This is a genomic window from Janthinobacterium sp. 75, assembly GCF_004365495.1.
Lineage (GTDB): Bacteria > Pseudomonadota > Gammaproteobacteria > Burkholderiales > Burkholderiaceae_D > Janthinobacterium.
Genome location: NZ_SORD01000001.1, coordinates 5017311 through 5073302, shown reverse-complemented (window position 1 = coordinate 5073302; position 55992 = coordinate 5017311). Strand labels below are relative to the sequence as shown.

The following is a 55992-nucleotide window of genomic DNA, read 5'->3' as shown; positions in this document are numbered from 1 at the left end:
CCGCAAATTCCCCTGGGTCGCCTGGGCGAACCGGACGAGGTGGCGGCCCTGGTGGCCTACCTGGCGTCGGACGAGGCGGCGTTCGTCACGGGCGCAAACATCGCCATCAATGGCGGACAGCACATGAGTTAATCAAGCCGAGTCAAGCAAGTTGAGTCAAGCAAGCTGAGTCAAGCAAGCTGAGTCAGGCGAGCTGAGTCAGGCAAGCGTGCAGCTTGCAGCAGGGCAATGGCAGTAGAGGAGACCCGTCCACCCAGCCGGCACACAGACGCTGGCGGACAGACGGATGGCAGTTGCTAGACAACAGGGGGCAGGGTAGTGATGCCTTGCCCTTTGTTGTTGCGCAGTCATGGTGGCGAGCGCTGGGCTTTTTCCAGCCGTGTCTGGCAATCGATGCACAGGAGCGCCTCGGGGCGCGCATTCAGACGCGACAGGCCAATGGCTTCGCCGCAGTTGTCGCACAGGCCGTAGCTGCCATCGGCAACCTTGACCAGTGCGTGCTTGATGATGGCCAGCTGTGCCTGATTGTGCTCGGCCGCTTCGCTGACGAGGTCGTTCAAGGTGCGCACGCTGGCGTTGTCGGCCGGCGAGGCTTCGATTTCATTGAGCAGCGAGGCGCGCGCATCCGCTTCGGCCGCTTCGTTCTCTATCTGTTCCAGCAACGCCAGCTTGCGTTGCTCCAGCACGCCTTGCAGGTGCTGCAGCTGGTCTTGCGGCAATCCATTCATGGTCATCACCCGGTAAGAGCTTATTGTCATCATGGTAATCCAAGATTGGCAGCTCTGCTTGCGCCACTACCTGCGCCGCGTTTGACGCGACGCAGGCAGGCATGGGCCGTTCTAAGCTGGGTCCTTCAGGCAGTTGACCATCCAGGCGACGCCGAACTGGTCTTTCAGCATGCCGAAGCGCTTGGCCCAGAATGTTTCCTCCAGCGGCATCTGGATATTGCCGTCCCGCGCCAGCGCGTTGAAGGCCTGTTCCGCTTCCTCGGGCGTGTCGAGGGTCAGGCAGACGGCGCTGCCGCTCATGCCCTTGGCGCCATCTTCGGTACATCCACCGTCCGAGCCCATCAGCATGGTGGGACCCAACTGCACGGAGCCGTGCATGATCTTGTCGTACCAGTCTTCCTTGACTTGGTCCTGGGCTGGCGAGCCCCGATACGGCATCAGGTACAGCCTGTCGCCATGCAGGTGCTGGCGGTAGTATTCCAGCGCTTGCGCGCAATTTCCATTGAATTGCAAATACGGTTCGATACGCATATTGGCCTCCTTTGGTTGGCCCGCCGACACGATTGCCAGGCCGGGACGTCCCAGTATAGGCGCTCGCCGGCCAAATTCAATCAGTCCGGCGCCATCTCCTGCAACCGCTCACGTACCTTGCCCAGGGTGCCGAGGATGCGCTCGGGATTGCCGGCGAGGACGGCGCTGCCCAGGTGCAACAAGCTCGTCGCCAGGCTGATCCAGTGCCGCACGTCGTCGTTGCGGGCGATACGCAGGCGCACCGTGTCGAGCAGGCCGCTGAGGTGGCGCTGCGCCGTTTCCAGGCCGGCCACCGTATGCCCGGCGGCATCGGCATACAGCTGGTTGGCTTGCTGGCGCAGTGCCACTTCCAGGGCGAAGACGGCCTGTGCCTGGCTGTGGCTGATACCGTTTTCTCCCTGGCTGGCGCGCTTGCGGATGGCGCGCATGACGGCACCATGCAGGGTGATGGCCGCCTGCGACAGGCTATCGGCCAGTTGCTCGACGCGCATGGCGCTGCTGAGAGCCGCTTCGCGTCGTTCGCTGCTTAGCGATCCGTCCATCGTGCCTCCGTGGTGGTGAGGGCGGCAGCGAGCTGGGCGTGTTCGCGCCCCAGTGCCGCCAGTTTCCGGCGCGCCAGCGTATGGCGCAGGCCAATCAGGCGATATTCCTCGGCTTTGCTTTGCTGCATGTTTTTCGCCAGCACGGCCAGCAGGCGCTGCTGCGGCGTGTCGGCATACGCGATGTCCACGTCCAGCAAGCCGAGCACGATGTCGCGCTCGTTATCACCGCTTTTGTCGTACAGCAGCAGCAAGTTGTCGAGCGCGGCCAGCAGGGCTTGCAGCGGCGCGTCGCCGTCGTGCAGCACTTGTGCCAGGTGCGCCTGCTGGCTGGCCGCGCCGCCAAGGCGCGATAGTTGCTGCAGCAACAGGGTGTAGGCGCTGACATGGCGGTCGTCGATGCCGCTGCCAGGCCAGGCGCGGATGGCGGCGCCAGCACCAGCCAGTTCGGGCTGCACGTCATACGCATCGGCTTGCGCCAGCCGGCCCAGCGCCTGCAGGTACAGGCGCACGGCTTGCGTCAGGCGCGCGACATCCGCTTGCGCGGCGTGGCGCTGCGCATCGAGCAGCCGTTCGCGCGCGTCTTCGGCCGGTGATAGAAAGGGACGGGCGCGCTGGTAGCTGTCCACGTGGCGTTGCGACAGTTCGCTGAAGGCGTTCAGGGCATCGGTGCCGGCGGCAAGGGCGCGTACTTGCGCGAGGTCGGTACGTGGAGTGGTGCAGCCGCACAGGACTGCAACCAGGCAGAGGCGCAGGCAAAGGGTGCGGCGATGGCGGGCGGGCAGGGCGAACACGTCACCTCTCGACAGTAAATACTGTATGGAAAGGTATTGTCGTGTCGCACTGCGCTGCCCGCCTTGTGCGGGCGCAAGCGCGTTGCGATCAGTTGCCTATCGCGCGCGCAATGTTTGATGTGCCCGTCAATTGCTCTCGCCAGCCCAGTCCGGCCACGGTATCGCTGGCGGGACGGTATTCGCAGCCGACCCAGCCTGCGTAGCCGACCTGGTCCAGCAGCTTGAACAAGTGGCGATAGTTGATCTCCCCCGTGCCCGGTTCGTGACGGCCCGGCGTGTCGGCGATCTGGATGTGGCGGATCAGGGGCAGCAGGGCGCGGATAGTATTGCTCAGTTCGCCTTCCATGCGCTGCATGTGATAAATGTCGTATTGCAAGAAAATATTGCTGCGCTGACAGTCGGCGATGATGTCGGCCGCCTGCTGGCTATGGTTCAGAAAGTAAGCGGGCATGTCGTAGTGGTTGATCGGCTCGATCAGTACGTTGATGCCGTGTGGACGGCAGGCGTCGGCCGCACATTGCAGGTTGCCGATCAGGCATTGCCGCGCCCGCTCCTGGCTTATGCCGGGCGGCACAATGCCAGCCATGCAGTGCAACTGTTTCGCCCCCAGCGCTAGCGCATAGTTGAGCGCCAGTTGCACGTTGCTGTGGAATTCCTCGCGCCGGCGAGGATCGCAGGCGATGCCCCGTTCACCATGTTCCCAGTCGCCGGGCGGAAAGTTGAACACGGCCAGTTGCAGGTGGTGGCGTTCCAGCCGCATGGCGATCTGGCGCGCCTCGACGGCATAGGGAAACAGGAATTCGACGGCATCGAAGCCCGCTTCCCTGGCGGCGGCAAAACGGTCCAGGAAGGGCAGTTCGGTAAACATCATGCTGAGGTTGGCAGCGAAGTTCGGCATGGCAGCACGCAGGTGAGGACGATAGGCACTATCCTAGCCCAAATTGGCAATTGGTGGCGTGCATAAAAAAACCGTTCCAGAAGCAAGTTCTGGAACGGTCTTATCGTCTTTTTAATCAAGACAAACGCCGCCTGAAAGCGTAGCGAGCGGCAGTGATATTGCGTCGAGTCGCGCAGCCGTACTGGAGTACGGCGAGCAAGGCAAACGCAATAGCGCCCCGCGCAGCAGCGTTAAGGCCGCGGTTTAGCGGCCGCGGCCGCCGGAACGGTGATTCGCTGCCGAACGCGGCGCATTGCCGCTACGGTTGCCACCACCGCCGCCCGCTGGGCCGGCGCTGCGTGGCTTGGCGCCGCTGCCGCCGGTTTTCACGCGCACCACGGCGCCTGCTGGCGCGCGGCTGTTGTTGCGATGACCACCGGTGCCGCTGCGCAATTGCACAGGCTGGGCGCGGGCGTTCAGGTCTGGCTCGAAGCCTTCGATGACTTCGCGCGGCAGGGTTTGCTTGATCAGCTTTTCGATGTCTTTCAACATTTCGTGCTCATCCACGCAGACCAGCGACACGGCTTCGCCCTTGGCGCCGGCACGGCCCGTGCGGCCGATACGGTGTACATAGTCTTCCGGAATGTTCGGCAAGTCGTAGTTGACGACGTGCGGCAACTGGTCGATATCGATACCGCGCGCGGCGATGTCGGTGGCGACCAGCACTTGCAAGGTACCATCCTTGAACTCGGACAGCGCGCGCGTGCGCGCCGACTGGCTCTTGTTGCCGTGGATGGCCAGGGCGCCAATGCCGTCCGCGCCCAGCTGCTCGACCAGTTTATTGGCGCCATGCTTGGTGCGCGTAAACACCAGCACTTGCGTCCAGTTGTTCGATTTGATCAGGTAGGACAGCATCGGGTGCTTCTTGTCGCGGTCGACGGGATGGATCTTTTGCTTGATCACTTCCACGGTCGAATTGCGGCGCGCCACTTCGATCATGGCTGGCTTGTTCAGCAAGCCGTCGGCCAGGGCCTTGATCTCTTCCGAGAACGTGGCCGAGAACAACAGGTTCTGGCGTTTTGGCGGCAGCACGGCCAGTACTTTCTTGATGTCGCGGATGAAGCCCATGTCGAGCATGCGGTCGGCTTCGTCGAGAATCAGGATTTCCACTTTCGACAGGTCAACCGTGCCCTGGCCCATGTGGTCCAGCAGGCGGCCCGGCGTGGCGACGAGCACGTCGACGCCGTGTTTGAGCTGCTTGATTTGCGGGTTGATGCCGACGCCGCCGAAGATCACGGTGGAGTTCAGCTTGGTGTATTTGCCGTAGGTGCGCACGCTTTCCTCGACCTGCGCGGCGAGTTCGCGCGTCGGTGCCAGGATCAGGGCGCGGATCGGGCGCGTGGAAGTGTTGCTGGTGATGGCCGCGCCATTCGCGTCAGTCGACAGGCGGTGCAGCACGGGCAGGGTGAAGCCGGCCGTCTTGCCGGTGCCGGTCTGTGCGCCGGCCAGCAAGTCGCCGCCAGCCAGCACGGCGGGAATCGCCTGCGACTGAATCGGGGTGGGCACGGTGTAGCCGTGTTCGGTAACGGCACGTACGATAGCGTCGGACAATCCGAGGGAGGAAAAGGACATGGTAACTTTATTGTGAGATCGGCCTGTCGCCATCGTGGGGCGCCAGTCGCAGGCAATCAGATTAGGGGTCGAAAGACAGCGGCAAGGGGACTGGTCATATGTGCCGCACACGCGAAGTATAACAGCATGGCAAAAACGCGCCTGTTTTGTTTCAGGTTTGCAATGCCGCAAGTAAAGAAAAGTAAGGGCGCGCTTCGTATTGTCGTTCTTCCCTATTATTCCCTGCAGCACTCCATGCGCGGGACTCACCGTGGCGCCGGGGTGTTCATTCCTGGAGGATTATCATGCGTATCGCCGATCTTCGCATCGCCACCCGCCTGTATGGCGGTTTCGGCACCATCGTCCTGTTGCTGGCCGCCCTGGTCACTGTCGCCACACTGAATGTCTCACGGCTGGGCGACGCCAATGCCATCAATACCCACACTTACCAGGTACTCGCCGAAAACAGTGCGATCCTGGAAAGCCTGATCAACATGGAAACAGGCCAGCGCGGCTACGTGATCACGGGCGCGGAGGCATCGTTGGAGCCCTACAAGGCGGGTCAGGCCGGGTTTGGCACGCACCTGGCCACGGCGCGCGCCTTGACTATCGATAACCGGGCTCAGCAGGAGCGCCTGGCGAAGCTCGATATTGCCAAGCAAGCCTGGCTGGCTGGCGCGCTCGAGCCCGTGATCGCCATGCGGCGTGCCGTGGCGCAGGGCACGGCCGCCATCGAGCCTGTACTGGCGCTGGTGAAGGAGGGCCGGGGCAAGCAGGGCATGGATGGCATGCGGGCACTGCTGGGCGAAATCGGCCAGGCGGAAACGACGCTGCTGGCGCGGCGCTCGGAAGCGGCGGCGGCCTTGCAGGCGCAGACGCATTGGACCTTGTTGGGCGGCGGCGCGGTGGCGCTGATCCTGGCCGCCATGATCGCCTGGTGGCTGGCGCGTAACATCAGCACGCCGTTGCGCTCGGCGATCAACGTGGCCAGGCAGGTGGCGCAGGGCGACTTGACGGTGCAGGTGGAAGTGCGCTCAAAGGATGAGACGGGCGAGCTGATGCAGGCATTGAAAGACATGACGACCAGCTTGCTGCGCATCGTCACCGAAGTGCGCGGCGGCACGCAGGCCATCGCCACGGCATCGCGCCAGATTGCCTCGGGCAATATCGACTTGTCCGCGCGCACGGAACAGCAGGCCAGTTCCCTGGAAGAGACGGCGTCGTCGATGGAGGAACTGACCAGCACGGTACAGCAGAACGCGCAGAATGCCAGCGAGGCCAACGGCCTGGCGGCGTCGGCCTCGGCCGTGGCCGGCAAAGGCGGCGCAGTGGTGGCGCAAGTGGTGGACACCATGGGGTCGATCAACGACTCGTCGCGCAAGATCGTCGACATCATCGGCGTGATCGACGGCATCGCCTTCCAGACGAATATCCTGGCCCTGAACGCGGCCGTCGAGGCGGCCCGGGCGGGTGAGCAGGGGCGCGGCTTTGCGGTCGTCGCCACCGAGGTGCGCAACCTGGCGCAACGTTCGGCCAGTGCCGCCAGGGAAATCAAGGCTCTCATCAACGACTCGGTGGCGCAGGTGGAGAGTGGCGCGCGCCTGGTCGACGAGGCGGGCCACACCATGCGCGAGATCGTCGATAGCGTGCACAAGGTCAGCAGCATTGTCGGGCATATCTCGGCCGCCAGCGACGAGCAGCGGGCCGGCATCGAGCAAGTCAACCAGGCGATCAGCGAAATGGACCAGGTGACCCAGCAAAACGCCGCGCTGGTGGAAGAGGCTGCGGCAGCGGCGGAATCCATGCAGGAGCAGGCCGCCCGTCTGGCCGATGCGGTGAGCGTGTTCACGACAGCGCAGGTGGACGCCATTCCGGCGCTGGCTCCCCGTCCCATCGTGCGCCATCCCGCGCCCGTGGTGGCAGCGCGCGCGGTGGCCCGTCTTCCCGCCAGGGCAGTGGCGCCCCGCGCGCCACAAGCTCTGGCGGGGAAACAGCGTTCGGGAGGGGATGAGTGGGAAGAATTCTAATGATTCAGCGCATGCGACAGATGTCGCAAATAGCGCTTGCGCGCGTGTGACTGTTGTCGCATAATTGTGTCAATAGTCACTAGAAGGAATCACCATGAGTACGCCCTCCGTCACTGAACTATCGTTATTGAAAGCCCTGTGGAAAGAGCAGCCGCTTTCCGCGCGTGAGTTGCACGCCCGCGTGGAAGATGCGCTGGGCTGGTCGTTTTCATCCACGCGCAAGACCCTGGAGCGCATGCTGGACAAGGGCATGCTGCTGCAGCGCAGCGTGCACGGCGTACTCGTCTATGAAGCCAATGTGGACAAGGTGGCCACCCTGGCCGCGTTCGCCCATGACTTCGGCCGCCGCGTGATGGAAATCGATAGCCCCTTGCCGGTCAGTATGTTTACAGGCAGCAAACTGGTGGACCAGCAGGAACTGGCGGCGCTGGAACAACTGCTGCACGACTGGCCTCTCGACAGCAAGGAGTAAGCGATGAGCTTGTTTACCCTGACTTTGCTGCAGGCAACGGCTGCCTGCCTGCTGAGCGGCTGGCTGCTGCAAGGCTTGCTGTACCTGGGGCAACGGCGCTGGCCTGCGCTGGCGGCGCAGCGCAGCGTGTGGCTCGGCGCGCAATTGGTGCTGGCCGCCGTGTTTGTGCTGCCGCTGTTGCCTGACACGCGACAGCTGAGCGTGGTGCCCGGGGTGAGCGTGCCGGTTTCCCTGGCCAGCGCAACGCCCGGCATGGCGATGGCCATGGATGCGCCAGTTGCCGGGCTGCCATCCGGTGCTGCGTGGCTGTCCCTGGTTCCGGCCGCCTGGAGCCTGGTCTATCTGCTGGGCGTCGCTTGCACAGCCTGGCGCTGGCAGCGTGGCCGCGCCATGTTGCGCACCTTGCTCCGGCTGGCGCAGCGGCGCCGGCTGCATGGCATGGATGTGCTGGAAGTGGATGCGCCTATCTCGCCGATGCTGGTGGGCGTATGGCGGCCGCGTCTGCTGCTGCCGGCACACCTGGCGCAATTTACGCCCGAACAGCAGCAAATGGTGATCGCCCATGAGTTGACCCATGCACGCCGCCGCGACCCCTTGCTCCTGCTGCTGGCCACCATGCTGCAGGCGCTGCTGTGGTTCAATCCGGCCGCACGCTGGCTGTCCGGCAAGCTGGCATGGGCGCAGGAGCTCGGTTGCGACCGCCAGGTACTGGCTGGCCGCCCTGCGCGCCAGCGCCAGCAATATGCGGCGGCGCTGGTCAAGCAGCTGGGCCTGCAGGCCCAGCCGCTGCCAGGGTTGGCGTTTGGCGGCGGCCGCCTGGCCGAGCGCCTGCTGCGGATGCGTGACGGGCAGGATCGCTTGCCTCCGGCCTTGCGGGCACTGACGGCGCTGCTGCTGTGCGCCATCGGCGCGGCCAGCCTGGCGCTGCAGCCGGCACTGGCGTGGGCGGTGGCTGCCGCACCGGCAGCCGTGCTCGCTGCGCCAGCCCCGGCGCCAACTGTCTGGCGCAATCCCCTCGATACCATGCGTGTGACCGGCTTCTTTGGCGTGGTGCGCGAGATGACGCCGCAAGGACATAGCGGCATCGATTTGGGCGCCAGGCGCGGCACGCCCGTGCATGCGGCGGCCGACGGCATCGCCAGCGTCAGCGAAGATGCGCGCCTCGGCAAGGCCGTCCGCATTGATCATGGCGGTGGCATCGAGACGCTGTATGCGCATCTCGACCGGGTCACGCTCACGACCGGCATGGCCGTCACGGCAGGGCAGGCCATCGGCTCAGTGGGCGCCACGGGCCTGGCGACGGGGCCGCATTTGCATTTCCAGGTCAGCCATAACGGGCGCTTGCAGGATCCGCAGCAGTGGCTGGCCGGCCTCGATGCCAACGCCAGCGCGCGCGCCTTGCGCATGCGCAAGGAGCAGTTCGGCCGCTGACGCCTGCAGGCCGGGCCGGCGCGGCGCGCCTGGCCCGGTGACCGTTCATCCTTTTTGGAATTCCCATGCGATTGAGTATTCTCTTGTGCAGCCTCGCGCTGCCGTTGACGGCGCACGTCCGTGCCGACGACACCCTTCCTTCCGTGACAGTCAGTGCGGGAAAAATGGACCAGCGCCGCAGCGACTCTGTCGCCGGCATCGTCGTCGGCCACGATGAACTGATACGCCAGGGCGACCGCGTGCTGTCCGATGCCTTGAAGCGCCTGCCCGGCGTTACCATCGGCGCGCCGGCCGGCACGCCTTCGGGCACGACTGGCGGGCAAATCCAGCTGCGCGGGCTGGGACAGGGGTATACCCTCGTCATGCTCGACGGCGTGCCCGTGCCGGCCGGTTTTTCGCTCGACTCTCTGGACCCGGAACTGGTCGAGCGCGTGGAAATCATGCGCGCCGCCACGGCGGAGTTTTCCGCGCAGGCGATCGCCGGCTCCATCAACATCGTGCTGAAAAGATCTGGCAAGCGGCGCGAGCGCACCTTCAAGCTGGGTAGCTCGGCCAGCAACGGCATGTCCGCCGGCAGCGCTGGCGTGCAATGGACGGACCGGGACGGGCGCCTGTCGTATGCGCTGGCCGGCACGCTAGGCCACACAGGGCGCCGGGGTTTGCTCGATGAATGGAACCGCGAATATGCTGCCGGTGGCACGCCCACGGTAGTGCGCCACATGCCGCTGACCGAGCGCGTGACCAGTGATACGTTCGAGCTGGCGCCCCGATTGCAATGGGCGCTGGCGGGCGAGGGCAGCCTGGCCTGGCAAAGCCTGCTCAATGTCCGCCGCCTGGCCAGCCGCCGTCATGTGGTGGAAACGGCTTACCTGGGCGGTCATACCGGGTATCCGGACAACGACGCCGCCTTCAATCAGGACAGCAGCACCGTGCGCAGCGATCTGCACTGGCTGCGCAAGCTCGAACATGGTGCCAGCCTCGATGTAAAACTCGGCCTCGATGTCAACCACCGCAGCAGCGATTATCTGTTCCAGGGTGTCGGCGCCGTGCCCGGGCCGGCGAATGTGCGCCTGGTCGATGCGGGCGTGGACGATGTGGGCGTGCAGGCCAGCGGAACTTATCGCCGGACTCTGGGCGAGGGGCACGCGCTGGCGGCGGGCTGGGAAGCGGGCCACCGGCGGCGCGCGGATTTTCGCCGCGAGCGACAGCTGGAACCGGGCGGGCCGCCTGTCTTGCCGGAAGAAGAGTATGTGGCCACGGTGCGGCGCCTGGCTCTGTTCGCGCAGGATGAATGGGAGGTGTCCGCGCGCTGGTCGCTGTATCTGGGCCTGCGCTGGGAAGCCTGGCGCACGGCCAGCGCCACCGGTGGCGCGGAGCCCGTCGACGTGCGCGCACAGGTGTGGAGCCCCGTGCTGCAAAGCCTGTGGAAGTTCGCTGGCAAGGATCAAGTGCGCCTGGCCATCACGCGCACCTACAAGGCGCCGCAGATTTTCCAGCTGATCCCGCGCCCCTATATCGTCGACAACGGCAATAGTCCCACGAACCCCGACAACCAGGGCAACCCTGCGCTGCGCCCTGAACTGGCATGGGGCCTGGATGCCGCCTACGAATACTACCTGGGCGAGGGGGCCATGTTGGGTGCCAGCGCTTCGCTGCGCACGATCAGCGACGTCATGCTGGACCGCCTGCACCTGGCCAACGGGCGCTGGGTGGCCGGGCCCGTCAACAATGGCCGTGCGCAGGTGCGCAGCATCGAGCTGGAAGCGAAGCTGCCGTTGACGGCGCTGTTTGCCGGTGCCCCTGCGCTGGACCTGCGGGCGAATCTGGCGCGCAACTGGTCCGCGGTGGACGCCGTCCCCGGCCCATACAACCGCCTCGATGGCCAGCTGCCGTGGAGCGCCAACCTGGGCGCGGATTACCAGCTGGCCAACAGGCCGCTGACCCTGGGCGGCAACCTGCATTACCAGGCGGGAGGGCTGTCGCGCGAGTCAAGCCAGCTGCTGGCCTGGCAGGGCGCCCGGCGCGAGCTGGATATTTATGCGCTGTGGAAGTTCAGCGAGCAGCTGCGCCTGCGCGTGTCGGGCGCCAACCTGCTGCGGCAGCCTGAGCGCACGCGCAGCCTGTATGCGGATGGCGCGGGCAGTGCCCTGCGCACGGTCGCTGCGGGCACCTACCGCAGCTGGCGGGTGATGCTGGAAGGCGCCCTGTAGCTTCAGTCGTCGATCTCCTCGACGGCATGCGGCACGCCCTGCGCATCGAGGTAGGAGCGCAGGGCGTCCAGGCCATGCCACGCCTCCGGGCGCAAGGACTGGCAGATATACAGGCCGGCATTCGTCAGCCTGACGTCCGTGTCGGGCATGTTGCTGGGCGCCTGCGGCCGCGCCGCCAGCAGTTGTTCGAGGTGCTGGCGCTGGCCCGGCGTCAGGCTGGCCGTGATCCTGAATTCAAATCCCATGTTTTTCTCCGTGTAGTTGGTCTCGGTGTGCTTATTTTGCATCATCGAAAAAATCGAATATAGCTTGGTATTCTTTCCGTTTTTGTTTTCAATTTGATGCATGCATACTGCATATCACTGACCCGCAGCATGCTGGCGCAAGAAGAAAGGCGCTACATTGCGCGGGAGGGACACGATTATTTTATATTCAATTATTTTCACGAGGAAAACATCATGCCTGTCGCCACCGCCCAAGCCGCACAAAAACTGCTGACCCCGAACGATCATACCCTGATCATGATCGATCACCAGTCGCAGATGGCGTTTGCCACCCGCTCCATCGACCTGGCCCTGCTGCGCAACAATGCGGCCCTGGTGGCCAAGGCGGCGGCCGAATTCACGGTGCCGACGATCCTGACGACGGTGGCCGCCAAGTCCTTCTCCGGCCCCATCTTCGACGAAATCCAGTCCGTCTTCCCGGAACAGGCGCCGGTCGACCGCACCAGCATGAACACCTGGGAAGATGCCCGCATCGCCGACAAGGTGAATGGCTACGGCAAGGACAAGATCGTGCTGGCGGGCCTGTGGACGTCCGTCTGCATCGTGGGCCCCGCGCTGTCGGCGCTGGAGCAGGGATTCGAGGTGTACGTGATCGCCGATGCCAGCGGCGACGTGTCCGATGAAGCGCATGCGATGGCCATGCAGCGCATGATACAGGCGGGCGCGCAGCCGATGACGTCCGTGCAATACTTGCTGGAACTTCAGCGCGACTGGGCCCGCGGCGAGACCTACAACGAGACGGTGGCGACGGCCGTGGCGCACGGCGGCGGCTATGGCCTGGGCTTGATCTACGCCAAATCCATGTTCAACGCCAGCGAAGGCCATTGAGATTTTATTGATATCACGCCACCGCCGCCCTACGGCGGGGCGGTATCATTCACCTGAATCGGGAGTTCCCATGCACGCTAGCACGATTTTACTCAATGGCCGTTTCCATACGGTCGACAGGACGCAGCCGCTGGCGTCCGCCGTCGCCATCGCCGATGGCAAATTTCTCGCCGTGGGCGACGCTGAAGACGTGATGCGCCATCGCGGTCCCGCCACGCAGGTGATCGACCTGGATGGCCGCACGGTGATTCCCGGCCTGAACGACTCGCATTTGCACCTGATACGAGGCGGCTTGAACTACAACCTGGAATTGCGCTGGGAAGGCGTGCCCTCGCTGGCCGACGCCTTGCGCATGCTGAAAGATCAGGCGCTGCGCACGCCAAATCCGCAATGGGTGCGCGTGGTGGGCGGCTGGACGGAATTCCAGTTCGCGGAAAAACGCATGCCCACTCTCGATGAAATCAACGCGGCCGCGCCCGACACGCCCGTCTTCATCTTGCACTTGTACGACCGCGCCCTGCTGAACCGCGCCGCCCTGCGCGCCGTCGGCTACGATAAAAATACGCCGAACCCGCCGGGCGGCGAAATCGTGCGCGACGCTGCCGGCAACCCCACCGGCTTGCTGATTGCCCGCCCGAACGCCATGATTTTATATGCGACCCTGGCGAAAGGCCCGAAATTGCCGCTCGATTTGCAAGTCAACTCCACGCGCCAGTTCATGCGCGAACTGAATCGCCTGGGCATCACCAGCGCCATCGACGCGGGCGGCGGCTTCCAGAATTATCCCGAGGATTACGCCGTCGTCGATGAGCTGGCGCAAAAAGAGCAGCTGACCATCCGCATCGCTTACAACCTGTTCACGCAGAACAAGGGCGCGGAATTGCAGGACTTCCAGAAGTGGACCGGCATGGTGAATCCCGGCGACGGCACGGACTTTTACCGGCATAACGGCGCCGGCGAAATGCTGGTGTTTTCCGCCGCCGATTTCGAGGATTTCCTCGAACCGCGCCCGGAGCTGGCGGCCGGCATGGAAGACGAGTTGGAAAAGGTCGTGCGCCACCTGGTCGAGCAGCGCTGGCCCTTCCGCCTGCACGCTACCTATGACGAATCGATCAGCCGCATGCTCGACGTGTTCGAAAAGGTCAACCGCGACACGCCTTTCGGGGGCTTGCACTGGCTGTTCGACCACGCGGAAACCATCAGCCCCAAAAATATCGACCGCGTCAAGGCGCTGGGCGGCGGCCTGGCCATCCAGCACCGCATGGCTTTCCAGGGCGAGTACTTTGTCGAGCGCTATGGCGCCGACGCAGCCAAGGCGACGCCGCCAGTGCAGCGCATGCTGGATGCGGGCGTGCCCGTGGGCGGCGGCACGGATGCAACGCGGGTCGCCAGCTACAACCCGTGGACGGCGCTGTACTGGCTGGTATCCGGGCGCACCGTGGGCGGGCTGGCCCTGACGGATGCAGCGGGCAGATTGTCGCGCGATACGGCGCTGGAACTGTGGACGGCGGGCAGCGCCTGGTTTTCCAGCGAACAAGGCAAGAAGGGACGTATCCGCGAAGGCATGCTGGCCGACCTTGCCGTGCTGTCGGCCGATTATTTCACGCTGCCGGAAGAGGCGATCAAGTCCATCGAATCCGTGCTGACCATGGTGGGCGGCAAGATCGTCTACGGCCAGGGGGCATTTTCCTCCCTGGCGCCGCCTCTGATTCCCGTGCTGCCCGAATGGTCGCCCGTGCGCGCGGTGCCGGGCCATTACCGTCCTGCAGCCAAGCCGGCGCAAGCCTTGCTGCCGCACCAGTGCGCGGGCGCCTGCGGCGTGCATGCCCATGCCCACGACAGGGCACGCAAATCGGCCGTGCCGATTGCCGACTTTTCCGGTTTCTGGGGCACGCTGGGCTGCAGCTGCTTCGCGTTCTAGGAGGCGACATGCGCTACCGGAAAGTGATGCTGGGCCTGCTGCTGGCCTTTGTCGTGGGTTTTGTCTGCCAGTTGGCACGCATCCCCGTACCGGCGCCGCCCTTGCTGGGCGCCGCGCTGCTGGTGTTTCTGACCAGCTGCGGCTACTGGTTGACGGACCTGTACCTGCAGCGCCGTGCATTGACGGGGGAGGCGCCATGAACGTGATGCTGGCCGGCTCCGTGCTCGGCGTGCTGGTGGGCGTGGCCTGCCGCTGGTTCGACCTGCCATCGCCCGCACCACCCACGCCGACAGGCGCGGCGATGGTGGTGGCCATGACCCTGGGTTTTGTCGTGGCGGGGCATTTCAGCCCCTGAATGCAAAAAAACCGGCCAGAGCCGGTTTTTTCGTGGGAACTGCTTGTGTTACATCAAGCGAATGGCGTCAGCAAGGTAATCATCTGGCCAAAGATCTTCGGGCTGGCGGCGATGACGTCGCCCTTGTACAGGTAGTCCGATTCGCCGCTGAATTCACCGACGATGCCGCCCGATTCCGTGATCATCAGGGCGCCGGCGGCGATATCCCATGGCTTCAAGCCTTTTTCGTAGAAGCCGTCCAGGCGGCCGCAAGCGACGTAGGCCAGGTCCAGTGCGGCCGAGCCGGCGCGACGTACGCCCTGGCTGCGTTCACCCATGATCGCGTACATCTTCAGGTATTCATCCAGCGCGCGGGCGCTGCCGGCCACGTAGCCGGTGCCCAGCAGGGCATTCGAGATGCGGTCCAGCTTGGTCACGCGGATGCGTTTTTCGTTCAGGTAGGCGCCGGCGCCCTTGGTGGCCGTGAACAGGTCGTTGCGTACCGGATCGTAGATGACGGCTTGCGTGACGACGCCGCGATGCGCGAGCGCGATCGAGATGCAGTATTGCGGGAAACCGTGGATAAAGTTGGTGGTGCCATCGATCGGGTCGATGATCCACTGATATTCATTCTCGTCGTGCGAGTTGGCGGAAGCTCCCGATTCCTCAGCCAGGAACGCGTGGTCCGGGTAGGCTTTGGACAGCACCTCGATAATGGCTTGTTCAGCCGCCTGGTCGACGTCAGTGACGAAATCGTTATGTTGTTTTTCCGTGACGACGACGCGGTCGAGGTCAAAAGAGGCGCGATTGATGACGGCGGCGCCGCGGCGGGCGGCTTTGATCGCCGTGTTGAGCATTGGGTGCATGTGAGCTTCCGTTAAAAGCACGCGACCGCCCAGCGTCGCCTTTCGGCGCCGGTACGATAGAGTGCAAGAATGAATTAAAGAGCGGAGCGGTGCCGAAGTGGTTAAAATCCCGGCCTGGAGTCAGCGTTTTGTGACTCCGTTTCCCGAAATTTCCTGTATCGATACCGCGCAATAGCGCTATTTTAAATGAATCTGCCCGAAATCAACACGTCTCTTTTCAAACGCCTGCGATTTATTCTTGTCGAAACTAGTCGTCCTGGCAACATTGGCGGCGTCGCGCGGGCCATGAAAACGATGGGTTTTTCCGATCTGGTGCTGGTCAATCCCCGTTTTCCCGATGCCTTGACGGACGCGGAAGCGGTGGCCTTCGCCAGCGGCGCACAGGATATTTTGTCCGGCGCGCGCATCGTTGGCTCGATCGCCGAGGCGCTCGAAGGCTGCAACTACGCGGCCGCTGTCTCGGCCCGCCTGCGCGAATTCTCGCCGCCCGTCACGGCCCCGCGCGCCATCGCGGCCCAGCTGGCGGCGGGCACCGAGCTGCACGCGGCCGTCATCTTCGGCAACGAGCGTTTCGGTTTGCCCAACGAGATCGTCGAGCAGTGCAATGTGCTGATCAACATCCCCGCCAATCCCGAGTATTCCTCGCTGAACCTGTCGCAGGCGGCGCAGGTCGTCGCCTATGAATGCCGCGTGGCGGCCCTGGGTGATGGGCAGCTGGCCAGCCCCGTCGGTTTCCATGGCGACGCAGCCAGCCTGGCGCAGGTCGACGGCATGTACGATCACTTGCAGCAGGCGCTGGTGGCGATCGATTTTCTGGACGCCGACAACCCGAAAAAGCTGATGCCCCGCTTGAAACGCCTGTTTTCGCGCACGGGGCTGGAGACGGAAGAAGTCAATATCCTGCGCGGCATCGCGCGGCATATCCTGGCGATGGCGAAAAAAGGCCCATGATAGAAACCCGGCTGCTGCGCCAGTTCATCGCCGTCGCCGAGGAACTCAATTTCCGGCGCGCGGCCGAACGGCTGCACATGGCGCAGCCGCCGTTGTCGCAGGCTATCCTGCGGCTGGAAGCGGCGTTGGGCTACCCCGTATTCGAGCGCAGCAACCGCAAGGTCAGCTTGAGCCCGGCCGGCAGCACTTTTCTTGTCACGGCGCGCCAGGTGCTGGCCAGCCTGGAAGAGGGCGTGGCGGCCACGCGCCGCGTGGCGCAGGGCATCGAGGGCCACTTGCGCCTCAGTTTCATCCACATCACGCCGTATGCCCACGTATTGCAAGCCTTGCGCGCCTTCCGCGCCGCTTCGCCCGCCGTGCAATTTACCTTGCGCGAAGCGTCGACGCAGCAACAGGTCGAGTGGCTGGAGCAGGGTGAGGTGGATATCGCCCTGCTGCGCGCGCCGGGGCGCAGCACGCCCGGCTTGCGCTTCGAGCGTCTGTCCGGCGAAGACATCCTGATAGCGCTGCCGTCCGACCACCGCTGCGCGGGGCAGGCGAGGGTGGATCTGGCAGACCTGGCCGGCGCCGATTTCGTCGCCTCGCCACGCGAGTTGGGCCAGGGTTTTCATGACCAGCTGGCCAGCCTGTGCCTGCACGCGGGCTTCGTGCCGCACGTGGTGCAGCAGGCGCGCCGATTGCAAACGGTGCTGGGCCTGGTAGCGGCCGGTTTCGGCGTGGCCCTGCTGCCGGCCAGTCTGGCCGCGTCCATGCCCGCCGGTGTCGTCATGCGACCGCTGCACAGCGCTGCGCCCGAAGCCTTGCGTCAGCTTGACCTGTATATGGCGTGGGATCCGCAGCGCACCTCCCCCGTGCGCGAGCGGCTGCTGGCGCAACTGCGGCTGTCTGCCACACAGTGTGACGTTAGATTGAGACGTTAAGCGTCTCGTTTCAAGATAAATAAGATATTTTACAGATGATGGCCCAGGGGCCAGCATGGCGTTTTTGCCTGTCCTGGAATCGCCATGTCCCTAGCTTCTACCTCCGCCGCGCCCCGCGCCGCCACCGCACTGCCGCCCGCCATTTATCTGCTCTCCCTGTGCAGCTTTGCCTTCGGCCTGTCCGAATTCATTGCCGCCGGCATGTTGTCCGGCATGGCGCGCGACTTGCATGCCAGCGTGGCCGCCGCCGGTGGCGCCATCGCTGCGTATGCGCTGGGGGCGGCCATCGGTGCGCCCATGCTGACGGCCATGCTGGCGCGCCGGCCCACGCGCCAGGTTCTGGTAGCCACGATGGCCGTGCTGGCGGTCGGCAGCTTGGGCATGGCGCAAGCGCCGGCACTGGGCGCGCTGCTGGGCGTGCGCTTTGTCGTGGGCCTGGCGCATGGCGTGTTCATGGCGGTGGCCTCGCACGCGGCCACGAGCCTGGTCGACCCTTCCCGTGCGGGGCGCGCCCTGTCCATCGTCTGGCTGGGCCTGACCCTGGCGCTGGCCGGCGGCGTGCCGCTGGGGACCTGGGTGGGCGCCGTCTCGTCCTGGCGCTGGGTATTCGCCGCCATCGGCGTGCTGGCCCTGTGCGGCGGCGCCGGCTTGCGCTTCGCCATGCCTGCCGCGCGCCAGGAGACGGTTGCCGCATCGCCGCTGGCCAGCCTGCGCGCCATCGTGCGGCCGCCCCTGCTGCTGGCGGCCGGGGTGGCGGCGCTGGTCAGCGTAGCCGCCTTCAGCTTTTTCACGTATATCTCGCCCTTCCTGCTGCAACTGGGCGGACTCGATGCGGGCTGGCTGGGCGCCGCCATGCTGTGCTTTGGCGCGGGCGCCATCGGCGGCAACCTGCTGGGCGGCTGGTGCGCGGATCGCCCATCCGCATTGAGATCCACCATGCTGGCCCTGGCTGCGCTGGCGTGCAACCTCCTGGGGTTTTATGTGCTGCGTGCCCAGCCGCTGGCCATGCTGGCCCTGTGCGGCACTTTGGGCTTGCTGTTCTTTGCCCTCGTCACCCTGTCTACCATGCGTTTGCTACGCCTGGCGCAGCAGCATTGCCCGGGCAGTGACGCCGTGGCGGCGGGCTTGAATATTGCCGCCTTCAATGCGGGCACGGCCGCTGGCGGTGCGCTGGGCGGCGCGCTGATCGTCGCATTCGGTTTGCCCAGCATCGCCATCGGCGGTGCGCTGGCGGCGCTGCTGGCCATGCTGCTGTTATGGTTTGCGTCGAAAAAATAGACGCGACGCTCTAGGTTTTGCGTGCGGACAGCCCATGCCTTTGGCGTACACTGGCCTGCAAAAGGCCGTACAAAACAAGGGGAGACATGGTGGTGGAGACATGCTGATGCGACGCAGATCGTTTCTGAAACTGGGCTTGCTGGGCGCCTGTGCGCTGGCCGCCGGCGGCGCCGCGTACCGCGCGCTGCGGGGGCCGGCGCCACCGGGCCGTTTTGTACTCGATGGCGAGGCGCGCGCGGCGCTGGCGGCCATCGTGCCGGCCATGCTGGGCGAGGCATTGCCACAGGGGGGCGATACACGCAGCAAGGCGCTCGATGGCGCTATCGCCGGGGTGGAAACGGCCATCCACGGCCTGCCCCTGGCGGCCCAGCAAGAGGTGCAGGACCTGTTTGGTTTGCTGGCGCTGGCACCCGCGCGGCGCTTCGTTGCCGGCGTGCACGGTGGCTGGCCCGGGGCCGACCCGGCCCAGGTGGCCGCTTTCCTGCAGTCGTGGCGTACGCACCGCCTGGCCACCCTGCAGACGGCTTATCTGGCCCTGCACGACCTGATCCTCGGCGCCTGGTACGCCGATGCCGCCCACTGGGCCGCCATCGGCTATCCGGGACCGCTGCCCGAACTGAGCTGACATGGACACTATGAGCACATCTCCCATTCCCGACCCCATCGCCATCGGCGTGGCCAGTGGCTGGAACGTCACCGACGCCAGCACCCTGGCCTCCGACCGAAGCCTGGAAGCTGATGTCGTCGTCATCGGCAGCGGTGCCGGTGGCGGCGTGACGGCGGAAATCCTCGCGCTGGCTGGCCTGAAGGTCTTGATCGTCGAAGAGGGCGGCTTGAAGTCCTCAAAAGACTTCAAGATGCGCGAAGCGCAGGCCTATCCTGCGCTGTACCAGGAATCGGCCGCGCGCAAGACGCGCGACAAGGCCATCAACATCCTGCAGGGGCGCACCGTGGGCGGCTCCACCACCGTCAACTGGACCTCGAGTTTTCGCACACCGCCCGGCACCCTGGAATACTGGCACAAGCACTTCGGCCTGGCCGGCTACACGGTGGATGCGATGGCGCCGTGGTTCGCCATGATGGAAAAACGCCTGCACGTGAGCGACTGGGCCGTGCCGCCCAACGAAAACAACGATCTGCTGCGCCGTGGCGCCACGGTGCTGGGCATCCCGACGGCAGCCATCCGGCGCAATGTGAACGGCTGCTGGAACCTTGGCTACTGCGGCATGGGCTGCCCGACCAACGCCAAGCAGTCGATGCTGGTGACGACGATCCCCGCTGCGCTGGCGCTGGGCGCGGGCCTGCTCGTGCATGCGCGCGCGGAGCGTTTCATCTTCAAGGGCGAGCGCATCGACAGCCTGCAAGTGACCGCGCTGGACGCCAGCGGGCAGGTACCGACGGGCGTGCGCATGACCGTGAAGGCGAAACATTTTGTGCTGGCCGGCGGCGCCATCAACTCGCCGGCGCTGCTGCTGCGCTCGCAGGCGCCTGACCCGCATGGCTTGCTGGGCCGGCGCACCTTTTTGCATCCGACGGTGATCTCGGCGGGCCTGTTCCCGCAGCGCGTCGACGCCTACGCGGGCGCGCCGCAAACGATTTATTCCGACCATTTCCTGCACGTGGCGCCCATCGATGGTCCTATCGGCTACAAACTCGAAGCGCCGCCTTTGCACCCGCTGCTGATGGCCACCACCATGGGCGGCTTCGGTGATGAACATGCGCGCACCATGCGCGAATTCCCCCATGCGCACGGTTTGCTGGCGTTGCTGCGCGACGGCTTTCACCATGATTCGGCGGGCGGCAGCGTGTCCATCGACAGCTTCGGCGCGCCCGTGCTCGACTATCCGCTCACGCCATTCATCTGGGATGGCGTGCGGCGCGCGCTGCTGTCGATGGCGGAAATCCAGTTCGCCGCTGGCGCGAAAAGCGTGTATCCCGTACACGAGCTGGCCAGCCACTACACCAGCTGGGCTCAGGCGAAACAGGCCATTAACGGCTTGCCATTCAAGGCGCTGCTGGCCAGAGTGGTGTCAGCCCACGTGATGGGCGGCTGCGCCATGTCGGACGATGCGCGCCTTGGCGTGACGGGGGCCGATGGCCGCTACCACGGCGTGCGCAACCTGTCGGTGCATGACGGTTCGCTGTTCCCCACCTCGATAGGCGCCAATCCGCAGCTGAGCATCTATGCGCTGGCCGCGCGCCTGGCCAGCGGCCTGGCGCAAGCGTTGACGGGCAAGCCCGCGCCCGTTCCCGTTTCTGCTGCGACGACGGCATGATCTCGCGCATCCTCAAGTGGCTGATGCTGCTGCAAGTGCTGGCCGTGCTGGCAGTGGCATATCTGGCCATGCAGGCATGGGGCGTCGCCTCTCCCGCCATGGCCGTGCTGCTGGCGCTGGCCATGCTGCTGGCCGCGCGTGCGCTGATCGTGGCGCGCAATTTCTGGCAGAGCCGACGCGCCGGCAGCCCCGTGCCAGCGCAATATCAGTTGGGTGTGCTGGGCGTCGCGCGCCTGTTCCTGGGCGAATTGCGCGCCACCTTGTGGACCTCGTCGTGGGACATGCTGCGGCCGCGCCTGCAGGCGCCTGGCGCCGCCACGGATGCTGGGGACTTGCCGGTGCTGCTGATTCACGGCTATGTGTGCAACCGCGGCTACTGGACGCAGCTGAGCCGTCAGTTGGCGCGGGCCGGCATCGCGCATGACGCCGTCGACCTGGAGCCCATAGCCGCCGATATTGAGGATTTCGTGCCGCAAGTCGAGCAAGCCATTACCCAGCTGTGCGCCCGCACGGGCAGCGGGCAAGTCATTCTGGTGGCCCACAGCATGGGCGGCCTCGTGGCGCGCGCCTGGCTGCGCCGGCATGGCGTGGCCCGCGTGGCCCGCATCATCACCATCGGCACGCCGCACCATGGCACGGCGCTGGCCAACCTGGCGGCGGGCAGCAATGCGCGCCAGATGAGCCGCATCAATGGCGCACCGGACGCCTGGCTGTCGCAGCTGGCCGCCAGCGAGACGCCGGAACGGCGCGCACTGATCACTTCGATGTATTCACATCACGATAATATTGTCGCGCCTCAAACTTCCGCCCATTTGCCCGGCGCGCGCAATCTGGCCTTCGGCGGCATCGGCCATGTGGCGCTAGCCAGCGATGCGCGCGTGCTGCGTCAGCTCTTGGCACAAATCACTATCAAGAACGAAGTCACCCAGCCCCCGTCTTGCGCCCACTTTTCCTGAATCTTGTTGTGTTTTGTCTGCACGGCAAGACTGACTCTTTTGACTCTGCTGTTGCCTGTATTTAACAGCGCAAGGGACAGATAATGCTGTTTTCCACTGGCGTACTGTATTAAGCTAGCGTCGGAAGACAGCCGGGAAAAATTTACTCCCGAGGCCGCTTGTGCCGTTCCGCAGGCGACTTGCGGCCACCTATTTCTCTGAATGTATGGCAAGATGTTGCAGGATTGTTATGTAGGCCGCGCATGCGGAAAATCGAACGCAGGCAGAAAATGAGTCCATGCAGTTTTTATTGGGGGTGCTAATTGTCCGCACGTATCCTGATTATCGAAGATAACGCCACCAATATGGAATTGATGGTGTACCTGTTGCGTGCCTTCGGGTACACACCACTGGCCGCCTATGACGGCGAAGAAGGCGTGCGCATGGCACGCAGCGAATTGCCGGACCTGATCATCTGCGATGTGCATTTGCCCAAGCTCGATGGCTATGGCGTGGTGGCCGAGCTGAAGAAAGACCCGCTGCTGCGCAAGATCCCGGCCCTGGCCGTGACGGCGCTGGCCATGGTGGGCGACCGCGAACGCCTGCTCGAAGCGGGTTTCAATGGCTATATAGGCAAACCGATTGAGCCGGACCTGTTCGTGGCGGAGCTGGAATCTTTTTTACCCGGGGCGCCGTCGACGCCAGTTAAAAACGACATAGCTACCATCTTGATCGTTGACGATCATGTGCTGAATCGCGAATTCCTGACAGCACTGCTGGGCTACGGCGGCCACCGCCTGCTGGAGGCGGCCAATGGCGCCGACGCGCTGGAGATACTGCGCACCGAGCGGCCGGACCTGATCATCTCGGACATCCTCATGCCGAACATGGACGGCTACGAATTCGTCACGCGCGTGCATGCCGATCCCGCGCTGACCGACGTGCCCATCATCTTTTATACGGCCACCTACCGCGAGCAGGAAGCGATCTTGCTGGCGCAGGCATGCGGCGTGCGCTGGGTGTTGCCCAAGCCGTCCGACCCCGAGGTGATCGTGCGCACGGTCAATGAGGCGCTGGGACTGATGCCGGCGGCCGCCCAGGCGCCCGTTGTGCCGGGCGCGGGCGATGGTGCGGCCCCTCCCGCCACTGGCAAGCTGGCCGGCATCGATCACCAGGTCAGCGGCTACCTCGACGAAGTTGAGTCCAGCAGCCAGCAGATTTCGCAGCTGGCCAGCCAGAGCGAAGGCCATGCCGCCATGCCCGAAGACCTGGGCATCATGACCGAGCGCCTGTCGCGTTCTCTGTCGAGCCTGCAGGCGGTGAGCCTGCGCCTGACGGCCCTGATCGAACTGGGCATCGAGTTGGGTGCAGAACGCGATCCGCGCGCCTTGATCGAGGCGGGTTGCAAGGTGGCGCAGAATATTTGCGTCTCCAAGTACGCCTGCATCGGCGTGCTGGAAGAGGGCGCCGAAAAGCTCAGCTATTTTTCGTCGTGCGGTGCAGAGAAAGACCTCGAGCGTATCGCCAGCGCACCGCGCACGGGTATCCTGAACCGCTTGCTGGAACAGCGCCAGCCCTACCGTGTAAATGGCTTGAAGGGCGACCCCGGCGCGCTGGGTCTGCCCGACACGCACCCGCCCGTGCACTCCTTCCTGGGCGTCGCCATCGCCTCGCGCGAGCGCAGTCACGGCTGGCTGTACCTGGTCGACAAGCTGGGGGCGAACGAGTTTTCCGAAGTCGACGAGCGGGTGGCCGCCACGGTAGCGGCGCAGATCGCCGTCGCCTATGACAACCTGCTGCTGTACGACGAGATCAAGCGCCACCACGAGCAGCTGACCCTGGACATGGCGGCGCGCATCCGCCTCGATGAAGACTTGCGCCGCTTCCGCCTGGCGATGGATGCCACGGCTGACGCGATTTTTCTCGTCGACCGCGCCGGCATGTGCTTCGTCGACGTCAACCAGACTGCCTGCCGCATGCTGGGCTTTGAACGCGAGGATTTCCTGCGCGTGGGGCCGGGGCGCGCGAACGAGGGCGAGACCCAGTTGGAAGAGCTGTACAACAAGCTGCTGGCCGGCGACCAGGGCGGCCCGATGACGGAATTGCAGCTGCAGCGCAAGGATGGCTCGCCGCTGTCGGTGGAAGTGCAGCGGCGTACCCTGCGCTCGGGGCAGAGCTGGATTCTGGTGGCCGTGGCGCGCGACATCACCGAGCGCAAGGATGCCGAGCAGCGCCTGATGAAGCTGGCCCATTTCGATACCTTGACGGGCTTGCCGAACCGCAGCCAGTTTTACGCCTCGCTGACGCACTCGCTGTCGCAGGCGGCCGAACACCAGTGGGCCGTCGCCGTGCTGTTCATGGACATCGACCGCTTCAAGAATATCAACGACACCCTGGGCCACACCATCGGCGACGACCTGCTGCGCCAGTTTTCCAGCCGCCTGGTCGATTGCCTGCGCGTGCGCGATACCATCGGCCGCTTTGGTGGCGATGAGTTTGCCACCATCCTGGTGCTGCCAGAAGGCGCCCAACATGCCGTGGGCGTGGTCGACAAGATCCGCGAAGCGATGCGCAAGCCTTTCGACTTGCAGGGCCACGAGGTGACGGTGACGGTCAGCATCGGCATTTCGGTGTTCCCCGAAGACGGCGTCGATGCGGACACCCTGATTCAGTACGCCGACACGGCCATGTACCGCGCCAAGGAGGCCGGGCGCGATGCCTTCCGCTTCTTTACGGCGGAAATGAATGCACAATCGATGGCGCGGCTGGACATGGAAAATGCCTTGCGGCGTGCCATCGACAACGAGGAATTCGTACTGTTCTTCCAGCCCAAGGTGAATATCATCTCGGGGCGCATCAGCGGCGCCGAGGCGCTGATACGCTGGCGCCGCCCCGGCCACGGCATGGTCTCGCCGGCCCTGTTCATCCCCCTGCTGGAAGAAACGGGGCTGATCGTGCGCGTCGGTAACTGGGTGCTGGACGAAGCCTGCAAGAAGATCAGCGAGTGGTGTGCCAGCAGCATCGGCCCCGTACACCTGTCGGTGAATGTGTCGGGTATCCAGTTTTTCGTCGGCGGCCTGGAAGAAGAGGTCCTCAAGGCGATCAGCAAGCACGATATCGCGCCCGACCTGCTGGAACTGGAGCTGACGGAAAGCTCGCTGATGTCGAATGCCGAGGAAACCATCGCTGTGCTGCGCAACCTGAAGGCGCTGGGCATCCAGATTTCCATCGACGATTTCGGCACCGGCTATTCCAGCCTGGCCTACCTGAAGCGTTTCCCCATCGACAAGCTGAAGATCGACATCGCCTTCGTGCGCGAAGTGACCAGCAATCCGGACGACGCGGCCATCGTGCTGGCCATCATCAGCATGGCGCACAGCATGAAGCTGGAAGTGATCGCAGAAGGCGTGGAAAACGATGCGCAACTGGCCTACCTGCGTCGCCACGGCTGCGACGAGATGCAGGGTTATTATTTCAGCCGCCCCGTGCCGCAGGAAGAATTCGAGCAGATGCTGATGGGCGGCAAGCTGCTGCAGGCGCCGCAGGATGCCGATGGCGACGAACAGCAAACCTTGCTGATCGTCGACGACGATGTCTTCATGCTCGACGTGCTCAGCGACTTCCTGGCGCAGGACGGCTACCGCATCCTGACGGCGCAGACGGCCGCCGAGGGCTTCGACATCCTCGCGCGCCACAAGGTGCAGGTGATCCTCTGTGACCAGTGCATGCCGCTCATGAGCGGCACCGAATTCATGGAGCGGGTCAAGCACTTGTGTCCCGCCACCTTCCGCATCATGCTGTCGGCCTTCGCCGACCTGACGCCCATCATGGCGGCCATCAACCGTGGCGCCGTCGACCGCTTCTATACCAAGCCGTGGAAAGGCGCTGTGCTGCGCGAGAATATTCGCGAAGGCTTCCGCCTGCACAAGCTGCTGCATGGCCCGGTGAAAGCGGCCGCCTAGGGGCGGGCCATTGGGTGCGCTGGCGTACGTTTAGAAGCAGCTTTCTATCGAATTAGACTCCCGTCTCTAGTTTTGCTCACTAGAATAAAAAGCATCCATGAAGTGGCATGGCCTTTCATATGACGGGAGCGGGCGATGGTGAAGAAATTGAAGGAGTTGACGGAAGACAAGGAATTGGCGAGCGCCGTGCGCGCGTCCGCGCAGCAGATCTGGCAAGCGGGCCTCGGTGCCTTCGCCAAGGCGCAGGAAGAGGGCGGGCGCGTGTTTTCCAAGCTGGTGAAGGACGGCACGGAATTCCAGAAGCGCGCCGAAGACAAGGTGGCCGATGTCAGCGACAGCGTCAGCAAACTGGCCGATGGCGTGGGCAAGCAGGCCAGCGGCTCCTGGGACAAGCTGGAACAGGTATTTGAAGAGCGCGTGGCGCGTGCCCTGGCCACCATCGGCGTGCCCATGCAAAACGATATCGCCGCGCTGCATGCCAAGATCGATGCCTTGAGCCTGCAGGTGGCAGCGCTGTCCGGCAAGGCTGCGCCGGCGCCCAAGCCGAAGGCTGGGGCCAAGCCCGCCGTGAAAGCGGCGCCGAAAGCGGCCGTCGCCAAGGCCCCGGCCAAGCCGGCAGCCAGGGCCGCGCCGCGCGCCGCAGCCCAGCCAGTGAGCAAGCCTGCTGCGAGAGCGGCGGCGAAGAAAAAAGCGCCGCCAGCCTGAGTCGGCGCAGCCTTCCTCCAGCCTGCTCGCGCAGGCTTTTTTTTGCCCGGACTTTTCGCCGGCGCCGTGGGGCGGCGTGTTTCATTACGGCTATCTAAGGTGGTATGCTTGAGGCAGAACACAGAGAGATTGCCCGCCATGCTACAAAAAGCACCACGCCGTACCCGCGAACGCATCCTGGAGTTGTCGCTACGCCTGTTCAATGAGTTTGGTGAGCCGAATATCACGACGACCGTGATTGCGGAAGAGATGAATATTTCGCCGGGAAACCTGTATTACCACTTCCGTAACAAGGACGACATCGTCAATTCGATCTTCGTCCAGTTCGAGGCGGAAATCGAACGCATCCTGACCGTGCCTGACGGGCGCCGCTCGAATATCGAGGATGTCTGGCTGTATTTGCACCTGATGTTCGAACTGATCTGGCGCTACCGCTTTTTCTATCGCGACCTCAATGATTTGCTGTCGCGCAACCGCAAGCTGGAACTGCACTTCAAGCTGATCCTGGCGCACAAGATCAAGGTGGCCACGCAGCTGTGCGAAGATTTGCGCAGCGAACAGTCCCTGGAGGCGTCGGACATGGAAGTCGCTGCCATGGCGACGAATATGGTGGTCGTTGCCACCTACTGGCTGTCGTACGAGTATGTGCGCAACCCGCGCAAGTACAGCGAGCAGCAATCGATGTCCGATGCGCTGGCGCGCGGCTGCTACCAGGTGCTGTCCCTGATCGGGCCGTATTTGCGCAATGAAACGCATTTGCTGTTTCGCAAACTGTCGGAAGAGTATGTGACCAAACTCAAGAAAGACTGACACGGTCGCTGGCGGCAAGTGCTTATTTACAGGAGAAATGTATGGCTTGGAAACAATTCCCCTATCCGGGCGAAGCATATGTCTACACGCCGCAAACCCTGGAGGCAGCCTGGGCGCGCCTGCATGCGGGCGACGTGGAACCGTTTCCCACGCACGCGGCGCTGGTGCAGGCCTGGCTGGCCTTCCACGCGGGCGACTTCGAGCGCGCCGTGAAGCTGGGCCTGGCCGTCGGCGTGCCCGGCTATGCGGTGGCGCACAAGGCGACCTGTATTTATGCCACGCACCTGGAGGTGAACGACAGCCAGAAACTCGACATGTACGAAGAAGTGGCCGAGCGCTGCGAGCGCCAGCAGAGCGAGCAGCCGGACAATCCGGCCGGCTACTACTGGCATGCCTACAGCCTGGGCCGCTACGCGCTGGGTACGTCCGTCGTCAAGGCCCTGGCGCAGGGCATGGGGGCGCGCGTGCGCAACAGCCTGGACCGCACGATGACCATGGCGCCCATGCATGCGGAAGCGCATATCGCGTTTGGGATATATCATGCGGAAATTATCGACAAGGTCGGCGCCATGATAGGCGGCCTGACCTACGGCGCCAACAAGGAAGATGGCTATCAGCACTTCAAGACGGCGCTGGCCCTGACGCCGTATTCGGCGCTGGCGCACAGCGAGTACGCGCGGGCCTTGAACATGCTCGACGGAAAGAAAAAGCTGGCGGAAGCGCTGGCCCTGTATGAAAAGGCGGCCGAGTGTGTGGCCCTGGACGCCAAGGAACGCCTCGAGGTCGAGGCGGCGATCGATGAACTGAAAGGGTAGGAAATACTGTGATCAAGGCTTTATGTGTGTACTGTGGCGCTAACGCGGGTGTCTCGCCCGACTATGCGGTGGCGGCGCGCGAACTGGCGCGCGTGCTGGTGGCGGAAAATATCTCACTGGTGTATGGCGGCGGCAAGGTCGGCCTGATGGGCGTGATCGCCGATGAAGTGCTGCGCCTCGGTGGCGAGGTGACGGGCGTGATTCCCACCCAGCTGGTTGAACGCGAAGTGGGCCACACGGGCTTGACGCGTCAGTTCATCGTGAAGGACATGCATGAACGCAAGGCGATGATGGCCAGCCTGTCCGATGCCTTCATCGCCATGCCCGGCGGCTATGGCACCCTGGAAGAGCTGTTCGAGATGCTCACGTGGGCCCAGCTGGGCTTGCATGCCAAGCCCATCGGCCTGCTCAATGTTGACCGTTTCTATGATGGCCTGATTGCTTTCGTGGAAAACGGCAGGGAACAGGGCTTCATCCGCCCGCAGCACGCGGCTTTCCTCAACGCCGATGCCGATCCTGCCGCGCTGGTGCAGCGCCTGAAGGACTGCGCGCCCTAGCGTCGTCGATGCCTTGCGATACAGCCATGCCTTGGAAAGTGCATGGCTTTTTTGTTTCCGCACGGGAAAATTGATCGCGCTCAACATTTCAATTAATAAAAATATATCTAAAATATTTCCTTCGAGGCATGTTTTTTTGAAAATTAAGATGCTTTTTATGCATGGATGTGGTCTACTGGCATGGTTCAAAAGTTAGGAATATCGGACACCGACGAGTGTTGTACGGACTCCCAAAAAAAGGTGCCGATCCGTTTCCAGTTGCCGCAACCACGCTACTTCATCATCTCGAAAGGATGCTATTTTGAAACCAATGACCCTCTTGCGCGCGACTGCTGTCGCTGCCCTTCTCGCCGCTGGCGGCGCCCACGCGCAAACCACTACCATCGGCTTCGATGCGCTGGAACAGCCCGGCATCCTCGGTTCCCTTTTCCCCTCCTACTCGGAAGGCGGCTACGATTTCAACAGCAGCTTCCTGGGTCTGTTGAGTTCTGCGCATCAGAGCAGCTTGGCCTACGCGGGCTCGGCCGGCCTGAGCGCCACGCTGCTGTCGACGACAACCTTGAGCCGTACCGACGGTGCTGCATTCTCGCTCAGCTCGATCAGCCTGGCTGACTTCGTGAGCTTGCCCGGTTCCTACGACGTGACCTTTGTCGGCCATCAGGTGGGCGGCGGCACGGTGACCCAGACCTTCAGTCTCGATGGCAGCCATACTTTCAGCGATTACACGTTCACGGGCTTCGACAATCTGGTGTCGGCATCGTGGAAGGAAGGCGCCTTGCACACCTTCCAGGTCGATAATATCGCCGCCAGTGTGAGCGCCGTGCCCGAACCGGCCACGTATGGCATGCTGCTGGGCGGCCTGGGCCTGCTGGCCTTCCTGCGCCGCCGCAAGAACGCCGCCTGAGCCTGAATTAGCGCCGACCCTGCCGGCGCACACGAAAAAAAGCCGCCTTTTACCAGGCGGCTTTTTCACGCCGGTCGACACCGGCCGTCACGACCACAGGCGCTGGCCCGACAGGTCGAGCTGGGTCAGGTACAGGCGCACGTCGAATTCGTACTGGTGGTACTGCGGTTCCATGTACGCACACAGCTTGTAGAAGGCCTTGTCATGTTGCTTTTCTTTTACATGCGCCAGTTCGTGCACGGCGATCATGCGCAGGAATTCCAGCGGCACTTCCTTGAACATGGTGGCCACGCGGATTTCATGCTTGGCCTTGAGCTTGCCGCCCTGCACGCGCGAGATCGAGGTATGCAAGCCCAGCGCATGCTGGATCACGTGGATCTTGCTGTCGAACGCCACCTTGTTAATGGGCTCGGCGTTGCGCAGGAATTCATTCTTCAAGTCTTGCACGTACTGGTACAACGCCTTGTCGTTGCGCACATCGTGCGCATTCGGGTAGCGTTTTAACAGGACTTCGCCCAGCTTGTCTTGCGCGATCAGTTGCTGCACTTGCGCTTGCGTTTGTTCGGAATAGGCGCTCAGGTATTTCAGGGATGGCTGCATGCGGGGAAGGGCGGGGTGGCGGGGAAGGCGAGAATGTACCATACCGCCGCCCCCCGCGCTGCGCCGGCCCCGGCATGGGGCCGCCAGCGCCGCCCCGTGCCGTCCTCAAGCCGTGCGTGGCAGGTCAGCCAGTCAGCACTAGCCCTGGCCCTTGTCGTCCTCGTCTTTGCTGCCTTGCCGGCTCGCCTTGGCTTGCTGCTCGGCGCTGCCGCTGCCTGCCGTGCTGCTGCTGCGGCTTTCATTGGCGCGCTGGGCCGATTGCCGGCTTTCGCCACCCTTGCGGCCGATTTCCGCCATGTGTACACGGTTGCGGCTGACGGCTTCGCCGCCTTTCTGCCCGGCCCGGCGCGCCTCTTCCGAGTCGAATTCATGCGCCGTGCCCTTTTGATGGGCTGCCTGACCGCCCTTGCTGGCAATTTCGCGTTGCTGCTGCTCGTTCATGGCGGCGAAGCCGCGCTTGATCGTTCCTTTGGCGTTGCCCGATTCCTTGGTTTTCTGGCTGCTGCCAGCGCCGTTGCCCTGCTCATTACTGTTAGCCATGTCGCTCTCCTTGCTGTCGGGTGGGGTCTGGTGTTCAATTCAAGTGTTCAATGCACCTGATCGGATTGCCTGCTGGTATCGCCGCTGTGGCCCGCGCCATCGCGGTGCTCCATGGCGTGCATTTTCTCGATCATGTCGCGCTGGCGCTGCGTGGCCTTTTCCGTTTCTGCCGCCGTCTTGCGCGCCACTTCGTCAGCAAAGGCCACGGCTGTGCGGCTCGCTTCGGGCAGGTGATACTGTGCCGTTTGGTTCATCTCGACATTGGCACTGGCGACGAGATTGCCGAGTCGCTGCTGGTATTGGCGTAGTTTGTTGCTGCCCGGCTGGAATTGGGCAGCGGCCAGCGACATGAACTCGCCCGTGTCGCGCGCGCACAGCAGTTGCTGGCTGGCGCTGCTCCATTCCTCCAGCAGCTCTTGCGCCAGCCGCAGATGGAGCTCGCTCAGTTGCTGCGCCGTGTCGAACAGCTTGCGCGATAGGTCTGTGGCGAAGTTGCACTGGGCCTCCAGATGGGACTTCAGGGCGGGGATGGGACTTGGGGGGAGACTGTTTGTGGACATGTTCTACCTCAATGAAAAGCTGATCCAGGAAACACCCGGCGCACCGGATGCGACGTATGCGGAGACAAGCAAAGAGATAGACGCCGAATGGCGTGCCAGGTTCCACGCCGGATGCCCGTTTAGCCCGGAAATGGCAGCTGGCAGGTGGAAAATCGCGATGACTTTGTGCCAGATCAAATGAACGACAATCGTCTTGCCAGCGCTGGCAGTCATGCTGCTTGTGTGGAAAATGCTGGCTTACAGGCCCTGCCGTGCGACAATAGCCAGCTCGCGGCAGCGCAGCCGATGGCCGGCGCGCGTGGCTGAGCCGAGCATAGACCACCTTTTTTGCCTTATTCCGCGACCATGACGCATCCCGAATACATCCTGACCCTGTCCTGCCTGGACCAGCGCGGCATCGTGCACCGCGTATCCGGCTTCCTGGCCGAACACGGCTGCAACATCATCGATTCCGCCCAGTTCGGCGACCAGGAGTCCCAGCTGTTCTTCATGCGCGTGCATTTCGCGCTCGAAGACGGCGCCATCAGCGACGCCCAGTTGCGCAGCGACTTCGCCGACCTGTCGCAAGCCATGCAGCTCAATGGCCAATTACACGATGCGCGCGTCAAGCCGCGCGTCATGCTGATGGTGTCGAAGATTGGTCACTGCCTGAACGATTTGCTGTTCCGCTACAAGAGCGGCTTGCTGAACGTGGAAATCCCCGCCATCGTATCGAACCACATGGAGTTCTACCAGCTGGCGGCCAGCTACAATATTCCCTTCCACCACCTGCCGCTGGCGGCTGGCGCGCCGGAAGCGGCCAAGCTGGCGCAGGAAGCGAAGATCATCGACTTGATGGACACGCACAAGATCGACCTGGTGGTGCTGGCGCGCTACATGCAGATCCTGTCGCCCGGCCTGTGCCAGGCGCTCGACGGCCGCGCCATCAATATTCACCATTCTTTCCTGCCCAGCTTCAAGGGCGCCAAGCCGTATGCGCAGGCGCACTTGCGCGGCGTCAAGCTGATCGGCGCGACGGCCCATTTCGTCACGGGCGACCTGGATGAAGGCCCGATCATCGAGCAGGATGTCGAGCGCGTCGACCATGCGATGGATGCCGAAACGCTGACGGCCATCGGCCGCGACGTCGAGTGCGTGGTGCTGGCGCGCGCCGTGAAATGGTTCGTCGAACACCGCATCCTGAAAAATGGCGACAAGACGGTAGTGTTCCGCTGATGCCGTCGCCCGTACAATATTGACATCCACTTTACCGAGACAGAAACACGATGGCCCTTAAAGCAACAATTTTCAAAGCCGATCTGCAGATCGCCGACATGGACCGTAACTATTACCAGGATCACGCGCTGACCCTGGCACGCCACCCGTCAGAAACGGACGAGCGCATGATGGTGCGCCTGCTGGCGTTCGCCATCCACGCCGACGAGGCGCTGACTTTCACCAAGGGCTTGTTCGATACGGAAGAACCCGACCTGTGGCAGAAAGACCTGACGGGCGCCATCCAGCTGTGGATTGAAGTGGGCCAGCCCGACGAAAAGCGTATCCTGAAGGCGTGCGGGCGTTCGGAACAAGTGATCGTCTACAGCTATGGCGCAACCAGCCATATCTGGTGGAAGCAAATCGCGAACAAACTGGAACGGGCGAAGAACTTGACCGTAATCAACCTGCCATCCGAGGCGGCGCAAGACATGAGCAAGCTGGCGCAGCGCAACATGCAGTTGCAATGCACGATCCAGGATGGCCAGATCTGGCTGACCGACAGCGTCAACACGGTCTTGATCGACCGCGAACCGGTGAAGCCGGCGCGCTGATTCTGACCGTTAGAAACGCCAAAAGCCCGGAGCGATCCGGGCTTTTGTCATTGCAGGCGCTTAATTCGGCGCGCTGCCCAGGCGCTTGATGCTGCTGGAGCGTTGCATGCGGCGGCTGATGCGCGGATCGCCGTAGTAGCTCACCTCGCCCGAGCCGCCTATGCTGATGGTCAAGTCGTCCTTAGCCCACACTTCCGCCTCGCCCGAGCCGCCGATGCTTACCTGCACCTCACGCGCGGCCAGGCGGCCCGCCTGGATATTGCCCGAGCCGCCGATCGATGCCGTCAGTTGCTCCGTCTTGCCGCTGGCCTTGAAGTTGCCGCTGCCGCCGATGGCCACGGCCACCTGGCGGCTGTCGAGATCGCGCGCGTTGATGGAACCGGAGCCGCCCACGTCGAAGCGCAGATTGTCGGCGCGCAAGCCCGTCGCCGTGATGCTGCCCGAGCCGCCCACGCTGATGCGCTCCACCTGGCGCGCCTGGATGACGATGGTCAGGTTGCTCTGGCGGAAAAACGTATTGCGCCTGGCGGGGCGGATGCGCAGGGTGCCGTTTTCCACCACCGTTTCGATCAGCGGCAGGATATTGTCGTCGGCCTCGATGGTGATGCTGTCCGTGTTGCCAATGCGCAATTCGACCGTGCCCTGCACATTCAGCGCCACGCCATGGAAGCTGCCTACTTCGCGCGTCTGTTTTTGCAGCTTGCCGCTGCCCTGGATACCGTTGCTGGAGATCCAGTCGAGCGGCGACGCCAGCGCCGGCGCCGCCGGGATGGCCAGGGCGCAGACGGCCAGCAGCAGGGCGGCGCCAGCGTGGCGGCGGTGGCGCAGGTGGAAAAGTGGCTGTGTCATTCTTGCTCCCTGTTTTGAATTGGACTGCCTGCATGGTATGCCAGCCGGTGGTGCCTGCGTACCGTGCTGCGACAGACTGCGGCAGCGGCGGCACAGAATGCGGGAGGATGCGACAGGATGGCATGAGGTATCATGCGGGTATTGGACATACGACGACCGGCACGCGCCGGCCACACTACTGGAATTACATGCTGATCATCACCATCAAACAGGGCAAGGAAAAGAGCTTGCTGGGCCAATCGTGGATTTACGCGTCCGCGATTGAAAAAGTCGAAGGCAAGCCGCAGGAAAAAATGAAGCCCGGCTCGACGGCCATCGTGCAAAGCTCGGCCAAGCAGTTCATCGCCCGCGCCGCCTACAATTCGAAGTCGCAGATCCGCGCGCGCATCTGGAGCTTCAAGGAAGACGAACCGGTCGACCACGCGCTGATCAAGCGCAGGGTCAAGGCCGCCATCGAGAAAAAGCTGCCGGCCATCAAGAAGGCGGGCGAGAACCAGCTGTTGACCCTGATCAAGGGCGAAGACGAGGGCTTGCCGGGCCTGGTGGTGCAGCTGTTTGGCGGCGTGCAAGGCTATCTGATCTGCGAATTCAATGCCGGTGGCGTCGATGCGTGGAAAGTGGCCATCGTGCAATCGCTGATGGCGTCCACGGGCTGCGTGAACGCGTATGAGCGTTGTGACGACTTGATGCGCAAGGGCGAAGGCTTGCCCCTGATCGACGGCGCCCTGGCCGGCGAAGAGCCGCCCGATGAAGTCATGCTGACGGACAACGGTGTGCGCTATGCGCTGGATTTGAAGACGGGGCACAAGAGCAAGTTTCGCTGAGAATTGCTGTGGTTCATGAAAAAGCCGGCGCGAGCCGGCTTTTTCATGCCTGCTACTCCAGCGGCACGCTGCGGTATTTATTGACTTCCAGCGCAGACACCGCCGGCGCGTCATTGCCCCAGGAAGCGCGCAGATACGTCACCACGGCTGCCACCTCGGCGTCATCCATGACGGGGCCGAACGGCGGCATGCCGTAGGGGCGCGGGTTGCCGCTTGTCCCCGGCGCAAAACCGCCGTTGAGCACCAGGCGGATGGCGTTGACGGCCGAGGCCGTCGTCAGCGCGCGGTTGCCGGCCAGCGGCGGGTAGCCGGGCGGCACGCCCTTGCCGTCGGCCTGGTGGCAGCTTGCGCATTGCGCTTCATACAGTTTTGCGCCCAGCGCCAGTTGCTGCCTTGCTTGTTCCGATGTCTCGCGCGGCGCCCGTGGCGCCGCCTGCGCCGGGCCGGGCAAGCTTTTCAGGTACACGGCCATCGCTTGCAGGTCGGTGGTGCCCATGTATTGCAAGCTTTGCCGCACCACCTCGGCCATGGGGCCGAAGACGGTGGCGCGCGGCGAGACGCCCGTTTGCAGCAATTCCACGATATGCGCCGTGTCCCAGTCACCGAGGCCCGCTTCCGCGTCCGACGTCAGCGAAGGTGCGTACCAGCCCAGCACGGGGATCAGGCCGCCCGACAGGCCGTCGTTGCTGCCGCCCAGGGTGGTGCGGCTGCTATGGCAGGCGCTGCAGTGGCCCAGGCCCTGCACCAGGTAGGCGCCGCGGTTCCATTCCATGCTTTGCGTCGTCAGCGGCTGGTACACGCCCGGCTTGAAGTACAGCGCGCGCCAGGCGGCCAGCGCGATTTGCTGGTTGTAGGGGAAGCGCAGCGCGTGCGGCGCGTTTGCCTGCCTGTGCGGCGGCACGCTCTGAAAGTACGCGTACAGGGCGTCGCTATCTTCGCGCCGCACCTTGGTGTAGCTGGTGTAGGGAAAGGCCGGGTACAGCAAACGGCCATCTTTCGACTTGCCGTTGTGGATGGCGCGCCAGAAATCGTCGGCCGTCCAACTGCCGATGCCCGTTTCCCTGTCGGCCGTGATGTTGGGCGAGAGCACTTTGCCGAACGGCGTCTGCAAGGCCCGTCCGCCAGCGTACGGCACGCCGCCGCGTGTCGTGTGGCATGCCATGCAGTCGCCCGCCTTGGCCAGGTAGGCGCCGCGCGCGACCAGCTGCTGCCGGCTCAAGGTGCTGGCAACGGCGGGCGGGCCGATGTCGTCATCCGGGTACAGCAGGAATTTGGCGCTGCCGCCAGCGATCAGCACCAGGCCGGCCGCGATCATCCATTTTTTCATGGTGCCACCTGCGCGCCGGAGCCCGGCACGCCGCCGCAATGCAGGGGCAAGGGCAGGGCAATGCTGCTGGCGGGACGCGCATCGGCGCTGGCCACCTGCGTGCCGAGCCAGGCCGAGACGGCACCCACGTCCGCGTCCGACAGGCGCTGCGCTACCTGCGCCATGCAGTCGGGCGCATGGGCGCGGCGTATGCCGTTCTTCCAGGCGCCCAGCTGGGCGTTGATGTAGTCGCGCGGCAAGCCCAGCAAGCCGGGAATGGCAGGCGCCACGCCAGCCAGTTGCTGGCCATGGCAGGCGATGCAGGCCGGGATTTTTTTCGCGCTATCGCCTAGCAGCACCAGTTGCTTGCCCCGCGCCAGGGCCGTCGTGCCGGCGCTGCTGGGCTGGGCCGGCAGCGGGGCAGGGTGCTGCGCCGCAAAATAGTCGGCGATCTCGCGCAGGTAATCGTCCGGCAAGTGCTCGACCATGTAATTCATCATCGGATACTGGCGCCTTCCCTCGCGGAAATTGAGCAGCTGGTTGTACAGGTAGCCGGCCGGCTTGCCGGCGATGCGGGGGAAAAAGGCGTCATGGCGCTCTTTTTGCGCATGACAGGCCGTGCAGGCCTTGATGCGCTGTTCCAGGCTGTCGTGGCCCGCTGGCAGGGTGGCCGGTGCGGCCTCCGCCATGCGGGGCAAGGCGGAGGCCAGGACCAGCATCAGCACGAGGGGGGAATGCAGTAGCATGGAAAGTCGCATGGGAAAATAAGCTGTCTCGTCGGTCGGTGATATGCCGGTGTTGCTGCCCGGATGTTGTTACCCTAGCATATACCGGGCACTGTCATCGTGACAGGATCAGTTGTGCAATAAAACTACGGATCAGTTTGAGGAGCAGGGTTGAAACGATATGAGGAATTGGCGGAAGAAGTTGCCGCCATGATCAGCACGCAGTTGTTGCTGCCAGGTGATAAATTGCCCTCCGTGCGCCAGCAGCATGCGCGCAGGGGCGTGAGCCCGTCGACGGTGTTCCAGGCGTATTATTTGCTCGAAGCGCGCGGCATGATCGTCTCGCGTCCCCGCTCCGGCTATTACGTGGCGCCGCAGCGCGCCGCGCTGGCGCCCGAGCCGGACAGTTCGCGCCCGCTCGACGCCAGCACCACCGTCGATGTCAGCGACCTCGTCTTCGAGGTGCTGGGCGCCGTCGGTGCGCGCGATATCGTGCCCTTCGGCTCGGCCTTTCCCAGCCCCCATCTGTTCCCGATGGAACGGCTGGCGCGGGCCGTTTCGGCCAGCATGCGCCGTCTCGACCCGTGGAGCACGGTTACGGATTTATCCCTGGGCAATGCAGAATTGCGCCGCCAGATCGCCCTGCGCTATCAGCTTGACGGCGTGCTCGTCTCCAGCGACGACATCGTCATCACGAATGGCGCGCTGGAGGCGCTGAACCTGTGCCTGCAAGCCGTCACGCGGCCCGGCGACACGGTGCTGATCGAGTCACCCAGCTTTTATGCCTGCCTGCAGGCGCTGGAGCGGTTGGAACTCAAGGCCGTCGAGATCGCCACCAGCCCGCGTGACGGCGTCGATCTGGCGGCGCTGGAAGAGTTGTTGCAGCGCCACCAGCCCAAGGCGTGCTGGCTGATGACGAGTTTCCAGAATCCCCTGGGCAGCCTGATGCCGCCGGAAAAGAAGCGCGCGCTGGTGGACCTGCTGGCGCGCCATGGCGTGCCGCTGATCGAAGATGATGTGTATGGCGAGTTGTATTTTGGCAAGCAGCGCCCGGGCCTGACGAAAAGCCATGACAGCGCTGGCCTCGTCATGCATTGCAGTTCGTTCTCCAAGACCCTGGCGCCCGGCTTCCGCCTGGGTTGGGCCGTGGCGGGCCGCTACGCGCGCCAGGTCGAGCGCTTGAAACTGACCACCAGCCTGTCGGCGCCGATCCCGCTACAGATGGCACTGGCCGATTACCTGGCGCAAGGTGGCTACGACCGCCATTTGCGCCAGCTCCGGCTGACGTTGGCGGCACAGCAAAACACCATGCTGCAAGCCATCGCCGTGCATTTTCCGCGCGGCACGCGGGTCACGCGGCCGCAGGGCGGTTATTTTGTCTGGGTGGAAATGCCTGCCGGCGTCGATGCGCTGGCCTTGCACCGCAGCGCGCTGGCGGCAGGCATCAGCATCGCGCCCGGCCCCATTTTTTCCGCCACGCGCGCGTTTCGCCACTGTATCCGCCTCAATTACGGCCACCCGTGGAGTCCGCAGCTGGAAGAGGCCATCGCTACCCTTGGGCGGCTGGCGCTGGCGGCGGCATAGGGGCGCGTGAAAAAAAGTCCCTTGCGCCAGCAAGTGTTTCATTTCAAAAAGAAATATTACTGTTATATTGGTGTATCTATAACTAATGATGGGAATAATAATGGATAACATGCAGCCGGAAGTGGCTCGTACGCAAGATACGACGCTGGCCATCCTGTCCCACGTTGGCGGCCTGTTCACCAGTTGGGTGGCGCCGCTGATCATTTATTTGATCAAGAAAGATGATGCGGATAAATTCTCGGCCGAGAACGCCCGCGAAGCGCTGAATTTCCAGATCACCCTGATCATCTGGTATTTCGCCTGCTTCATCCTGTCGTTCGTGCTGATTGGCCTGTTCCTGTTCTGGGTAGTGGCGCTGGCCAACCTGGTGTGCTCGATCGTCGCGGCAGTCAAAGCCAGCAATGGCATCACTTACCGTTATCCATTGACCTTGCGCCTCGTCAAATAAGGTTGTGCTGGTTGCCGGGTTTCAGCCCGGGCGGCCGGGCAGTGCCAGGAATGCGGCAAAGTCGGGCGCCACCGAGCTGGTGGCGCCTGTTTCGTGCGACCACAGCACGACCACTGCTTCACCGCTCGGCCCCGTTTGCGCATAGTCAAAGCAGTAATAGTCGCCGGCGCCGAACTGGGCAAAGGGCAGCAGCTCACCCGCATCGTTGCCGCCATCCACATTCTCCAGCCATTCCTTCCAGCTCGTGTTGTAGTGGCGTGTTATCGATTCCCAGGTCTTGCGCGCACAGTTCGCGTCGTAGACGGGAAACACGTTCAAGGCGCCCAGCGCGCGGCCATTGTTTTCCAATAACCATTGCACGTAGGACGCGGGCAGCGGACGTCCCAGCGTCTGTTCGGCAGCGGTGATCGCTGCCAGGCTGGTGCCGATGGATTTGTTCTTGCTCATGCTGCAGGGCGGCACGCCGGCTCAGGCGGTAATAGGCGGCGTGGCCGGTGGTGTGCTGGCACGTGGCGCTTTTTGCGGCGCCACCTTGCCACCGTCGGCGATCCAGCGGCGGTACACGCGCAGGGCCACTTGCGCATCGTCGGCGGCATACAGGATCTGCTTTTCCGTCAGGCGCGACGTAGCCCAGTTGGTGGTGGAGATCTTTTTCGACTTCTGCAGGTGCAGGCCGAAGAATTTGGCCACGGCCGTCTTGGCGCCCAGATCGTTGCGCTGGCCGCCGCGCAGGGCGACAGACAGGTCCAGCACTTGCGCTGGAACAATGCCCAGCTTGTTGCGCAGGCGCTTGACGTCGTCGGACAGGCCAAAGCCCACCTTCAGGGTGGTGGTCGATTCGAGGATGGCTTTCAGTTCGGCCAGGGGCGGCGTGGCGCCCACCTGGAACAGGTAGGCAATCTCGTCGGTGGCCAGCTGGATCAGGTGTGGCCCCGTGGAGGACTCGCCCTTGACGAACGTCGGCTTCGATTCCGTATCGAAGCCAATGGCGTCCGCTGCCAGCAGGGCGGCCATGGCTGCCCTGGCGTCGTCACTGGTGCGTACCAGCTTGACATGGTCGAGTGCAATGCCTTGATAGGGGGGCAATGGCGGTGCGGCAGCTGTATCCATGAAACCGGATCAACCTTTGCGCGAGAATTTCGCGGTCAGCTGATTCAGTTTTTCCAGGCGCAAACGGTTCGCTTCTTCGGCGGCAGCCGCGTCGCGCTCGGCTTTCTTGCGCTCGGCTTCCTTCTTGAAGCGCTGCTGCAGTACTTGCGTGGCGTGGTCGCGGTGGGTTTGCGTCACTTCCGCGCCGGCGGTGCCGTCGAGGTCGTAGCGGATCTTGGCTTTTTCCATCACGCGCAGGTAGCGCAGCGAACCCGTGTGGATGCCCAGCGCCGTGCGCATCAGCTTGCGGTCCAGATCTGGCAGGCGCGCCAGGATCTGCTTGTCGATACCGATCGACAAGGGCAGGCAATCGCGGAATGGCGGGAATTGCTCCTGGAACTGCTTCAGCAGGGCGCGCGCGGTCAGGCCGGCAGGTGCCGGCGTGGTTGCCGCGGCCGGTGCCGCCGCTGGGGCTGCATCGACTGGCGTGTCAGGAGTGGTGGCTTGCTGGTCTGGCGTGGAGCTGGTCATCGACATCATTGGTTGGGCTATAAAAGGGGAGCATAGCACGCGCCACAGGCAAGTGCATTGTCTTTTTTGGCAACTTGCACAGAGATAAGCGGGCCCGGACTACAGTGTGCGCAGCGCGAAATGCGGGAAATGTGTATAATGTCGGCTTGCGCTGATGACTGGACCCCGTATTTGACGGTCTGGCTCAGGTGTGCAGGGGATAGGAGCAGTGCGGTGCAGGGCCATCATTATTGATATTTTTGATATCAGATATTTTGCTTATCAATTATCCAGATAACTGGCCTTCGTGCATAATCTTGCTCTCCGCTGTGTCTTCACTGAACAACAATAGATTCAAGCCCGTTCTGGTACGGGCTTTTTTTCATTCCGCAATGTACATCGCTTATTTATCTGATCCGGCTTCGGCCCCGCCGCTCTCGTTGCGGGATGCGCGGGCTTTGAGCGCCCCGATAGACAGGCGCCGCTGCCTTTGACGGCAGCCGCAACAACACGCTCCATCGAGTCCGGTTTCGCAGGCTTAGGTGGAATCATTCACTTCGCGCCGACACCATCTGGTCTCGCATTAAGAGATATCTCATGAAGAATACGCCAAAAACTTTAACGTTGTCCGCCAAGGCGCCACGCCCAGCTGCGGCGCCACTTGCCGTACCCAAAACGACTTTATCTTACTTCATCGATAATGCGCAAGCGAATCCGGAAGCCACCGTCACGACGGCGCCCACCGTCGTCACCGTGGTCAAGAAAAGCCGTTCGCGCCTCGCTGCCGTGCCACCGGCCGAGTTGGCTGCGGAAGCCTCCGTTGCCGTACCGGCCGCCGAGGCCGTTGCCGAGGTCGCCGACGCCGCAGCAGTCAAAACGCCGAGCGTCAAAGTGGCTCCAGGCGCCAAGGTGGCGCCTGCGCCACGCAAGGTCAGCGAAAGCGCCGCCACGAATAAAGTGGTGACGGCAGCCCGTTCGAAAGTCGTGCGCGCCAAGCCCGAAGCGGCGCCCGTGACCATCATTACCGGCGCGCAAGTGGTCAGCAAGACGACGGACGCCGATGCCCTGGCTGCCATCGATACCTCGAATTACTTCTTGCCGACCGTCAAGGTGCCGGGCCGCCGTGGCCGCAAACCAAGCGAATTCACGCCGGAAAACGATGAAGTGGCAGCACTGAACGCCGTCGAGCGCGCCGAACTGAAGGCCGTGTCGAAAGCGCGCGACCGCAAGGCCAAGGGCGGCCTGGCGGACGCGCTCGGTGATCCGGAAGCCTCGGCAGCGGACCTGGAACGCCGCCGCAAGCAGATCACGGGCTTGATCAATATGGGCAAGGAACGCGGTTTCCTTACCTATGCCGAGATCAATGACCAATTGCCGGAAAACATCATCGATCCGGAAGCGATCGAAGGCATCATCGCCACTTTCAACGACATGGGCATCGCCGTCTACGAGCGCGCCCCTGACGCGGAAAGCTTGTTGTTGACCGACAACGTCGCCACTGTCACCAGCGACGATGAAGTGGAAGCGGCTGCCGCTACCGCCCTGTCGACGGTCGACTCCGACTTCGGCCGCACCACCGACCCCGTGCGCATGTACATGCGTGAAATGGGCGCCGTGGCGCTGCTGACGCGCGAAGGCGAGATCGAGATCGCCAAGCGCATCGAAGGCGGCCTGAAAGACATGATCCAGGCGATTTCCGCCTGCCCCACGACCATCGGCGAAATCGTTGCGCTGTCGCAAAAAATCGCGCGCGACGAAATCAAGGTCGATGAAGTGGTCGATGGCTTCGTGGATTTGAACGAAAGCAATGCCCCGGCGCCTGCCGTTGCCGCCGCACCTGCTGCCGCCAGCGGTGACGACGAGGAAGAGGAAGAAGAAGCCGAGGAAGAAGATGGCGACGCCAATGGCGGCGCGGCCGGTTTCTCCAGCGAACAGTTGGCGCAGCTGAAAAAGAATGCCTTGGAGAAATTCAACGTCATTTCGACGCAGTACGACAAGATGCGCAAGGCGCCCGAGGGTTACAACTCGAAAGCCTACATCAAGGCGCAGGAAGCCATTTCTCAGGAATTGCTGGGCATTCGCTTCACGGCCAAGGTCGTGGAAAAGCTGTGCGACACCCTGCGCGGCCAGATGGAAGAAGTGCGCCACATCGAGCGCGCCGTGCTGGAGTTGTGCGTGAACAAATGCGGCATGCCGCGCGCCCACTTCATCAAGGTATTCCCGGGCAATGAATGCGACCTGGAATGGGTCGACCGCGAAGTCGATTGCAAGTATCCGTACAGCGCCATCCTCAGCCGCAACGTGCCTGCCGTCAAGGAACTGCAAAAGAAGATGATCGATCTGCAAGCGCGCGTGGCCCTGCCATTGGCTGACTTGCGCAAGATCAACAAGCAGATGGCTGCAGGCGAAAAGCGCGCCCGTCACGCGAAACGCGAAATGACGGTCGCCAACTTGCGTCTGGTCATCTCGATCGCCAAGAAATACATCAACCGCGGCTTGCAATTCCTCGATCTGATCCAGGAAGGCAACATCGGTCTGCTGAAGGCGGTCGATAAATTCGAATACCGCCGCGGCTACAAGTTCTCGACCTACGCCACCTGGTGGATCCGCCAGGCCATCACGCGTTCGATCGCCGACATGGCCCGCACCATCCGTGTGCCGGTGCACATGATCGAAACGATCAACAAGATGAACCGCATCTCGCGCCAGATCATGCAGGAAACGGGCAGCGAGCCGGACCTGGCCACCCTGGCCGTCAAGATGGAAATGCCGGAAAACAAGGTGCGCGAGATCATGAAGATCGCCAAGGAGCCGATTTCCATGGAAACGCCGATGGGCGAAGATGGCGATTCGCAACTGGGCGACTTCATCGAAGACAACACCACCCTGGCACCGCTGGACGCCGCGTTGCACGCGTCGATGCGCAACGTGATCAAGGAAGTGCTCGATTCGCTGACGCCGCGCGAAGCGAAAGTGCTGCGCATGCGTTACGGCGTGGAAATGTCGAACGACCATACGCTGGAAGAAGTGGGCAAGCAGTTCGACGTGACGCGCGAGCGTATCCGCCAGATCGAAGCGAAAGCCATGAGCAAGCTGCGCCAGCCTTCGCGTTCGGACAAGCTGAAGACTTTCCTGACGCAAAATTAAGCGTAGGGCAAGCACACAAAAAAGAGGCGCAAGCCTCTTTTTTTACGCCTGTAGCATGCCTTGTCTACATAAAACGCGTGCGCTCTCCCAGCAGGCCCATGCGATAGTTGTGCTGCAATTTGTACAGCACCACGCCGCTGGCGGAGATGAGGATGGTGATGACCAGCCAGTCCAATGGGTTGCTGCGGTGTGGTGCGGGAGCCGCTTGCGATGGCACGGCGAAGGCCTGGAATTTATGCCCCGTATAGATGGCGCCCACCACCAGGCCGGCGTCCGTGATCTTGTTGGTCAGGTACAGGCCATCGTCGCGGCGGCGCACCGTCATCACGCCTTCCTTGTAGACAAAGGTCATCGGTTCAAAGCCGTTGATGTTGACGCTGCCGACGATATGTCCGGCCGCGTTGACTGCCGTGGCGTAGCTATCGCCCTGGCCGATCATGGCGCCCAGGTCGAGCATGCGCTTGCCATCCCAGGCAAAGGCGTGCCAGCGGCGTTTTTCCGTTTCCGAGGCGCCCACGACCAGGCCCGCGTCATTGATGGCGGTGGCCGAGCTGATGCGTCCGCCGGGCAGGGTGCCGATTTCCTGCATGCCCGCGCCGGGACGGTAGACGAAGGCGCGGCGGTAGCCATCGCCCCGCTGCGCCGTGCCCACCACCACGCCATGCCGGTTCAGACCGCTGGCATAGCTGCTGGCACCGCCCAGGGTGCCCAGGTCCTGCAGGCTGTGGTCGGCTTTCGTGACAAAGGCGTGGAAATCGCCGTCGCTGGTATCGGCATAGCCGGCCACCTGGCCGTCGCGCGTGATGGCCGTGGCATAGCTGCTGGTGCCGCCCAGGGTGCCCAGGTCGCGCATGCCGCCCGCTTCTTCAAAGCGGAATGCATGCCAGGCGCCACTGGGCGTTTGTGCCGAGCCCACCACCACGCCATGGGTATTGATAGCCTTGGTGAAACCTTCATTGCCGCCCAGGGTGCCCAGCTCGCGGATGCGGCCATGCTGATACGTCACGGCGCGGCGTCGTCCTTCTGCTTCCATGATGATGCCGGCCACCAGGCCGGCCGGGTTCAGGTCGGACGCGATGCTGCCATTGCCATCTTTTTCACCAAAGCCGTGTTCGGCATAGATGGTGGCGCTGGCAGCGGGGACGGTGGCCAGAAGGAATAGGCCGAGCAGTGTGGCAGGGAGGCAGGGGAACCGTAGCGGCATGATAGTTTCCTCATAGAAAAACTTACTATACTTTTTTATGCTGCAAATGCATACTTAATTTGCTACTATTTTTACTAATTTTTGTTTATTGCTATCGGCATGCCCTTTACTTGCCCGCTGCGGCAGATGGATGGCCAGCGCCGTCCCCTGGCCTGCCTGGCTGTCGATGTGCAATTCACCACCCAGCGCGTGGACACGTTCGCGTATGCTTTTCAGGCCGAAGGCGGCCCGCTTGCCGTGGTCGCCCGGCTGCATGCCGATGCCGTTGTCGCTGATACGCAGCACGATGGCATCCGCATCTTGCGCCAGCGCGACTTCCACTTCGCTGGCCTGGGCGTGGCGCACGATGTTCGACAGCGATTCCTGCAGCACGCGGAAGATGGCCAACGTCTGGCGCTGGTCCAGGCCCAGGTCGGGCGCCTCGCTGTCGAGCGTGAGCCAGTAGCGGATGGCGCTGCGGCTTTCCATCTGGCGTATCAGCCACTCGGCCGCCGGGCCCAGTCCCAGCTCCAGGGTGCTGGGATGCAAGTCATTGATGATGGTGCGCACGGAGCGGATGGTGGTGTCGATGGTGTCGAGCACGCGCTGCGCATGGTGGTGCAGGCGCGGGTGGGTGGTGGCCGTGCGCGCGTGCAACAGCGACACATCGATGCGCAGCACCATCAGATTCTGCCCCAGGTCGTCATGAATATCGAGCGCGATGCGGCGTCTTTCCTGTTCCTTGATGGTTTGCTGGTGGTCGGTCAGTTCGCGCAGCTGGGCCAGGGTGCGCTGCAGGTTTTCCTCGTTGCGCTTGCTGTCGGTGACGTCGACGGCCATGGCGATGATCATCTGCGGCCGGCCGTCGGCGTCAAACACGGGTTTCTTGTGCGTCTGCACGAGGCGATTTTCCTGCAACTGCGCGTTCCATACCAGTTCTTCGCGTATCACCACCTGACGGCTGGCAAACGCCTGCTGGTCGGCAGCGAGGAAGCCCGCGTTCTGTTCCTCGGGGAAGTGCTGCAAGTCGCGCCCTTCGGCGACGTCCTGCTGGCGTACGCCCCATTGCTGCTCGCAGGCCTGGTTCATCAGCACGATGCGCGAATCGGCATCTTTCAGGAATAGCGACAGGGGCATCATGGAAATGATGTCCTGCAGCCGCTCCTCGCTGCGCGCCAGGGCCGCTTCCGTTTGCGCGCGCATGGCGATTTCCGCGGATAGCTGGATGTTTACGTCGAGCAACTGGGCCGTGCGCAGGGCCACGCGGCTTTCCAGTTCCGCATGGGCCAGGCTCAACGCGTGTTCGGCCCGCTTGTGTTCCGTGATGTCGCTGGCCATGACCAGCGCGCCCGTCAAGGCGCCGTGCTGGTCGTACAGGCGGCGGCCGCTGAGCATGGCCCAGCGCTGCGTGCCGTCGCCATGCTGGTAATGCAGTTCGCCCATGCAGCTATCGCTCGCCGTCTGGCGTAGCGGACACAGACGCAGCAAGGTGGCCTCGTCGTGGAATTCGTCCATGGCGTGGTCCAGCAACTGTTCGGCGGGGATGCCCAGCATGTCGCACAGTCGCTGGTTGACGTACAGAATGTGGCCGTCCGCATCTGTTTGCCACATGCCGTCCTGCGCCGTTTCGCTCAGGTGCTGGTAGCGCATGAGGCTGGCATCCAGCTGGGAGCGCGTGCTGGCGAGGTGGGCGCGCAGCCTGTGCATCAGCCACATGGCCGTTCCGGCGGCGGCGGCCAGCAGCAGGGTCAGCCAGACATGCTCCCAGAAGTCGAGCGCCGGCCAGGCCGCGCCCGCCAGCCAGCCCAGCATGATCAGGATAAGGGCGGCGCATGCCGCACTCGGCGTTTCAATCGACCATTTGCTCATCCGCGTCCCTGGCGTCATGGTTGGCCGTTGCTGTGCGCATGGGGCCGGAGTGTGGGGAAGTATCCGACGCTAGTGTAATACCAATTGTTGTTTTATTGAGAATATTTTGCTAACGAGCAAGCAAAAGGGCCGGCCCTTGCGGTGCCGGCCCCTGCAGGGCAAAAGCAGCCTGACGCGATCAGCCCGTGTTGCGCAGGCCAGCCGCGACGCCGTTGATCGACAGCTGGATGCCGCGGTGGACCCTTTCGTCGATCTTGCTTTCCGTCGACAGGGCGCGGTTGCGCTTGATCAATTCCACTTGCAAGTGGTTCAGCGGGTCGAGATAGGCGAAGCGGTTCTGGATCGAGCGGGCCAGCAGCGGATTGCCCGCCAGGCGCTCGGTGTTGCCGGTGATCAGCTCCAGGCAGCGCAGGGTGTTGCCATGCTCATCCGTGATGCGCTTGTAGATACGTTCGCGCAAGTCCTGGTCGGCCACCAGTTCCGCATAGCGCGAGGCAATTGCCAGGTCCGTCTTGGCCAGCACCATGTCCATGTTCGACAGCAGGGTGGCAAAGAAGGGCCATTCGGCGTACATGGCGCGCAGAGTGGCGATCTTTTCCACTTTGGCCGCACCCGCAGCATCGTTGATCCACGCCTCGATGGCGCTGCCGAAGCCGAACCAGCCCGGCAGCAGCAAGCGGCACTGGCCCCAGGAAAAGCCCCAGGGAATGGCGCGCAAGTCTTCGATGCGCTGGTTGGCCTTGCGCGAGGCCGGGCGCGAGCCGAGGTTCAGCTCGGCGATTTCCGCGATCGGCGTGGCCGAGAAGAAATACTCCGTAAACCCCGGCGTTTCATACACGAGGTGTCGGTAGGCGTGGTAGGCCAGTTTCGACAGGTCCGCCATCACGGCTTCGAACTGCGCCAGCTGGCTCGCGTGCGCGGGATTGGCAGCCTGCGGTGCCAGGCTCGCTTCCAGGGTGGCGGCGACCAGCAATTCCAGATTGCGCCGGCCGATTTCCGCGTTGGAAAACTTTGAGGCGATGATTTCGCCCTGTTCCGTCAGGCGGATCTGGCCGTTGACGGTGCCCGGCGGCTGGGCCAGGATGGCTTCATAGCTGGGCCCGCCGCCACGGCCCACCGTGCCGCCGCGGCCATGGAACAGACGCAGCTTGACGCCTGCCTTCTGGAAGTCGGCGACCAGTGCCAGTTCCGCCTTGTACAGTTCCCAGTTCGAGGTGAGAAAACCGCCATCTTTGTTTGAATCGGAATAGCCGAGCATGACTTCCTGTAACTGCCCTTGCTTGGCGATCAATTGCTTGACCAACGGCAAGGCCATCACCTCGCTCATGATGCCGGCCGCGCGCTGCAGGTCGGGTATCGTCTCGAACAGGGGGATGACCATCAGCTCGCACGTGCTGTCGCCGCCGGCCCCGGCCTTCCAGTCGGTGCGCAGCAAGCCCGTTTCCTTTTGCAACAGCAACACTTCCAGCAAGTCGGACACGGTTTCCGTGTGCGAAATGATGTAGTTGCGGATGGCCCGCGCGCCGTAGCGCTGGCGGATGTCGCGCGCCGCGCGCAGGATCGCCAGCTCGGAATCCGTTTCCGTGGCGTAGGCGATGTAGGGCGAGTACAGCAGACGCGGCTGGGCCAGTTCGCTCAGCAGCAGCGCCTGCTTGTCTTCCTCGCTCAGGGATGGGTAGTCGGCGGCCACGCCGCTTTTCGCGAACAGGTCGGCCAGCACGCGCTCGTGCACATCGGAAGTCTGGCGCATGTCCAGCGATGCCAGGTGGAAACCGAAGATGTCTGCCGCACGGGCCAAGGTGGCCAGGCGGGGGCGCACGAGGGCTGCGCCATGGTGCGATTCGAGCGAGGCGACGATGGTGCGCAAGTCGGCGACAAACGCGGCCGCGTCGGGATACGCGGCGGCCGGCCCCACTTCCTTGCGCAGGATGTTGGTGGCGCCCAGGGCGCGGGCCGTGGCGGCCAGGCGCGCATAGATGCCGATCAGGGCGCGGCGGTACGGTTCGTCGCTGCGGTGCGGCGAGGCGTCCGGCGACTGGTCGGCCAGCGCCTGCAGTTCGGCGCTCACGCCCACCATCAGGGTAGAGACGGATAATTCCGCGCCCAGGGTGTGCACTTCATCGAGGTAAAAGTCGAGGATGGTGGTGGCGTGGCGCGCCAGCGCATGCTGCATGGTGCCCGCATTCACGTTCGGGTTGCCGTCGCGGTCGCCGCCGATCCAGCTGCCCATCTGCACGTAGGCGGCGTTGATGGGTTCGATGGTACCGTCGCCGTTCGGGTATTCGGCGGCGATATCTTCCTCGATATCGTCATACAGGCCCGGCAGTTCGCGCAAAAAGGTGATGCGGTAGTAGGACAGGGCGTTTTCGATCTCGTCGGCTACAGTCAGCTTCGAGTAGCGCAGCATGCGCGTCTGCCACAGGGTGGAGACGCGCGAGCGCAGCAGCTGCATATTGGCTTGCCGCTCTTTCGGCGTCTGCGGCAGGTCGCGCTCGGCCAGCAGGCGGGCGATGTCGTGCTCGGCGTCGAGGATGCTCTTGCGCTGCACTTCCGTCGGGTGGGCCGTCAGCACGGGGGCGATCAGGGCGTCCTGGAAGAAGGTGTCGACGGTTTTGCGCGGCACGCCGGCGGCGCGCAGTTTTTTCAGCGCGAAGCTGACGCTGCCCTTTTGCGCAGGCGAGCCGGCCAGCAGGTGGGCGCGGCGGCGGCGGATGTGGTGCTGGTCTTCCGCGATGTTGGCCAGGTGCGAAAAATAGGAAAAGGCGCGCACCACGGAAATCGTCTGTTCGCGGCTCAGTTCCTTGAGCATGGCGTCGAGTTCCAGCGCGGCGCCCGCGTCCGCTTCGCGGCGGAAGCGTACGGACGTCTGGCGTATGGTTTCCACCACATTGTAGACGGCGTCGCCTTCCTGTTCGCGCAGCACGTCGCCCAACAGGCGGCCCAGCAGGCGGATATCTTCTTTCAGTGGCGCGTCCTTGTCGGAGCCGGCCGCTGGAACTATTTCTGGTGCTACTGCGTCATTGAGCATAATAAAGAACCAAAGTAAGTGTAAAAGCAAGGGAATGTGGATCGCACCGGGCGTTTGGCCGCAGAGGGGAGGGGGCGCATGATAAAATTTATGGTCTTCAACATGGACGCTAGCCTGACTTGGCCTTCTAGGCTAAGGGATACCGATTATAGCGACGCCGGGCGCCACCCGATACAACTGATATCGGACGGGCGAAATGGCAACGATAATGACAACGACAGTCACAGCGAAAGAACTTGTTTTGAAAGCATCCGAATTGACCCCGAACGAATTGAAGCCGATGATTCCCGCCCGCCTGGTGATCGCCTCGCGCGAGAGCCGTCTTGCCATGTGGCAAGCTGAACATGTGCGTGCGCGCCTGGCCGCCCTGTATCCGCAGTGTAGCGTTGAAATTCTCGGCATGACCACACGCGGCGACCAGATTCTCGACCGCGCCCTGTCCAAGGTAGGCGGCAAGGGCCTGTTCGTCAAGGAACTGGAAGTGGCGATGGAGGATGGCCGTGCCGACCTGGCCGTGCATTGCCTCAAGGATTTACCGATGGACTTGCCGGAAGGGTACACCCTAGCCGCCATCATGGAGCGCGAAGATCCGCGCGACGCCTTTGTGTCGAACGACTATGCCAGCCTGGCCGAGTTGCCGCATGGCGCCGTCGTCGGCACCAGCAGCCTGCGCCGCCAGGCCCTGATCGCCGCGCGTTATCCACACCTGACGATTTTGCCCCTGCGCGGCAACCTCGATACGCGTTTGGGCAAGCTGGACCGTGGCGATTACGCCGCCATCATTCTGGCTGCCGCCGGCCTGAAACGCCTGGGCCTGGCGTCGCGCATCCGCGCGCTGTTGTCGCCGGAACTGAGCCTGCCAGCTGCCGGCCAGGGCACGCTGGCCATTGAAATCATGGGCCAGCGCGCCGATGGCATCGACCTGCAGCGCCTGCTGGCGCCCCTGAACGACGTCGAGGCCACGCAAGTGTCGCTGGCCGAGCGCAAGGTGTCGCGCATCTTTGGCGGCAGTTGCCAGATTCCATTGGCGGCCTACGCCACCATTGATGGCGACACCATGCGTTTGCGCGCCATGGTCGCCACGCCGGACGGCGCACGCATGGCCAGCGCCGACGTCAGTGGCCCGGCTGCTGCGCCGGAACTGCTGGGCGAACAGGTGGCCGAGCTGCTGCGCGGCCAGGACGCCGCCGGCATCCTCGCCTCGTGCTTTGTTACGCCCGACAACCATGAAGGCCTGGCGCCGCATGCCTGACACCGTGGTGATCACGCGGCCCGCAGCGCAAGCGGGGCCGCTGGCCGCCAGAATCGCGGCGCTGGGCTTGCCCGTGACCTTGCTGCCGCTGCTGGAAATTCATGCGCTTGACGGCGAGGACGAATGCGCGCAGCTGCAAGCCGTGCTGGCGCGCCTGGCCGAGTACGACCTGGTGGCGTTTGTCTCGCCCAACGCCATCGATTGCGTCTTTGCGCATTTGCCGGACTGGCCGCCTGGTGTGCCCTTGGCAGTGGTGGGCGAGGGCAGCCGTATGGCATTGGGGGCGCACGGCGTCACGGATGCCAATGCGACCATCACCAGCCCGCTCGATACGGCGCGCAGCGATTCCGAACATTTGTTGCTGGCGCTGGACTTGCCGGCCCTGCGCGGCAAGCGCGTGCTGATCGTGCGCGGCGATGGCGGCCGCGATTACCTGGCCGACGGCTTGCGCGCAGCGGGCGCCGAAGTCGAGTTCGTCACGGCTTACCGCCGCAAGGTGCCGCTGCTGACGCCAGCCTTGCGCGCGACCCTGGAGAACCTGTTGCAGCATAATAATGACTGGGTCATCACCAGCTCGGAAGCGCTGCGGGGTTTGCTGGCGCTGCTCGAAGAATTGGATGGTAAAAAGACGGCTGTTGCGAAAATGCAACAGCAGCATCTGATCGTGCCGCACGCCCGCATTGCACAAACGGCGGCGGCCCTGGGTTTTGCCCGTGTCACCTTGACAGGATCAGGCGACGCAGGAGTGCTCGCCGCGTTACAATCACGACCATGAACGAAATGCCTACACTCTCCGAACCGAATGCAACGCCTGGCAGCGCCGTGAAGACGGCGCCGCAGGCGGCCGACCAACCCGCTGGCCGCGCGCCGACCCTGCTCGAACAGCTGCAAAAGCCTATGAGCATTGCCGTCATCGTGCTGGCCGTGCTGCTCGCTGCGCAAAGCTGGTCGACCAGCAAGCAGATCCGCAACCTGCGCGAAGAAGTGGCCAAGCGCCTGCAAAAGGGCGATGTCAGCAATGCCGAAACGGGCGTGCTGGCGCGCAACGTGCAAGAAGGCACGAAAGAGCTGCAAATCAAGGTGGGCGCGCTGGAAAACCGCCAGAGCGAAACGCAAAGCCAGCAGCTGGCCCTGGAACAACTGTATAACGACTTGTCGAAGAACCGCGACGAGTGGGCGCTGACGGAAATCGAGCAAGTGCTGTCGACGGCCAGCCAGCAGCTGCAACTGGCCGGCAACGTGCCCGGTGCGCTGATCGCGCTGCAAAACGCCGACCGCAGCCTGTCGCGTTCCGACAAGCCGCAATTCATCACCATCCGCCGCGCCATCGGGCGCGACATGGAAAAACTCAAGGCCCTGCCCAGCGTCGATTCGACGGGCGTGGCCTTGCGCCTCGATGCCGTGATCGCCCAGGTCGACTCCCTGCCGATGCTGTCGGATGAAACGCCCGCTTTGCCGGCCGCACCGGAAAAACCGGGCAAGGCCAAGCCCGTGCGCGATGCTAGCGGCAAGCTGGTAGGGCCGCCCGCGCCGGAACCGCTGCTGCAAAAAGTGCGCGACGGCTGGAATACCTGGAGCGGCGACATGTGGGCCGACGTGCGCCAATTGATACGCATCCGCCGCGTCGATACGCCGGAAGCGCTGATGCTGTCGCCGACGCAATCGTATTTCTTGCGCGAAAACGTTAAGCTGCGCCTGCTCAATGCCCGCATGGCATTGTTGTCGCGCAACGAAACTGCTTTCAGGAATGATCTGATCGCCGCGCAGGATGCGCTGGCCAAGTATTTCGATACCCGCGCCAAGAGCACGCAGACGGCGCAAGCCTTGCTGCGCCAGGTGCAGGGCAGCAACCTGGCCATCGAAATGCCAACCTTGTCCGACAGCCTGACGGCTGTGCGCAACTACAAAGCGAAGTCCTGAGCCCATGCGTCTATTTCTCTGGTTACTCGCCCTGATGGCCGCGGCGATCGGTATCGCCGTGACGGCCCGTTTCAATCCCGGCAACGTGGTGCTGTTCTATCCGCCTTACCGCATCGATTTGTCGCTGAACTTCTTCTTGTTGCTGCAGGTCGTGCTGTTCGTGCTGCTGTACCTGCTGGTGCGCGCCGTGCGCGCCACCGTGCGCATGCCGGCGCAAGTGGCAGCCTACCGCCAGCGCAAGCGTGAGCGCGATGGCAACAAGGGCTTGCGCGAAGCCTTGAAAGCCCTGTTCGAAGGGCGTTTCGGCCATGCGGAAAAAGCCGCCCTGCGCGCCGCAGAACTCGATGAGAACGCCGGCCTGGCCGCGCTGATCGGCGCGCGTGCCGCGCATCGCATGCGCCAGTCCGAGCGCCGCGACAGCTGGCTGGCCAGAGTCGAAGGCGATGCCAGCCTGAAGACGGCCCGTTTGATGACGGTGACGGAATTGCTGGTCGACGACCACCAGCCGGAAGCGGCCCTGGCGGCGGTACGCGAACTCAATGCCAGCGGCACGCGCCACATCCACGCGCTGCAATGGTCGCTCAAGGCCGAGCAGCAGGCGAAGAACTGGCCGGAAGTGCTGCGCCTCGTGCGTTCGCTCGACAAGCACCGCGCCCTGCATCCGGCCCTGTCGTCGCGCTTGCGCGAGCTGGCCTATGACCATCTGCTGTCCGACCCATCGCATGACGCCGAATCCCTGATGCGCGTGTGGTCCACCGTGCCAAGCGCGGATCGCGTCAAGCCGTATATTGCCTGCCGCGCTGCCACGGCCCTGAATGCGCGTGGCCTGCACGATGAAGCGCGCCTCGTGTGCGAAGAGTCGCTGGCCGCCGATTGGGACGAGCGCGTCGTGCGCGCCTACCGCGAAGCGGCGGCACCAGCCGGCACGCCGGCCCTGCTGCTGCAGATCGAGCATTGCGAACAATGGATGAAACAGCGTCCGCTGGATGCGGAACTGGCGCTGACCTTGGGCACCTTGTGCCTCAAGCAAAAGCTGTGGGGCAAGGCCCAGCGTCACCTGGAGCAGGCTTTGTCGGACGCGAACGAGCCGCAAATGGTGCGCGACGCCCACCTGAAGCTGGCGCAAATGCACGATGCCTTGCAGCAAACGGAGCAGGCCGCGGCCCATTACCGGCAGTGTGCCTTGGCCACCATGCTTTAAGCTACTCGCAGACGTAAAAAAGCCGTTCAGTGCAGACTGAACGGCTTTTTTTACGTGCGCACTGCATGGCGCAGTGCGCTGCTACCTTACTTCTTCGGTACGGCGGTGCCTTCCGGCAAGGCATACGCGATCAGGGTGTCGCTCATCTTCGTACCCAGCGAACCGTGGCCACCGGCCATGACGACGACGAACTGGCGTCCCGACTTGTTCGAGACATAGCTCATCGGCGTAGCCTGACCGCCGGCGGGCAAGCGGGCTTTCCAGATGACTTTACCGTTGCTGACATCGTAGCCGCGGATATAGTAGTCGAGCGTGCTGCTGAGGAAGGTCACGCCGCCACCCGTGGTGACCATGCCGCCCAGGCTGGGCACGCCCAGTGGCAGTGGAATCGGCACTGGACCGCTGTCGCGCGTGGTGCCGTTCTTGTGCATCCACACTTTTTTCATGGTGCGCAGGTCGACGGCGGCCACATAGCCCCAAGGCGGTGCCTGGCATGGGAAGCCCAGCGGCGACAAAAAGGCCTTGATTTCCACGGCGAACGGTACGCCCGTCTGTGGCTGCAAGCCCATTTCGCCGCCCGTGCCGCCCTTGGCCGTCGTTTCGGCGCGTGGCACGAGTTTTTCCAGGAAGCCCATGTAGTCAGGGTTGACGATCAACAACTGGCGCACGGGGTCGATGGCTGCGCCGCCCCATTCGAAGATGCCCAGCGGGCCCGGGGAGATGACGGCACCCTTGCCGGCTGTTTGCGGCGTGAACGGGCCTTCATAGCGGCGTTCCTTGAAGATGATGCGGCAAGCAAGCTGGTCGAACGGCGTCGTGCCCCACATGTCTGCTTCGCTGATGTTGCGCTCAGGTAAGAAGGTCAGGGCCGAGAAAGGCTGCGTGGGTGACAGGGTGTCGCCAGCGGCAGGATTGCTCGTTGGCACGGGTTTTTCCGGCGCCGGCACGACCAGGCTGCCATCGCGGCGGTCGATCACATAGATATCGCCCCGCTTTGTCGTGGCAACCACGGACGGGACCTTGCCTTTTGGCGTATCGATGTCGACCAGCGAAGGTTGTCCGCCGATATCCATGTCCCAGATATCGTGGTGTACGGTCTGGTACACCCAGCGTACTTTGCCCGTCGCCAGGTCCAGCGCGACGATGGCGCTGTTGAATTTCTCGCCATTCTTGTTGCGATTGCCACCCCAGGTGTCGGGGGTTTCATTACCCATTGGAATGTAGACCATGCCCAGCTTTTCATCGATGCTGGCCACGCCCCACGAGTTAGGCGAGTTGTTGGTGTAGTTCTTGCCTTCAGGGAAGGGCTTGGTATCTTCCGGTGTGGCGGGGTCCCAGTTCCACAGCAGCTTGCCCGTGACAGGGTCGTAGCCGCGGATCACGCCCGATGGTTCTTCCGTCGAATGGTTGTCGGTCACGCTGGCGGCGATAACGGCCACGTTTTGCGCTACGGCAGGCGGGGAAGTGGGCATCAGGAAACCGCGCTTGATCATGGCCATGTTTTTATACAGGTTGACGACGCCGTTGTTGCCAAAGCTCTTGCACGACTCGCCCGTATCGGCATTGACGGCGATCATGGTGCCATCCATGGTCGGCGCCAGGATGCGGCGGGGACATTCCATGCTGGCAGCTTCGGGGGCAGGATTGTTCCTGGCGCGGCCCGCATTGACGTCCCAGTAGGCGACGCCACGGCAGATCATGTGCTGGTAACTGGCCGCGTCGCGGTTGATCTTCGGGTCGTGGCGCCAGATTTCCTTGCCTGTGTCCGGATTCAGGGCGATGACGATATTGTGCGGCGTGCACAGGTACAGCATGTCATTGACCTTCAGCGGCGTGACTTCGTTGGCGATTTCGCCCGGGTCGTTCGGTCCCTTGAAGTCGCCCGTGTGATAGGTCCAGGCTTCCTTCAGTCCGGAAATATTGGCCGGCGTGATCTGCGCAGCCGGGGCATAGCGGTCGCCATAGCCGGAGCGGCCATACGCG

Annotated in this window: 53 protein-coding genes (2 of these 53 running past the window's edge); 32 read left to right on the top strand and 21 right to left on the bottom strand. The window is 63.5% G+C overall.

Annotated elements, in window-relative coordinates; genetic code table 11:
• On the top strand, positions 1 to 132 hold the final stretch of the coding sequence (gene phbB / locus C8C89_RS23065; protein WP_101480387.1) for an acetoacetyl-CoA reductase. Its footprint begins 615 nt before the window's first position; only the last 132 of its 747 coding nucleotides appear in the window; the start codon falls outside the window, past its left edge; the stop codon is at positions 130 to 132.
• A 215-nt stretch (positions 133 to 347) separates the two neighbouring features.
• On the opposite strand, the gene C8C89_RS23060 is transcribed toward phbB, so the two are convergent.
• From C8C89_RS23060 to C8C89_RS23035, 6 genes are all read right to left on the bottom strand, one after another.
• Complete coding sequence (locus C8C89_RS23060; RefSeq protein WP_243858197.1) at positions 348 to 761, bottom strand: TraR/DksA family transcriptional regulator; 414 nt, start codon at positions 759 to 761, stop codon at positions 348 to 350.
• Positions 762 to 839: 78 nt separating this feature from the next.
• Complete coding sequence (locus C8C89_RS23055) at positions 840 to 1259, bottom strand: VOC family protein (RefSeq protein ID WP_101480389.1); 420 nt, start codon at positions 1257 to 1259, stop codon at positions 840 to 842.
• Between the two features lie 80 nt (positions 1260 to 1339).
• On the bottom strand, positions 1340 to 1801 hold the full coding sequence (locus C8C89_RS23050; RefSeq protein WP_101480390.1) for a hypothetical protein: 462 nt from the start codon (positions 1799 to 1801) through the stop codon (positions 1340 to 1342).
• Complete coding sequence (locus C8C89_RS23045) at positions 1786 to 2592, bottom strand: hypothetical protein (RefSeq protein WP_101480391.1); 807 nt, start codon at positions 2590 to 2592, stop codon at positions 1786 to 1788. The genes C8C89_RS23050 and C8C89_RS23045 overlap by 16 nt, the downstream gene beginning before the upstream one ends.
• 88 nt (positions 2593 to 2680) lie before the next feature.
• A complete protein-coding gene (otnI, locus tag C8C89_RS23040) occupies positions 2681 to 3490 on the bottom strand; it encodes a 2-oxo-tetronate isomerase (protein ID WP_133992753.1) in 810 nt (269 codons plus the stop codon).
• Between the two features lie 243 nt (positions 3491 to 3733).
• Entirely contained in the window at positions 3734 to 5101 is a 1368-nt protein-coding gene (locus C8C89_RS23035; RefSeq protein ID WP_101480393.1) for a DEAD/DEAH box helicase, read from the bottom strand.
• A 284-nt stretch (positions 5102 to 5385) separates the two neighbouring features.
• On the opposite strand from C8C89_RS23035, the gene C8C89_RS23030 reads away from it, so the two are divergent.
• From C8C89_RS23030 to C8C89_RS23015, 4 genes are all read left to right on the top strand, one after another.
• Positions 5386 to 7107, top strand: coding sequence for a methyl-accepting chemotaxis protein (locus tag C8C89_RS23030; RefSeq protein WP_133992751.1), 1722 nt, complete (start codon positions 5386 to 5388; stop codon positions 7105 to 7107).
• A gap of 94 nt (positions 7108 to 7201) precedes the next feature.
• Complete coding sequence (locus tag C8C89_RS23025) at positions 7202 to 7579, top strand: BlaI/MecI/CopY family transcriptional regulator (protein ID WP_101480395.1); 378 nt, start codon at positions 7202 to 7204, stop codon at positions 7577 to 7579.
• A gap of 3 nt (positions 7580 to 7582) precedes the next feature.
• The gene (locus tag C8C89_RS23020) at positions 7583 to 9010 is read left to right on the top strand and encodes a M23/M56 family metallopeptidase (RefSeq protein WP_101480396.1); all 1428 of its coding nucleotides are present in this window, start codon (positions 7583 to 7585) and stop codon (positions 9008 to 9010) included.
• Positions 9011 to 9075: 65 nt separating this feature from the next.
• Complete coding sequence (locus C8C89_RS23015) at positions 9076 to 11220, top strand: TonB-dependent receptor (protein ID WP_101480397.1); 2145 nt, start codon at positions 9076 to 9078, stop codon at positions 11218 to 11220.
• 2 nt (positions 11221 to 11222) lie between these two features.
• Here C8C89_RS23015 and C8C89_RS23010 read toward each other — a convergent pair whose 3' ends face one another.
• Entirely contained in the window at positions 11223 to 11510 is a 288-nt protein-coding gene (locus C8C89_RS23010; protein WP_133992749.1) for a hypothetical protein, read from the bottom strand.
• 168 nt (positions 11511 to 11678) lie between these two features.
• On the opposite strand from C8C89_RS23010, the gene C8C89_RS23005 reads away from it, so the two are divergent.
• The 4 genes from C8C89_RS23005 (at position 11679) to C8C89_RS22990 (ending at position 14608) form a co-directional block, all read left to right on the top strand.
• Entirely contained in the window at positions 11679 to 12332 is a 654-nt protein-coding gene (locus C8C89_RS23005; protein ID WP_101480399.1) for a hydrolase, read from the top strand.
• 70 nt (positions 12333 to 12402) lie between these two features.
• Positions 12403 to 14253 carry an amidohydrolase gene (locus tag C8C89_RS23000; RefSeq protein ID WP_133992747.1) on the top strand — a complete coding sequence of 617 codons (1851 nt, stop codon included), beginning with the start codon at positions 12403 to 12405 and terminating at the stop codon, positions 14251 to 14253.
• Positions 14254 to 14261: 8 nt separating this feature from the next.
• Positions 14262 to 14453, top strand: a complete 192-nt coding sequence (locus C8C89_RS22995) for a DUF1427 family protein (protein ID WP_101480401.1) — start codon at positions 14262 to 14264, stop codon at positions 14451 to 14453.
• Positions 14450 to 14608 carry a DUF1427 family protein gene (locus tag C8C89_RS22990; protein WP_101480402.1) on the top strand — a complete coding sequence of 53 codons (159 nt, stop codon included), beginning with the start codon at positions 14450 to 14452 and terminating at the stop codon, positions 14606 to 14608. The genes C8C89_RS22995 and C8C89_RS22990 overlap by 4 nt, the downstream gene beginning before the upstream one ends.
• A 53-nt stretch (positions 14609 to 14661) precedes the next feature.
• Here C8C89_RS22990 and C8C89_RS22985 read toward each other — a convergent pair whose 3' ends face one another.
• On the bottom strand, positions 14662 to 15444 hold the full coding sequence (locus C8C89_RS22985; RefSeq protein WP_035826389.1) for an inositol monophosphatase family protein: 783 nt from the start codon (positions 15442 to 15444) through the stop codon (positions 14662 to 14664).
• Positions 15445 to 15639: 195 nt separating this feature from the next.
• On the opposite strand from C8C89_RS22985, the gene C8C89_RS22980 reads away from it, so the two are divergent.
• From C8C89_RS22980 to C8C89_RS22925, 12 genes are all read left to right on the top strand, one after another.
• Positions 15640 to 16404: an RNA methyltransferase gene (locus C8C89_RS22980; RefSeq protein ID WP_101480403.1), complete on the top strand. Its 765-nt coding sequence runs from the start codon at positions 15640 to 15642 to the stop codon at positions 16402 to 16404.
• Positions 16401 to 17324: a LysR substrate-binding domain-containing protein gene (locus C8C89_RS22975; protein ID WP_133992745.1), complete on the top strand. Its 924-nt coding sequence runs from the start codon at positions 16401 to 16403 to the stop codon at positions 17322 to 17324. The genes C8C89_RS22980 and C8C89_RS22975 overlap by 4 nt, the downstream gene beginning before the upstream one ends.
• Before the next feature lie 84 nt (positions 17325 to 17408).
• Positions 17409 to 18602 carry an MFS transporter gene (locus tag C8C89_RS22970; RefSeq protein WP_243858196.1) on the top strand — a complete coding sequence of 398 codons (1194 nt, stop codon included), beginning with the start codon at positions 17409 to 17411 and terminating at the stop codon, positions 18600 to 18602.
• A gap of 100 nt (positions 18603 to 18702) precedes the next feature.
• Positions 18703 to 19227 carry a hypothetical protein gene (locus C8C89_RS22965; RefSeq protein WP_101480405.1) on the top strand — a complete coding sequence of 175 codons (525 nt, stop codon included), beginning with the start codon at positions 18703 to 18705 and terminating at the stop codon, positions 19225 to 19227.
• Positions 19228 to 19237: 10 nt separating this feature from the next.
• On the top strand, positions 19238 to 20878 hold the full coding sequence (locus C8C89_RS22960; RefSeq protein ID WP_133992743.1) for a GMC family oxidoreductase: 1641 nt from the start codon (positions 19238 to 19240) through the stop codon (positions 20876 to 20878).
• Complete coding sequence (locus tag C8C89_RS22955) at positions 20875 to 21834, top strand: alpha/beta fold hydrolase (RefSeq protein WP_101480407.1); 960 nt, start codon at positions 20875 to 20877, stop codon at positions 21832 to 21834. The genes C8C89_RS22960 and C8C89_RS22955 overlap by 4 nt, the downstream gene beginning before the upstream one ends.
• A 302-nt stretch (positions 21835 to 22136) precedes the next feature.
• Positions 22137 to 25775, top strand: coding sequence for an EAL domain-containing protein (locus tag C8C89_RS22950; protein WP_101480408.1), 3639 nt, complete (start codon positions 22137 to 22139; stop codon positions 25773 to 25775).
• A 135-nt stretch (positions 25776 to 25910) separates the two neighbouring features.
• Complete coding sequence (locus tag C8C89_RS22945) at positions 25911 to 26480, top strand: phasin family protein (protein WP_133992742.1); 570 nt, start codon at positions 25911 to 25913, stop codon at positions 26478 to 26480.
• A gap of 138 nt (positions 26481 to 26618) precedes the next feature.
• The gene (locus C8C89_RS22940) at positions 26619 to 27290 is read left to right on the top strand and encodes a TetR/AcrR family transcriptional regulator (protein WP_101480410.1); all 672 of its coding nucleotides are present in this window, start codon (positions 26619 to 26621) and stop codon (positions 27288 to 27290) included.
• 41 nt (positions 27291 to 27331) lie between these two features.
• Positions 27332 to 28105: a hypothetical protein gene (locus C8C89_RS22935; RefSeq protein WP_101480411.1), complete on the top strand. Its 774-nt coding sequence runs from the start codon at positions 27332 to 27334 to the stop codon at positions 28103 to 28105.
• 11 nt (positions 28106 to 28116) lie between these two features.
• The gene (locus tag C8C89_RS22930; protein WP_166674897.1) at positions 28117 to 28662 is read left to right on the top strand and encodes a TIGR00730 family Rossman fold protein; all 546 of its coding nucleotides are present in this window, start codon (positions 28117 to 28119) and stop codon (positions 28660 to 28662) included.
• Positions 28663 to 28972: 310 nt separating this feature from the next.
• Positions 28973 to 29566, top strand: coding sequence for a PEP-CTERM sorting domain-containing protein (locus tag C8C89_RS22925; RefSeq protein ID WP_133993630.1), 594 nt, complete (start codon positions 28973 to 28975; stop codon positions 29564 to 29566).
• A gap of 87 nt (positions 29567 to 29653) precedes the next feature.
• Here the strand turns inward: C8C89_RS22925 and C8C89_RS22920 are convergent, their stop codons facing one another.
• The 3 genes from C8C89_RS22920 to C8C89_RS22910 form a co-directional block, all read right to left on the bottom strand.
• On the bottom strand, positions 29654 to 30166 hold the full coding sequence (locus C8C89_RS22920; RefSeq protein WP_096234633.1) for a M48 family metallopeptidase: 513 nt from the start codon (positions 30164 to 30166) through the stop codon (positions 29654 to 29656).
• 138 nt (positions 30167 to 30304) lie between these two features.
• Positions 30305 to 30706, bottom strand: a complete 402-nt coding sequence (locus C8C89_RS22915) for a KGG domain-containing protein (protein ID WP_101480414.1) — start codon at positions 30704 to 30706, stop codon at positions 30305 to 30307.
• 47 nt (positions 30707 to 30753) lie between these two features.
• On the bottom strand, positions 30754 to 31266 hold the full coding sequence (locus tag C8C89_RS22910; protein ID WP_133992740.1) for a phasin family protein: 513 nt from the start codon (positions 31264 to 31266) through the stop codon (positions 30754 to 30756).
• Here C8C89_RS22910 and C8C89_RS22905 point away from each other — a divergent pair.
• The 3 genes from C8C89_RS22905 to C8C89_RS22895 all read left to right on the top strand — a co-directional run bounded on the left by C8C89_RS22905 (position 31265) and on the right by C8C89_RS22895 (position 33074).
• Positions 31265 to 31447, top strand: coding sequence for a hypothetical protein (locus C8C89_RS22905; RefSeq protein ID WP_166674834.1), 183 nt, complete (start codon positions 31265 to 31267; stop codon positions 31445 to 31447). The genes C8C89_RS22910 and C8C89_RS22905 overlap by 2 nt on opposite strands.
• Positions 31448 to 31611: 164 nt before the next feature.
• The gene (gene purU / locus C8C89_RS22900; protein ID WP_133992736.1) at positions 31612 to 32481 is read left to right on the top strand and encodes a formyltetrahydrofolate deformylase; all 870 of its coding nucleotides are present in this window, start codon (positions 31612 to 31614) and stop codon (positions 32479 to 32481) included.
• A gap of 50 nt (positions 32482 to 32531) precedes the next feature.
• Positions 32532 to 33074: a YaeQ family protein gene (locus tag C8C89_RS22895; protein WP_034758748.1), complete on the top strand. Its 543-nt coding sequence runs from the start codon at positions 32532 to 32534 to the stop codon at positions 33072 to 33074.
• A gap of 60 nt (positions 33075 to 33134) precedes the next feature.
• Here C8C89_RS22895 and C8C89_RS22890 read toward each other — a convergent pair whose 3' ends face one another.
• Positions 33135 to 33923, bottom strand: a complete 789-nt coding sequence (locus C8C89_RS22890) for a head GIN domain-containing protein (RefSeq protein WP_133992734.1) — start codon at positions 33921 to 33923, stop codon at positions 33135 to 33137.
• Between the two features lie 188 nt (positions 33924 to 34111).
• Here C8C89_RS22890 and C8C89_RS22885 point away from each other — a divergent pair, with 188 nt between their 5' ends.
• Positions 34112 to 34747 carry an SAM-dependent methyltransferase gene (locus tag C8C89_RS22885; protein ID WP_133992732.1) on the top strand — a complete coding sequence of 212 codons (636 nt, stop codon included), beginning with the start codon at positions 34112 to 34114 and terminating at the stop codon, positions 34745 to 34747.
• A 52-nt stretch (positions 34748 to 34799) separates the two neighbouring features.
• On the opposite strand, the gene C8C89_RS22880 is transcribed toward C8C89_RS22885, so the two are convergent.
• Both C8C89_RS22880 and C8C89_RS22875 read right to left on the bottom strand, forming a co-directional pair.
• Positions 34800 to 36074 (bottom strand): cytochrome c, encoded by a 1275-nt coding sequence (locus tag C8C89_RS22880; RefSeq protein ID WP_133992730.1) that lies wholly within the window; start codon positions 36072 to 36074, stop codon positions 34800 to 34802.
• Positions 36071 to 36799, bottom strand: coding sequence for a c-type cytochrome (locus C8C89_RS22875; RefSeq protein WP_133992728.1), 729 nt, complete (start codon positions 36797 to 36799; stop codon positions 36071 to 36073). Before C8C89_RS22875 ends, C8C89_RS22880 begins: the two co-directional genes overlap by 4 nt.
• Positions 36800 to 36949: 150 nt before the next feature.
• Here C8C89_RS22875 and C8C89_RS22870 point away from each other — a divergent pair, with 150 nt between their 5' ends.
• Together C8C89_RS22870 and C8C89_RS22865 are read left to right on the top strand one after the other, a co-directional pair.
• The gene (locus C8C89_RS22870; protein ID WP_133992726.1) at positions 36950 to 38362 is read left to right on the top strand and encodes a PLP-dependent aminotransferase family protein; all 1413 of its coding nucleotides are present in this window, start codon (positions 36950 to 36952) and stop codon (positions 38360 to 38362) included.
• A gap of 100 nt (positions 38363 to 38462) precedes the next feature.
• Complete coding sequence (locus tag C8C89_RS22865; RefSeq protein ID WP_208327750.1) at positions 38463 to 38810, top strand: DUF4870 domain-containing protein; 348 nt, start codon at positions 38463 to 38465, stop codon at positions 38808 to 38810.
• A gap of 21 nt (positions 38811 to 38831) precedes the next feature.
• Here the strand turns inward: C8C89_RS22865 and C8C89_RS22860 are convergent, their stop codons facing one another.
• Genes C8C89_RS22860 through C8C89_RS22850 form a run of 3 tightly spaced genes read right to left on the bottom strand, consistent with a single transcriptional unit; the run spans position 38832 to position 40439 of the window.
• Entirely contained in the window at positions 38832 to 39257 is a 426-nt protein-coding gene (locus C8C89_RS22860) for an SMI1/KNR4 family protein (protein WP_133992724.1), read from the bottom strand.
• 21 nt (positions 39258 to 39278) lie between these two features.
• On the bottom strand, positions 39279 to 39920 hold the full coding sequence (locus tag C8C89_RS22855; protein WP_101480423.1) for a 3'-5' exonuclease: 642 nt from the start codon (positions 39918 to 39920) through the stop codon (positions 39279 to 39281).
• Positions 39921 to 39929: 9 nt separating this feature from the next.
• Entirely contained in the window at positions 39930 to 40439 is a 510-nt protein-coding gene (locus C8C89_RS22850) for a ProQ/FINO family protein (protein ID WP_070224995.1), read from the bottom strand.
• Positions 40440 to 41006: 567 nt separating this feature from the next.
• Here C8C89_RS22850 and rpoD point away from each other — a divergent pair.
• Complete coding sequence (gene rpoD, locus C8C89_RS22845) at positions 41007 to 43556, top strand: RNA polymerase sigma factor RpoD (protein WP_133992722.1); 2550 nt, start codon at positions 41007 to 41009, stop codon at positions 43554 to 43556.
• Positions 43557 to 43620: 64 nt separating this feature from the next.
• Here the strand turns inward: rpoD and C8C89_RS22840 are convergent, their stop codons facing one another.
• The 3 genes from C8C89_RS22840 to ppc form a co-directional block, all read right to left on the bottom strand.
• On the bottom strand, positions 43621 to 44760 hold the full coding sequence (locus C8C89_RS22840) for an HAF repeat-containing protein (RefSeq protein ID WP_133992720.1): 1140 nt from the start codon (positions 44758 to 44760) through the stop codon (positions 43621 to 43623).
• 54 nt (positions 44761 to 44814) lie between these two features.
• Complete coding sequence (locus C8C89_RS22835) at positions 44815 to 46608, bottom strand: PAS domain S-box protein (RefSeq protein ID WP_166674833.1); 1794 nt, start codon at positions 46606 to 46608, stop codon at positions 44815 to 44817.
• Between the two features lie 178 nt (positions 46609 to 46786).
• Entirely contained in the window at positions 46787 to 49636 is a 2850-nt protein-coding gene (gene ppc, locus C8C89_RS22830; RefSeq protein ID WP_133992716.1) for a phosphoenolpyruvate carboxylase, read from the bottom strand.
• Positions 49637 to 49907: 271 nt separating this feature from the next.
• Here ppc and hemC point away from each other — a divergent pair, with 271 nt between their 5' ends.
• The 4 genes from hemC to C8C89_RS22810 are packed head-to-tail and all read left to right on the top strand — an operon-like array spanning position 49908 to position 54009.
• Positions 49908 to 50888, top strand: a complete 981-nt coding sequence (hemC, locus tag C8C89_RS22825; protein WP_133993628.1) for a hydroxymethylbilane synthase — start codon at positions 49908 to 49910, stop codon at positions 50886 to 50888.
• On the top strand, positions 50881 to 51663 hold the full coding sequence (locus tag C8C89_RS22820; protein ID WP_101484438.1) for a uroporphyrinogen-III synthase: 783 nt from the start codon (positions 50881 to 50883) through the stop codon (positions 51661 to 51663). The genes hemC and C8C89_RS22820 overlap by 8 nt, the downstream gene beginning before the upstream one ends.
• On the top strand, positions 51660 to 52808 hold the full coding sequence (locus C8C89_RS22815; RefSeq protein WP_101480428.1) for a uroporphyrinogen-III C-methyltransferase: 1149 nt from the start codon (positions 51660 to 51662) through the stop codon (positions 52806 to 52808). Before C8C89_RS22820 ends, C8C89_RS22815 begins: the two co-directional genes overlap by 4 nt.
• Before the next feature lie 4 nt (positions 52809 to 52812).
• Entirely contained in the window at positions 52813 to 54009 is a 1197-nt protein-coding gene (locus tag C8C89_RS22810) for a heme biosynthesis protein HemY (RefSeq protein WP_101480429.1), read from the top strand.
• An 86-nt stretch (positions 54010 to 54095) separates the two neighbouring features.
• Here the strand turns inward: C8C89_RS22810 and C8C89_RS22805 are convergent, their stop codons facing one another.
• Positions 54096 to 55992, bottom strand: the 3' portion of a protein-coding gene (locus C8C89_RS22805) for a membrane-bound PQQ-dependent dehydrogenase, glucose/quinate/shikimate family (RefSeq protein ID WP_166674832.1). It continues 530 nt past the right edge of the window; the window shows 1897 of its 2427 coding nt (coding positions 531–2427); its start codon lies beyond the right edge, outside the window; it ends in the stop codon at positions 54096 to 54098.

What these genes read in the sequence shown, in the direction of transcription:
- C8C89_RS23055 (WP_101480389.1), bottom strand. Translation starts at nt 1,259, where the DNA reads ATGCGTATCGAACCGTATTTGCAATTCAATGGAAATTGCGCGCAAGCG.
- purU (WP_133992736.1), top strand. Translation starts at nt 31,612, where the DNA reads ATGACGCATCCCGAATACATCCTGACCCTGTCCTGCCTGGACCAGCGC.
- C8C89_RS22990 (WP_101480402.1), top strand. Translation starts at nt 14,450, where the DNA reads ATGAACGTGATGCTGGCCGGCTCCGTGCTCGGCGTGCTGGTGGGCGTG.
- C8C89_RS22820 (WP_101484438.1), top strand. Translation starts at nt 50,881, where the DNA reads ATGCCTGACACCGTGGTGATCACGCGGCCCGCAGCGCAAGCGGGGCCG.
- C8C89_RS23015 (WP_101480397.1), top strand. Translation starts at nt 9,076, where the DNA reads ATGCGATTGAGTATTCTCTTGTGCAGCCTCGCGCTGCCGTTGACGGCG.
- C8C89_RS22935 (WP_101480411.1), top strand. Translation starts at nt 27,332, where the DNA reads ATGGCTTGGAAACAATTCCCCTATCCGGGCGAAGCATATGTCTACACG.
- C8C89_RS22955 (WP_101480407.1), top strand. Translation starts at nt 20,875, where the DNA reads ATGATCTCGCGCATCCTCAAGTGGCTGATGCTGCTGCAAGTGCTGGCC.
- C8C89_RS22910 (WP_133992740.1), bottom strand. Translation starts at nt 31,266, where the DNA reads ATGTCCACAAACAGTCTCCCCCCAAGTCCCATCCCCGCCCTGAAGTCC.
- C8C89_RS22885 (WP_133992732.1), top strand. Translation starts at nt 34,112, where the DNA reads ATGCTGATCATCACCATCAAACAGGGCAAGGAAAAGAGCTTGCTGGGC.
- C8C89_RS23050 (WP_101480390.1), bottom strand. Translation starts at nt 1,801, where the DNA reads ATGGACGGATCGCTAAGCAGCGAACGACGCGAAGCGGCTCTCAGCAGC.
- C8C89_RS22985 (WP_035826389.1), bottom strand. Translation starts at nt 15,444, where the DNA reads ATGCTCAACACGGCGATCAAAGCCGCCCGCCGCGGCGCCGCCGTCATC.
- C8C89_RS23005 (WP_101480399.1), top strand. Translation starts at nt 11,679, where the DNA reads ATGCCTGTCGCCACCGCCCAAGCCGCACAAAAACTGCTGACCCCGAAC.
- C8C89_RS22960 (WP_133992743.1), top strand. Translation starts at nt 19,238, where the DNA reads ATGAGCACATCTCCCATTCCCGACCCCATCGCCATCGGCGTGGCCAGT.
- C8C89_RS22970 (WP_243858196.1), top strand. Translation starts at nt 17,409, where the DNA reads ATGTCCCTAGCTTCTACCTCCGCCGCGCCCCGCGCCGCCACCGCACTG.
- C8C89_RS22855 (WP_101480423.1), bottom strand. Translation starts at nt 39,920, where the DNA reads ATGGATACAGCTGCCGCACCGCCATTGCCCCCCTATCAAGGCATTGCA.
- C8C89_RS23025 (WP_101480395.1), top strand. Translation starts at nt 7,202, where the DNA reads ATGAGTACGCCCTCCGTCACTGAACTATCGTTATTGAAAGCCCTGTGG.
- ppc (WP_133992716.1), bottom strand. Translation starts at nt 49,636, where the DNA reads ATGCTCAATGACGCAGTAGCACCAGAAATAGTTCCAGCGGCCGGCTCC.
- C8C89_RS23035 (WP_101480393.1), bottom strand. Translation starts at nt 5,101, where the DNA reads ATGTCCTTTTCCTCCCTCGGATTGTCCGACGCTATCGTACGTGCCGTT.
- C8C89_RS23000 (WP_133992747.1), top strand. Translation starts at nt 12,403, where the DNA reads ATGCACGCTAGCACGATTTTACTCAATGGCCGTTTCCATACGGTCGAC.
- C8C89_RS22815 (WP_101480428.1), top strand. Translation starts at nt 51,660, where the DNA reads ATGAACGAAATGCCTACACTCTCCGAACCGAATGCAACGCCTGGCAGC.
- C8C89_RS22880 (WP_133992730.1), bottom strand. Translation starts at nt 36,074, where the DNA reads ATGAAAAAATGGATGATCGCGGCCGGCCTGGTGCTGATCGCTGGCGGC.
- C8C89_RS22940 (WP_101480410.1), top strand. Translation starts at nt 26,619, where the DNA reads ATGCTACAAAAAGCACCACGCCGTACCCGCGAACGCATCCTGGAGTTG.
- C8C89_RS23020 (WP_101480396.1), top strand. Translation starts at nt 7,583, where the DNA reads ATGAGCTTGTTTACCCTGACTTTGCTGCAGGCAACGGCTGCCTGCCTG.
- C8C89_RS22980 (WP_101480403.1), top strand. Translation starts at nt 15,640, where the DNA reads ATGAATCTGCCCGAAATCAACACGTCTCTTTTCAAACGCCTGCGATTT.
- C8C89_RS22875 (WP_133992728.1), bottom strand. Translation starts at nt 36,799, where the DNA reads ATGCTACTGCATTCCCCCCTCGTGCTGATGCTGGTCCTGGCCTCCGCC.
- C8C89_RS22965 (WP_101480405.1), top strand. Translation starts at nt 18,703, where the DNA reads ATGCTGATGCGACGCAGATCGTTTCTGAAACTGGGCTTGCTGGGCGCC.
- C8C89_RS22915 (WP_101480414.1), bottom strand. Translation starts at nt 30,706, where the DNA reads ATGGCTAACAGTAATGAGCAGGGCAACGGCGCTGGCAGCAGCCAGAAA.
- C8C89_RS23030 (WP_133992751.1), top strand. Translation starts at nt 5,386, where the DNA reads ATGCGTATCGCCGATCTTCGCATCGCCACCCGCCTGTATGGCGGTTTC.
- C8C89_RS23060 (WP_243858197.1), bottom strand. Translation starts at nt 761, where the DNA reads ATGATGACAATAAGCTCTTACCGGGTGATGACCATGAATGGATTGCCG.
- otnI (WP_133992753.1), bottom strand. Translation starts at nt 3,490, where the DNA reads ATGCCGAACTTCGCTGCCAACCTCAGCATGATGTTTACCGAACTGCCC.
- rpoD (WP_133992722.1), top strand. Translation starts at nt 41,007, where the DNA reads ATGAAGAATACGCCAAAAACTTTAACGTTGTCCGCCAAGGCGCCACGC.
- C8C89_RS22905 (WP_166674834.1), top strand. Translation starts at nt 31,265, where the DNA reads ATGTTCTACCTCAATGAAAAGCTGATCCAGGAAACACCCGGCGCACCG.
- C8C89_RS22895 (WP_034758748.1), top strand. Translation starts at nt 32,532, where the DNA reads ATGGCCCTTAAAGCAACAATTTTCAAAGCCGATCTGCAGATCGCCGAC.
- C8C89_RS22945 (WP_133992742.1), top strand. Translation starts at nt 25,911, where the DNA reads ATGGTGAAGAAATTGAAGGAGTTGACGGAAGACAAGGAATTGGCGAGC.
- C8C89_RS23010 (WP_133992749.1), bottom strand. Translation starts at nt 11,510, where the DNA reads ATGATGCAAAATAAGCACACCGAGACCAACTACACGGAGAAAAACATG.
- C8C89_RS22860 (WP_133992724.1), bottom strand. Translation starts at nt 39,257, where the DNA reads ATGAGCAAGAACAAATCCATCGGCACCAGCCTGGCAGCGATCACCGCT.
- C8C89_RS22925 (WP_133993630.1), top strand. Translation starts at nt 28,973, where the DNA reads ATGACCCTCTTGCGCGCGACTGCTGTCGCTGCCCTTCTCGCCGCTGGC.
- C8C89_RS22840 (WP_133992720.1), bottom strand. Translation starts at nt 44,760, where the DNA reads ATGCCGCTACGGTTCCCCTGCCTCCCTGCCACACTGCTCGGCCTATTC.
- C8C89_RS22835 (WP_166674833.1), bottom strand. Translation starts at nt 46,608, where the DNA reads ATGAGCAAATGGTCGATTGAAACGCCGAGTGCGGCATGCGCCGCCCTT.
- C8C89_RS22865 (WP_208327750.1), top strand. Translation starts at nt 38,463, where the DNA reads ATGGATAACATGCAGCCGGAAGTGGCTCGTACGCAAGATACGACGCTG.
- C8C89_RS22850 (WP_070224995.1), bottom strand. Translation starts at nt 40,439, where the DNA reads ATGATGTCGATGACCAGCTCCACGCCAGACCAGCAAGCCACCACTCCT.
- C8C89_RS22890 (WP_133992734.1), bottom strand. Translation starts at nt 33,923, where the DNA reads ATGACACAGCCACTTTTCCACCTGCGCCACCGCCGCCACGCTGGCGCC.
- C8C89_RS22975 (WP_133992745.1), top strand. Translation starts at nt 16,401, where the DNA reads ATGATAGAAACCCGGCTGCTGCGCCAGTTCATCGCCGTCGCCGAGGAA.
- C8C89_RS22995 (WP_101480401.1), top strand. Translation starts at nt 14,262, where the DNA reads ATGCGCTACCGGAAAGTGATGCTGGGCCTGCTGCTGGCCTTTGTCGTG.
- C8C89_RS22920 (WP_096234633.1), bottom strand. Translation starts at nt 30,166, where the DNA reads ATGCAGCCATCCCTGAAATACCTGAGCGCCTATTCCGAACAAACGCAA.
- C8C89_RS22810 (WP_101480429.1), top strand. Translation starts at nt 52,813, where the DNA reads ATGCGTCTATTTCTCTGGTTACTCGCCCTGATGGCCGCGGCGATCGGT.